The organism is Kitasatospora sp. NPDC005751, assembly GCF_040630835.1.
Classification (GTDB): Bacteria; Actinomycetota; Actinomycetes; order Streptomycetales; family Streptomycetaceae; genus Kitasatospora.
Window position 1 is genome coordinate 123583 of record NZ_JBEXYC010000006.1, and the last position, 55783, is coordinate 179365.

General features: G+C 73.5%; 51 protein-coding genes, 2 tRNA genes and 1 other RNA gene (2 of these 54 running past the window's edge). 27 read left to right on the forward strand and 27 right to left on the reverse strand.

Features of this window, described 5'->3' with window-relative positions:
* Both ABZ497_RS09055 and ABZ497_RS09060 read left to right on the forward strand, forming a co-directional pair.
* On the forward strand, positions 1 to 132 hold the final stretch of the coding sequence (locus ABZ497_RS09055; protein ID WP_359804090.1) for a VOC family protein. The gene continues 666 nt to the left of window position 1, outside the view; only the last 132 of its 798 coding nucleotides appear in the window; its start codon lies off the left edge, out of view; it ends in the stop codon at positions 130 to 132.
* A complete protein-coding gene (locus ABZ497_RS09060) occupies positions 132 to 638 on the forward strand; it encodes a DinB family protein (protein ID WP_359804091.1) in 507 nt (168 codons plus the stop codon). The genes ABZ497_RS09055 and ABZ497_RS09060 overlap by 1 nt, the downstream gene beginning before the upstream one ends.
* Before the next feature lie 55 nt (positions 639 to 693).
* On the opposite strand, the gene ABZ497_RS09065 is transcribed toward ABZ497_RS09060, so the two are convergent.
* Positions 694 to 1773: a MerR family transcriptional regulator gene (locus ABZ497_RS09065; protein ID WP_359804180.1), complete on the reverse strand. Its 1080-nt coding sequence runs from the start codon at positions 1771 to 1773 to the stop codon at positions 694 to 696.
* Positions 1774 to 1886: 113 nt separating this feature from the next.
* Between ABZ497_RS09065 and ABZ497_RS09070 the strand changes: the two genes are divergently transcribed.
* Positions 1887 to 3446 carry an alpha/beta hydrolase gene (locus ABZ497_RS09070; protein ID WP_359804092.1) on the forward strand — a complete coding sequence of 520 codons (1560 nt, stop codon included), beginning with the start codon at positions 1887 to 1889 and terminating at the stop codon, positions 3444 to 3446.
* Positions 3447 to 3558: 112 nt separating this feature from the next.
* Here ABZ497_RS09070 and ABZ497_RS09075 read toward each other — a convergent pair whose 3' ends face one another.
* A complete protein-coding gene (locus ABZ497_RS09075; protein WP_359804093.1) occupies positions 3559 to 4110 on the reverse strand; it encodes a carboxymuconolactone decarboxylase family protein in 552 nt (183 codons plus the stop codon).
* A gap of 252 nt (positions 4111 to 4362) precedes the next feature.
* Between ABZ497_RS09075 and ABZ497_RS09080 the strand changes: the two genes are divergently transcribed.
* Entirely contained in the window at positions 4363 to 5289 is a 927-nt protein-coding gene (locus ABZ497_RS09080) for an NADP-dependent oxidoreductase (protein ID WP_359804094.1), read from the forward strand.
* Between the two features lie 96 nt (positions 5290 to 5385).
* Positions 5386 to 6321, forward strand: coding sequence for an AraC family transcriptional regulator (locus ABZ497_RS09085; RefSeq protein WP_359804095.1), 936 nt, complete (start codon positions 5386 to 5388; stop codon positions 6319 to 6321).
* 80 nt (positions 6322 to 6401) lie between these two features.
* Here the strand turns inward: ABZ497_RS09085 and ABZ497_RS09090 are convergent, their stop codons facing one another.
* From ABZ497_RS09090 to ABZ497_RS09105, 4 genes are all read right to left on the reverse strand, one after another.
* Positions 6402 to 7529 (reverse strand): NADH:flavin oxidoreductase, encoded by a 1128-nt coding sequence (locus tag ABZ497_RS09090; RefSeq protein ID WP_359804096.1) that lies wholly within the window; start codon positions 7527 to 7529, stop codon positions 6402 to 6404.
* A gap of 258 nt (positions 7530 to 7787) precedes the next feature.
* Positions 7788 to 9260, reverse strand: coding sequence for an MFS transporter (locus ABZ497_RS09095; RefSeq protein ID WP_359804097.1), 1473 nt, complete (start codon positions 9258 to 9260; stop codon positions 7788 to 7790).
* Between the two features lie 470 nt (positions 9261 to 9730).
* Positions 9731 to 10573, reverse strand: a complete 843-nt coding sequence (locus ABZ497_RS09100; RefSeq protein ID WP_359804098.1) for a hypothetical protein — start codon at positions 10571 to 10573, stop codon at positions 9731 to 9733.
* Between the two features lie 211 nt (positions 10574 to 10784).
* The gene (locus tag ABZ497_RS09105) at positions 10785 to 11735 is read right to left on the reverse strand and encodes a Gfo/Idh/MocA family oxidoreductase (RefSeq protein ID WP_359804099.1); all 951 of its coding nucleotides are present in this window, start codon (positions 11733 to 11735) and stop codon (positions 10785 to 10787) included.
* 1035 nt (positions 11736 to 12770) lie between these two features.
* Here ABZ497_RS09105 and ABZ497_RS09110 point away from each other — a divergent pair.
* Positions 12771 to 13055, forward strand: coding sequence for a MerR family transcriptional regulator (locus ABZ497_RS09110; RefSeq protein WP_359804181.1), 285 nt, complete (start codon positions 12771 to 12773; stop codon positions 13053 to 13055).
* A gap of 483 nt (positions 13056 to 13538) precedes the next feature.
* Here the strand turns inward: ABZ497_RS09110 and ABZ497_RS09115 are convergent, their stop codons facing one another.
* From ABZ497_RS09115 to ABZ497_RS09130, 4 genes are all read right to left on the reverse strand, one after another.
* Positions 13539 to 13928 (reverse strand): ATP-binding protein, encoded by a 390-nt coding sequence (locus ABZ497_RS09115; RefSeq protein ID WP_359804100.1) that lies wholly within the window; start codon positions 13926 to 13928, stop codon positions 13539 to 13541.
* A 145-nt stretch (positions 13929 to 14073) separates the two neighbouring features.
* Entirely contained in the window at positions 14074 to 14454 is a 381-nt protein-coding gene (locus tag ABZ497_RS09120; RefSeq protein ID WP_359804101.1) for a CBS domain-containing protein, read from the reverse strand.
* A gap of 180 nt (positions 14455 to 14634) precedes the next feature.
* Entirely contained in the window at positions 14635 to 16158 is a 1524-nt protein-coding gene (locus ABZ497_RS09125) for a DEAD/DEAH box helicase (RefSeq protein ID WP_359804102.1), read from the reverse strand.
* Positions 16159 to 16520: 362 nt separating this feature from the next.
* Entirely contained in the window at positions 16521 to 16724 is a 204-nt protein-coding gene (locus ABZ497_RS09130) for a cold-shock protein (protein ID WP_099897249.1), read from the reverse strand.
* A 533-nt stretch (positions 16725 to 17257) separates the two neighbouring features.
* Between ABZ497_RS09130 and ABZ497_RS09135 the strand changes: the two genes are divergently transcribed.
* On the forward strand, positions 17258 to 17485 hold the full coding sequence (locus ABZ497_RS09135; protein WP_359804103.1) for a hypothetical protein: 228 nt from the start codon (positions 17258 to 17260) through the stop codon (positions 17483 to 17485).
* Positions 17486 to 17906: 421 nt separating this feature from the next.
* Here the strand turns inward: ABZ497_RS09135 and ABZ497_RS09140 are convergent, their stop codons facing one another.
* Together ABZ497_RS09140 and ABZ497_RS09145 are read right to left on the reverse strand one after the other, a co-directional pair.
* On the reverse strand, positions 17907 to 18710 hold the full coding sequence (locus ABZ497_RS09140) for a hemolysin III family protein (RefSeq protein WP_359804104.1): 804 nt from the start codon (positions 18708 to 18710) through the stop codon (positions 17907 to 17909).
* A 276-nt stretch (positions 18711 to 18986) separates the two neighbouring features.
* Positions 18987 to 19071: transfer RNA gene (locus tag ABZ497_RS09145), tRNA-Ser, on the reverse strand.
* Between the two features lie 144 nt (positions 19072 to 19215).
* Between ABZ497_RS09145 and ffs the strand changes: the two genes are divergently transcribed.
* From ffs to ABZ497_RS09195, 10 genes are all read left to right on the forward strand, one after another.
* Positions 19216 to 19306, forward strand: an RNA gene (gene ffs, locus ABZ497_RS09150) — signal recognition particle sRNA small type.
* Between the two features lie 72 nt (positions 19307 to 19378).
* On the forward strand, positions 19379 to 21577 hold the full coding sequence (locus ABZ497_RS09155) for a DNA polymerase III subunit gamma and tau (protein ID WP_359804105.1): 2199 nt from the start codon (positions 19379 to 19381) through the stop codon (positions 21575 to 21577).
* Positions 21578 to 21809: 232 nt separating this feature from the next.
* Complete coding sequence (locus ABZ497_RS09160; protein WP_329488611.1) at positions 21810 to 22151, forward strand: YbaB/EbfC family nucleoid-associated protein; 342 nt, start codon at positions 21810 to 21812, stop codon at positions 22149 to 22151.
* A gap of 187 nt (positions 22152 to 22338) precedes the next feature.
* Positions 22339 to 22938: a recombination mediator RecR gene (gene recR, locus ABZ497_RS09165; protein ID WP_329488609.1), complete on the forward strand. Its 600-nt coding sequence runs from the start codon at positions 22339 to 22341 to the stop codon at positions 22936 to 22938.
* A complete protein-coding gene (locus ABZ497_RS09170; protein ID WP_329488607.1) occupies positions 22931 to 23641 on the forward strand; it encodes a DUF5063 domain-containing protein in 711 nt (236 codons plus the stop codon). The genes recR and ABZ497_RS09170 overlap by 8 nt, the downstream gene beginning before the upstream one ends.
* Positions 23642 to 24060: 419 nt before the next feature.
* Positions 24061 to 25341, forward strand: a complete 1281-nt coding sequence (locus tag ABZ497_RS09175) for an aspartate kinase (protein ID WP_329488605.1) — start codon at positions 24061 to 24063, stop codon at positions 25339 to 25341.
* Complete coding sequence (locus ABZ497_RS09180; RefSeq protein ID WP_329488603.1) at positions 25338 to 26390, forward strand: aspartate-semialdehyde dehydrogenase; 1053 nt, start codon at positions 25338 to 25340, stop codon at positions 26388 to 26390. Before ABZ497_RS09175 ends, ABZ497_RS09180 begins: the two co-directional genes overlap by 4 nt.
* Positions 26391 to 26870: 480 nt before the next feature.
* The gene (locus ABZ497_RS09185; protein ID WP_329492163.1) at positions 26871 to 27416 is read left to right on the forward strand and encodes a SigE family RNA polymerase sigma factor; all 546 of its coding nucleotides are present in this window, start codon (positions 26871 to 26873) and stop codon (positions 27414 to 27416) included.
* Positions 27409 to 28875 carry a hypothetical protein gene (locus ABZ497_RS09190; protein WP_359804106.1) on the forward strand — a complete coding sequence of 489 codons (1467 nt, stop codon included), beginning with the start codon at positions 27409 to 27411 and terminating at the stop codon, positions 28873 to 28875. The genes ABZ497_RS09185 and ABZ497_RS09190 overlap by 8 nt, the downstream gene beginning before the upstream one ends.
* Before the next feature lie 137 nt (positions 28876 to 29012).
* Positions 29013 to 29804 (forward strand): SURF1 family protein, encoded by a 792-nt coding sequence (locus ABZ497_RS09195; RefSeq protein WP_359804107.1) that lies wholly within the window; start codon positions 29013 to 29015, stop codon positions 29802 to 29804.
* A 134-nt stretch (positions 29805 to 29938) separates the two neighbouring features.
* On the opposite strand, the gene ABZ497_RS09200 is transcribed toward ABZ497_RS09195, so the two are convergent.
* The 4 genes from ABZ497_RS09200 to ABZ497_RS09215 all read right to left on the reverse strand — a co-directional run bounded on the left by ABZ497_RS09200 (position 29939) and on the right by ABZ497_RS09215 (position 34545).
* Positions 29939 to 30571 (reverse strand): hypothetical protein, encoded by a 633-nt coding sequence (locus ABZ497_RS09200; RefSeq protein ID WP_359804108.1) that lies wholly within the window; start codon positions 30569 to 30571, stop codon positions 29939 to 29941.
* A 17-nt stretch (positions 30572 to 30588) separates the two neighbouring features.
* Complete coding sequence (locus ABZ497_RS09205; protein WP_359804109.1) at positions 30589 to 32469, reverse strand: prolyl oligopeptidase family serine peptidase; 1881 nt, start codon at positions 32467 to 32469, stop codon at positions 30589 to 30591.
* Between the two features lie 82 nt (positions 32470 to 32551).
* The gene (locus tag ABZ497_RS09210) at positions 32552 to 34024 is read right to left on the reverse strand and encodes an MFS transporter (RefSeq protein ID WP_359804110.1); all 1473 of its coding nucleotides are present in this window, start codon (positions 34022 to 34024) and stop codon (positions 32552 to 32554) included.
* A gap of 143 nt (positions 34025 to 34167) precedes the next feature.
* Positions 34168 to 34545 (reverse strand): nuclear transport factor 2 family protein, encoded by a 378-nt coding sequence (locus ABZ497_RS09215; protein WP_359804111.1) that lies wholly within the window; start codon positions 34543 to 34545, stop codon positions 34168 to 34170.
* 154 nt (positions 34546 to 34699) lie between these two features.
* Between ABZ497_RS09215 and ABZ497_RS09220 the strand changes: the two genes are divergently transcribed.
* Both ABZ497_RS09220 and ABZ497_RS09225 read left to right on the forward strand, forming a co-directional pair.
* Positions 34700 to 37498: an AAA family ATPase gene (locus ABZ497_RS09220; protein ID WP_359804112.1), complete on the forward strand. Its 2799-nt coding sequence runs from the start codon at positions 34700 to 34702 to the stop codon at positions 37496 to 37498.
* A gap of 406 nt (positions 37499 to 37904) precedes the next feature.
* Entirely contained in the window at positions 37905 to 38270 is a 366-nt protein-coding gene (locus ABZ497_RS09225) for a MerR family transcriptional regulator (protein WP_359804113.1), read from the forward strand.
* Positions 38271 to 38344: 74 nt separating this feature from the next.
* Here the strand turns inward: ABZ497_RS09225 and ABZ497_RS09230 are convergent, their stop codons facing one another.
* The 4 genes from ABZ497_RS09230 to ABZ497_RS09245 form a co-directional block, all read right to left on the reverse strand.
* Complete coding sequence (locus ABZ497_RS09230; RefSeq protein ID WP_352290566.1) at positions 38345 to 39493, reverse strand: transposase; 1149 nt, start codon at positions 39491 to 39493, stop codon at positions 38345 to 38347.
* Between the two features lie 251 nt (positions 39494 to 39744).
* Positions 39745 to 40695, reverse strand: a complete 951-nt coding sequence (locus ABZ497_RS09235) for a TetR family transcriptional regulator (RefSeq protein WP_359804114.1) — start codon at positions 40693 to 40695, stop codon at positions 39745 to 39747.
* Between the two features lie 221 nt (positions 40696 to 40916).
* The gene (locus ABZ497_RS09240) at positions 40917 to 41900 is read right to left on the reverse strand and encodes an NAD-dependent epimerase/dehydratase family protein (RefSeq protein ID WP_359804115.1); all 984 of its coding nucleotides are present in this window, start codon (positions 41898 to 41900) and stop codon (positions 40917 to 40919) included.
* On the reverse strand, positions 41897 to 42523 hold the full coding sequence (locus tag ABZ497_RS09245) for a ScbR family autoregulator-binding transcription factor (RefSeq protein ID WP_329488588.1): 627 nt from the start codon (positions 42521 to 42523) through the stop codon (positions 41897 to 41899). The genes ABZ497_RS09240 and ABZ497_RS09245 overlap by 4 nt, the downstream gene beginning before the upstream one ends.
* Before the next feature lie 121 nt (positions 42524 to 42644).
* Between ABZ497_RS09245 and ABZ497_RS09250 the strand changes: the two genes are divergently transcribed.
* The gene (locus ABZ497_RS09250; RefSeq protein WP_359804116.1) at positions 42645 to 43592 is read left to right on the forward strand and encodes a ScbA/BarX family gamma-butyrolactone biosynthesis protein; all 948 of its coding nucleotides are present in this window, start codon (positions 42645 to 42647) and stop codon (positions 43590 to 43592) included.
* Between the two features lie 253 nt (positions 43593 to 43845).
* On the opposite strand, the gene ABZ497_RS09255 is transcribed toward ABZ497_RS09250, so the two are convergent.
* The 3 genes from ABZ497_RS09255 to ABZ497_RS09265 form a co-directional block, all read right to left on the reverse strand.
* A tRNA-Pro gene (locus tag ABZ497_RS09255) sits at positions 43846 to 43919 on the reverse strand.
* A gap of 100 nt (positions 43920 to 44019) precedes the next feature.
* Complete coding sequence (locus ABZ497_RS09260; RefSeq protein WP_329488537.1) at positions 44020 to 44961, reverse strand: metallophosphoesterase; 942 nt, start codon at positions 44959 to 44961, stop codon at positions 44020 to 44022.
* Between the two features lie 131 nt (positions 44962 to 45092).
* The gene (locus ABZ497_RS09265) at positions 45093 to 45725 is read right to left on the reverse strand and encodes a CGNR zinc finger domain-containing protein (protein ID WP_359804117.1); all 633 of its coding nucleotides are present in this window, start codon (positions 45723 to 45725) and stop codon (positions 45093 to 45095) included.
* Positions 45726 to 45854: 129 nt separating this feature from the next.
* Here ABZ497_RS09265 and ABZ497_RS09270 point away from each other — a divergent pair, with 129 nt between their 5' ends.
* A complete protein-coding gene (locus ABZ497_RS09270) occupies positions 45855 to 46310 on the forward strand; it encodes a GatB/YqeY domain-containing protein (RefSeq protein WP_329488535.1) in 456 nt (151 codons plus the stop codon).
* Positions 46311 to 46500: 190 nt separating this feature from the next.
* Here ABZ497_RS09270 and ABZ497_RS09275 read toward each other — a convergent pair whose 3' ends face one another.
* Positions 46501 to 48753, reverse strand: coding sequence for a transglycosylase domain-containing protein (locus ABZ497_RS09275; RefSeq protein ID WP_359804118.1), 2253 nt, complete (start codon positions 48751 to 48753; stop codon positions 46501 to 46503).
* A gap of 522 nt (positions 48754 to 49275) precedes the next feature.
* Here ABZ497_RS09275 and ABZ497_RS09280 point away from each other — a divergent pair.
* A complete protein-coding gene (locus ABZ497_RS09280) occupies positions 49276 to 49599 on the forward strand; it encodes a WhiB family transcriptional regulator (RefSeq protein WP_033333275.1) in 324 nt (107 codons plus the stop codon).
* A 200-nt stretch (positions 49600 to 49799) separates the two neighbouring features.
* Here the strand turns inward: ABZ497_RS09280 and ABZ497_RS09285 are convergent, their stop codons facing one another.
* Complete coding sequence (locus tag ABZ497_RS09285; RefSeq protein ID WP_359804182.1) at positions 49800 to 50927, reverse strand: ArsA family ATPase; 1128 nt, start codon at positions 50925 to 50927, stop codon at positions 49800 to 49802.
* A 131-nt stretch (positions 50928 to 51058) separates the two neighbouring features.
* Positions 51059 to 52141 carry an ArsA-related P-loop ATPase gene (locus tag ABZ497_RS09290; RefSeq protein WP_359804119.1) on the reverse strand — a complete coding sequence of 361 codons (1083 nt, stop codon included), beginning with the start codon at positions 52139 to 52141 and terminating at the stop codon, positions 51059 to 51061.
* Positions 52142 to 52350: 209 nt separating this feature from the next.
* On the opposite strand from ABZ497_RS09290, the gene ABZ497_RS09295 reads away from it, so the two are divergent.
* The 5 genes from ABZ497_RS09295 to ABZ497_RS09315 all read left to right on the forward strand — a co-directional run bounded on the left by ABZ497_RS09295 (position 52351) and on the right by ABZ497_RS09315 (position 55039).
* Positions 52351 to 52509, forward strand: coding sequence for a DUF4177 domain-containing protein (locus ABZ497_RS09295; RefSeq protein WP_094743074.1), 159 nt, complete (start codon positions 52351 to 52353; stop codon positions 52507 to 52509).
* Entirely contained in the window at positions 52506 to 52970 is a 465-nt protein-coding gene (locus tag ABZ497_RS09300) for a RidA family protein (protein ID WP_329488529.1), read from the forward strand. The genes ABZ497_RS09295 and ABZ497_RS09300 overlap by 4 nt, the downstream gene beginning before the upstream one ends.
* A 63-nt stretch (positions 52971 to 53033) precedes the next feature.
* Positions 53034 to 53900, forward strand: a complete 867-nt coding sequence (locus ABZ497_RS09305) for an NUDIX hydrolase (protein WP_359804120.1) — start codon at positions 53034 to 53036, stop codon at positions 53898 to 53900.
* 126 nt (positions 53901 to 54026) lie between these two features.
* Positions 54027 to 54221: a hypothetical protein gene (locus tag ABZ497_RS09310; RefSeq protein WP_359804121.1), complete on the forward strand. Its 195-nt coding sequence runs from the start codon at positions 54027 to 54029 to the stop codon at positions 54219 to 54221.
* Positions 54218 to 55039, forward strand: a complete 822-nt coding sequence (locus tag ABZ497_RS09315; RefSeq protein WP_329488526.1) for an MBL fold metallo-hydrolase — start codon at positions 54218 to 54220, stop codon at positions 55037 to 55039. The genes ABZ497_RS09310 and ABZ497_RS09315 overlap by 4 nt, the downstream gene beginning before the upstream one ends.
* A 137-nt stretch (positions 55040 to 55176) precedes the next feature.
* Here the strand turns inward: ABZ497_RS09315 and ABZ497_RS09320 are convergent, their stop codons facing one another.
* Positions 55177 to 55783, reverse strand: the 3' portion of a protein-coding gene (locus tag ABZ497_RS09320) for a Crp/Fnr family transcriptional regulator (protein ID WP_030392646.1). The gene runs 68 nt beyond the window's last position; 607 of the gene's 675 nt are visible here — the last part of the coding sequence; the start codon falls outside the window, past its right edge — the gene reads right to left on this strand; it ends in the stop codon at positions 55177 to 55179.

Here is a 55783-nt window from a genome sequence, read left to right on the forward strand (position 1 = left end):
CAGCTGTTCTTCGGGCCGATGGACAGCCCGTTCGGCCGGTTCGCCGCCGTCGGTGACCCGCAGGGCGCGGCCTTCGGCGTCATCGACCTGGGCACGACCTCCGGGCCCATGCCGACCATGGCGGACGCCTGATGGCTGCCGGCGCACCGGCGGGCGGCGAGCGTGCCGACCTGCTCCAGACGCTGGACAAGCACCGCGGCTTCCTCCGCTACACCGTGCGTGACCTCGACGACGAGCAGGCCGCCCGGCGTACCACGGCGAGCGAGCTGTGCCTGGGCGGTCTGATCAAGCACGTCATGGGCGTCGAGGAACGCTGGTCGCGGTTCGCGGTCGGCGGTGCGGAGGCGATGGAACGGGGCTCGATCGACTGGGAGGGCCAGTTCCGGATGACGGACGGCGAGACGCTGGCGGGCCTGCTCGCCGCGTACGAGCGGGTGGCGCGCCAGACGGACGAGCTGGTCTCGACGCTGCCCGATCTGGACCTCGTCCACCCGCTGCCGGAGGCGCCGTGGTTCGAGCCGGGCGCCGGCTGGTCGGTGCGCCGGGTGCTGCTGCACATCATCGCGGAGACCGCGCAGCACGCCGGGCACGCGGACATCATCCGGGAGTCGCTGGACGGGGCGAAGACGATGGGGTGAGGGCCTCGGCCCTGAGGGCCGCGCCGGAAGCGGGGGCTGCGAGGGCGGCGGGCGCTCATGCGGCTTCGGGGCGTCGGACGTCCGGGGTGAAGGCGCCCGGCGCGATGGTGCCCGGGATGGAGGCGCCCGGCGCGGTGGTGCCCGGCGCGGTGGTGCCCGGCGCGGTGGTGCCCAGGGCGGTGGTGCCCAGGGCGGTGGTGCCCAGGGCGGTGGTGCCCAGGGCGGTGGTGCCCAGCGCGGTGGTGCCCAGCCCGGCGCGGAGCCATTCGTGGGCGGAGCCGGCCGTGACGGCGGGCGGGCCGCCGACCGGGGTGGCGAGCTCCGCGGCGAGCTGCCAGTAGCGGAGGATCACCGGGTCGGCGGTCTGGTCGAGGACGTACCCGAGCCGGCGGCGGAACTCCGGGGTGTCGCGCAGCCCGCGCGAGTCGGCGTGCGCGGCGACGAAGCAGTCCAGCGCCTCGCCGGGCCGCCCCGCCCCGTCCGCCATCTCCGCCGCCGCCAGCTCGTACGCCGTGCCGAGGCCCTGGTAGAGCACCGCCGGCCGGTAGTCCTCGTCGGGCTCGCGGAGGTCGGGCCGGCAGACGTCGATGCTGAGCCGGCCGGGGGCGGTGAGCGCGTGCAGCCGGGCGAAGGTCAGCACCTGGGCCGGGGTCGGATCGTCGGGGAGCTGCGGGACGGCCGCGTCGACGACCGCCGTGAGCAGCGGGGCGGGCAGCCGCGGGGGCAGCACCCGGCGCCAGAAGCGGGCCAGCACGGTGGTGTCGGGCGGACTGGTCACCGCGCCGATCAGACGCAGCCGGTCGGCGCGCTCGGCGGGGGTGCAGTCCTGGAGCAGCTGGAGGGCGGCCTCGCGCCAGCGCAGGGCGGCCAGCTGGGACCCGAGCTCGCGCAACTGCCGGGCGACGGCGCCCTCCAGTGCCGACTCGTCCTCCAGGGCCCGGCCGACCTCCGGGACGGGCAGGTCGAGCGCGCGCAGGGAGCGGATCAGCCGGAGCCGGTCGAGCGCCTCCGGGCCGTACCGGCGGTGGCCGCCGGAGCTGCGGCCGGCTTCGGGCAGCAGGCCGCGGTCCGAGTAGTACCGGACGGTCTTGACCGTGACGCTCGCCTGCTCCGCGAGTTCGCCGATGCTCCACATGACGTCTGACGACAGCAAGGCTTGAACCTCCCTCAGGGGGAGTTCCTACCGTACCGGTGTGCGCGGGCGGCCGGCGGGCCGCCTGCGGGGACGATCCGCGCAAGGAGACGATCATGACGGCGTTCGTGCTGGTGTCGGGGCCCTTCACCGGTGGAGAGGTGTGGCGGGAGGTGGCCGCCAGGCTGGAGGAGTCCGGGGCCGAGGTGTACCCGGCGACGCTCACCGGGCTGGGGGAGCGCCGCGAGGCGGGCGGTCCGGACACCGGGCTGGAGACGCACATCGAGGACGTGGTGCGGCTGATCGACGGGGTGGAGGCGACGGAGCTGGTGATCGTCGGCCACGACTACGGCATCCACCCCGTGCTGGGCGCGGCCGACCGGCGCCCGGAGCGGATCGCCCGGATCGTCTACCTGGACGCCGGCCTGCCCCAGGACGGTGACGCCGCCGTTCAGCTGGTCCCGGACGAGGAGGTCCGCCGGCGGCTGCTCGACCCGGCGGACCGGGACGGCGGGACCGGGTGGATCGACCCGCCGGCCGCCGACGGGTGGCAGCGCTGGGGCAGCACCGCCGGGCTCTCGGAGGAGGCGCTGGCCCGGCTGACCGGTCTCGCCTCGCCGCAGCCGAGCGCCACCTTCACCCAGCCGCTCAGGCTCTCGGGGGCCCTCGCCGCCGTGCCGACCTCCGGCATCTTCTGCACGGAGAGCGGGATGAGCATCGCCAAGCTGGAGGGCCTGATGACGCTGGGCATGCCGCAGTTCAAGGCCCTCGCCGACCCCCGGGTGAGCTTCTTCGACCTGGACACCGGCCACTGGCCGATGCTCTCCCGTCCGGACGAGCTGGCCGAGCTCCTGCTCGGCGCCGCGGCCGGCGAGGGGCACCGGCTGGCGGCGGCGCCCGCCCAGGAACTGCCTGGCTACCTGCGCCCGTTCGTGCTGGACGTGCCCGAGCAGACCCGCGAGCGGATCGGCCGGGTCGACCTCTACCTGCCGGCGGACCCGGACGGCGCCGGTGCGGCCGGCGCCAACCCGGCCGGTGCGACCGACACGGCTGCCGCACCGCGTCCGGCGGTGCTGTTCGTCCACGGCGGCCCCGTCCCCGAGACCGTGCGGCCCACCCCACGGGACTGGACGACCTACGTCGGCTACGGCCGGTACGCGGCGAGCCAGGGCGTGATCGGCGCGACCCTGGACCACCGCCTGCACTCGCTCGCCGACTACCCGCTCGCCGCGGCGGACGTCGCCGAGGCCGTCGAACTGCTCCGCGCCGACCCGCGCGTCGACGGCGACCGCATCGCCCTCTGGTTCTTCTCCGGCGGCGGCCCGCTCTCGGCGGACTGGCTCTCCGCGCCCCCGTCCTGGCTGCGCTGCCTCGCCGTGACCTACCCGATCCTCGCGCCGCTGCCCGGCTGGCAGGGCGTGGACAGCCGGTTCCGCCCGGTGGACGCGCTGGCCGGGGCCGGGCGGCTGCCCGTCGTCCTGACCCGGGTGGGTCTGGAGGTCACGGAGATCGCCGCGACGGTCGAGGAGTTCGTGGCCGCCGCCGAGGCACGGGACACGGACCTCCAGGTGATCGACGTCCCGCACGGCCACCACGGGTTCGACACCGTCGACCCGACGGACGAGTCGCGCGCGGCCGTCGAGCAGGCCGTCCACTCCGTCCTCGGGCACCTCTGAGCCAGGTGCCGCCCGTTCCGCCCGGTCACCGGACCGGGTGCGGCCGAGGGGCCGGCCCCGACGGGGGTGGGGCCGGGCCCTCGGGTCGACGCCAGGTCGCCACGGCGGGCGGTCAGTGCGCCGCCCGCTCGTCGGTACCGGGGACCTTGGCGGTGCTGAGCGCGATCCGGTTCCAGGTGTTGATGGTGAGGACCAGGGCCAGCAGCCGGGCCAGCTCCTCCTCGGTGAACTGCGCGGCGGCCCGGGCGTAGACGTCGTCGGGCAGGCCGGCCTGGCCGATCAGCGTGACGGCCTCGGTCAGCGCGAGGGCGGCCTGCTCCTGCGCGGTGAAGAAGTGCGCGGCGTCCCGCCAGACGGCGACCAGGTGCAGCCGCTCCTCGGTCTCGCCGGCCTTGCGGGCGTCCGAGGTGTGCAGGTGCAGGCAGTACGCGCAGCCGTTGAGCTGCGAGGCGCGGATCTGGACCAGCTCGACGAGCGCCGGGTCGAGGCCCTCGCGGGCGGCGGCGTCGAAGCCGATCAGGGCCTTGAAGGCGGCCGGGGCGGCCTTGGCGAAGTTGATCCGGGGAGCCCGGGCGGCGGGGGTGCCGGGGGTGCCGGGGGTGTCGGGGGTGTCGGGGGCGGCGGCGGGCGTGGTGGTCGGCGCGGCTGCGGCGGCGTTCGTCATGACCATGAATCTAGCGATTCGGAAGACCGGTGGAGCAGTGCATTCCAGGGGCATGATGGTGGGTCAATTGCCTTGGTTTCACCGGTCGCGGGCTGGTCCGGGCGCCGTGGAGCGGAGCGCCCGCCGCGCGAGACGCTGGGACATCTTCCGAAGACTGAAGGATATTCATCGGCTCGTCGGACCTTCCTAGGGTTGGGGACAACGAGAACCGGTCCGCACGAGGGCCGGGCGAGCCAGGAAGGCAGTCCTCCCATGCGCGCAGTCACCCAGCAGTCCTTCGGCGGCCCCGAGGTCCTGGAGACCGTCGAGATCGACCGCCCCACCCCGCTCGGCGGCGAGGTCCTCGTCCGGGTCCACGCGAGCGGGGTCAACCCGGTCGACGTGGCCGTCCGGTCGGGGGCCTACCCGCTGCTGGGCGAGCCGCCGTTCGGTGTCGGCTGGGACATCTCGGGCGTCGTCGAGGAGGCCGGCCCGGGCGCCCGGTTCAAGGCGGGCGACGAGGTGTACGGCATGCCGTTCTTCCCCCGCGCCGCCACCGGGTACGCCGAGTACATCGCCGTCCCCTCGCGTCAGGTGGCCCGCAAGCCCGCCACGATCGACCACGTGCACGCCGCCGCCCTCCCGCTCGCCGCCCTGACCGCCTGGCAGGGCCTGGTGGACGCGGCCGGGGTGACCGAAGGTCAGCGGGTGCTGATCCACCGCGCGGCCGGTGGCGTCGGCCACTTCGCCGTGCAGATCGCCAAGGCCCGGGGAGCCCATGTGATCGCCCTGGCGAGCGAGGCCAAGCACGCGTTCGTTCGCGGCCTGGGCGCCGACGAGGTGATCGACTACCGGACCACCGACTACACCGAGGCGGTCCGCGACGTCGACGTCGTCTTCGACTCCTCCTCCGAGGGCGACCGCGCCCTGGCCGTCCTGCGCCCCGGCGGCACCCTGGTCAGCATCATGGAGCACTGGAACCAGGAGCTCGCCGCCCGGATCGAGGCTGCCGGCCGGAACTTCGCGGGCATCTCGGTCGAGCCCGACTACGCCTCGCTGGAGGCCATCGCCGCACTCGTCGACGCGGGCCGCGTCCGCCCGCACGTCAGCGAGACCTTTCCGCTCGACGAGGCCGCCAAGGCTCACGAGCTGGTCGGGTCCGGCCGGGTGCAGGGCAAGGTCGTCCTCACCGTCGCCTGAGCGCGGTCCTACAGTGGAGGGCCGGACGTGCCGGATATTCGGGATGGGCCGGATGGGCCGGACACGTCGGACGAACGGGGAAGCGGGGGGAAGGCGTTGGACATCCTGACCGAGGCGCTGAGCTCGATGCGGACGGGGCAGCCCACGTCCGTACGCACCGAGGGCCGCGCCCCCTGGGGCCTGCGCCTCCCCCCGGTCGCCGGGGCCGGGTTCCACGTGGTGCTGTACGGGACGTGCTGGCTGGTCCCGCTGGAGGACGCGCCCGGCGCGGAGCCGATCGCGCTCAGCCCCGGCGACGTGGTCTTCCTGCGCGACGGCCGCGGCCACATCCTCGCCGACCACCCCGCCACCCCGGCCGAGACCGAGCGGCCCGACCAGTACCGGCCGGGTTCACCGATCGGCATGGTCACCCTGGGCGGCGACGGCCCCCGCACCAGCCTGCTGTGCGGCAACTACCACCTCGACCAGGGGCGTCCGCACCCGCTGGTCCGCCAACTGCCGGCGGTCATCCACCTGCCCACCCGGCACGGCCGCCACCCCGAGCTCAGCGCGGCGGTCCAACTCCTCGGCACCGAGCTGGAGAAGCCGCGGATCGGTTCGGCCGGGATCGTCCCCGCGCTGATCGACTCGCTGCTCCTCTACATCCTGCGCGCCTGGTTCGAGGACCAGCCCCCCGCGGCGGCCGCCGGCTGGGCCGCCGCGCTCGGCGACTCCGCCGTCGCCCCGGCGCTGACCGCCATCCACGAGGCCCCCGCGGCGCCGTGGACCGTCGAGTCGCTGGCCGACCGGGTCGGGCTCTCCCGTGCGGCCTTCGCCCGCCGCTTCAGCACGCTCGTCGGCGAACCGCCGATGGCCTATCTGACCCGCTGGCGCCTGACCACGGCGGCGACCCTGCTGCGCGAGTCCGAGGCCCCGCTGACCACCGTCGCCGCCCGGACCGGCTACGGCTCCGAGTACGCCTTCGCCAAGGCCTTCAAGCGCGAGTACGGGCAGCCGCCCGGCAGTTACCGCCGCACCGCCCGCGCCGCGTGAGGCCGGCGGCCGCCACGGCCGTGCCCGCCGCCCGCCGCCCGCTGTGGCGCAGGCGGCGGGCGGCGGGACATGACTGGACGTCAGCTCAGCGTCGCCAGGGCCGACACGTCGTACGGCTTCAGCTCGTCGAAGCGGCCGGCGAGGACCTTCGCCGCCCACTGCGGGTCCTGGAGCAGCGCCCGGCCGACGGCGACCAGGTCGAACTCGTCGCGCTCCAGCCGGTCGAGGAGGTTGTCGATGCCCTGCACGGTGGCACCCTCACCCGCGAAGCTGCGGATGACGTCACCGTCGAGTCCGACCGAGCCGACGGTGATCGCGGGCCGCCCCGTGAGCTTCCTGGTCCAGCCCGCCAGGTTCAGGTCCGAGCCCTCGAACTCCGGCAGCCAGTAGCGGCGGGTGGAGGCGTGGAAGACGTCGACGCCGGCCTCGGCGAGCGGGGTCAGGATGTCCGCCAGCTCCTCCGGGCTCTCCGCGAGCCTGGCCTCGTAGGCCTCCTGCTTCCACTGCGAGTAGCGGAAGACCACCGGGAACTCCGGCGAGACCACCTCCCGGACGGCGGCCACGATCTCGGCCGCGAACTTCGTCCGGGCGACCGGGTCGCCGCCGTAGGCGTCCGTCCGCCGGTTCGTCCCCGCCCAGAGGAACTGGTCGAGCAGGTAGCCGTGGGCGCCGTGCAGCTCGATACCGTCGAAGCCGATCCGCTCGGCGGCCGCGGCGGCCTCGGCGAAGGCGCCGATGACATCGTCCAGGTCGCTCCTGGTCATCGCCCTGCCGGTGCCCTCGGTACCGTCGATCCGCAGGCCGGAGGGGCCGACGGCGGGGGCGTCGGCGAACGGCGGCTCGCCCTGCTTGCGCACCATGCCGATGTGCCACAGCTGCGGCATGATCGTGCCGCCCGCCGCGTGCACGGCCGCGGCGACCTCGGCCCACCCCGCCAGCTGCTCCTCCCCGTGGAACCGCGGCACCCGGTCGCTCTGCCCGGCCGACTCGTGGCCGATGTACGTCCCCTCGGTGAGGATCAGCCCCACCCCGGCGGCGGCCCGCCGGGCGTAGTACGCCCGTACGTCCTCGCCGGGCACGCCGCCCGGCGAGAACTGGCGCGTCATCGGCGCCATCACGATGCGGTTGGGGACGGTCAGCCCGTTCAGCTCGACGGGCCGTGCGAGCAGCTCGGCCGCACGGGAGGCGGAGGACGCGGTGCTGGTCATGGGGTTCCCTCGTGGTCGGACGGCGGGTGCGATGTTCAGGTGTCAACCACTGCGTCGGTCCCTCCATTTCGCCCACCCGGCAAGCGGGCCTGTGATCCGGGCCACTGCGGCGCCCGGTGCGACCGGAGCGCCGGGCTTGTCGGGCGTGCCGGGCCGGGGGCGGAAACGCGCGGTGCCGCCCCCGGAAGGGCGGCACCGCGCGACCTCGTACCGGGGCGTCCGTCAGACGTGTCAGAGGTGTCAGAGGTGTCAGAGGTGTCAGACGTGCACGACGGGGGCCGGGTCGGTGGCCGTTGCCCCGGTCGCCCCGGTTGCCTTCGGTGCCGTCGCCGGCTTCTCCAGCCGCAGCGCCACGAGCGCGGTGAGCGCGATCCCGGTCGCGGCCAGGTACACCGCGGTACGCAGCCCGTCGGCGCTGGCGGCGCGCAGTGCGTCGCCCGAAAGGCCCTCGCCGACCGGGGAGTTGGCGACGGCCACCAGGAGTGCGAGGCCGACCGCCCCGCCGACCTGCTGGCTCGTGGAGGCGACACCCGAGGCGATGCCCTGCTCCCGCGCCGGGACCCCGAGCGCGGCAGCGCCGAACATCAGGGTGTACCCGGCACCCTGGCCGAGGCCCAGAACGACCAGCCCGGGGACGAGTGTCCCGTACGAGCCGTCGGTGGACATGGTGGCCCCGACGAGCACGGCACCCCCACCGCCGAGGAGCAGGGCCGCGACGAGGACGGGACGGATGCCGAACCGGGTCGCCAGCCGCCCGGCGGTCTGCGACCCCACGGCGATGGCGGCCATCGGGACGAGGAAGGCGAGGCCGGTGCTCAGCGCGTCGTAGCCGTGCACGCTCTGGAAGTACACGGTGAGGAAGTACAGCAGGGTGCCGAACGTCGCCATGTAGAGGAAGGTCACCAGGGTGCCGGTCGCGAGGTTCCGGTTGCCGAACAGGCGCAGCGGCAGCAGCGGATCGGCGCTGCGGCGCTCGATCGCGACGAAGGCCGCGAGCAGGGCGGCGCCCACCGCCGTGGCGGTCAGCACGACCGGGGAGGTCCAGCCGGACTCCGGGCCCTGGACGAGCGCGAAGACCAGGGCGGTACTGCCGACGGTCGAGGTGGCCGCACCGGCCAGGTCGAACGAGCGGCCGGCGGCGCGGGGCAGGTCGGGAGCGATCAGCACGAAGGCCAGCAGCGCGGCGGCGCCCGCCAGCGGGACGTTGACGAAGAACACCGAGGCCCAGCCGAACGACTCCGTCAGGACGCCCCCGAGCAGCGACCCGAGGATCATCCCGCTGCCGCCGGCGGTGCCCCAGACGGCGAACGCCCGGTTGCGGTCCCTGCCTTCGGCGAAGCTCGTGGACACCAGGGTGAGCGTGGCGGGGAAGAGGAACGCGCCCCCGGCCCCCTGGACCGCCCGCGCGGCGACGAGCAGGCCGGGCCCGGTCGCGAGCCCGCCGAGCAGGGAGGCCCCGGCGTACAGCGCGAGCCCGAGCGCGAACATCCGGCGCGGCCCGAACAGGTCGCTCGCCCGCCCGCCGAGCAGCAGGAACCCGCCGAACGCGACGGCGTATCCGCTGACCACCCACTGCAGGCTCTGCGGCGAGAAGCCGAGCGAGGAGCCGATGTCCGGCAGGGCGACGTACACGATGTTGTAGTCGATCGAGATGATCAGCTGGGCGAACGCGAGCAGCGCCAGCGTGAGACCGAGACGCGCGGACGTGGGCGCGGGGCTGGACGAAGGCATGGCGAAGCCTGCTTTCGAGTAGGGGGCCGGAAGGACGACAGCACGGCCGCCACCCACACCTCCGGGCGCCTCGTGCTGCTCACACCAATGAATCTAGGACCCCCAGAGACCTCTCATATGGTGCACTCCACCACCCGTTCCATGGGTCAATTCCCGGGGCCGGTCCACCGGTGGACGACGTCGGCCCACGGCATGACGAAGGCCCCGACCCGCTGGACGATTGATGCCAAGGGCTCGCCGGCACGCATGGCGGGAGGGAGGGAGTCCAGGGGTCGGTTGTGACGCCTGACCCGGACTCCCCCGCGGCCGCACGCTGCGTGAAGACCGACGACCTGCTGAAGGGATCGCCGCAGCCGCCGCCGTGGCGTCCCGAGGCCGGGATCGCGTCCCCGGCTGTGCGATGCCAAGCCGGACACGCCCCGCTGCCATCCGCAGAGGCTCCCGTCGGCAACCGTGGTGGAACACCCTCGTCAGGGGCGTTCAAAGACCTGGAGCGCTCCACCGACGGAGAAGCAGAGGGCGCCGGTGAGGGTTCCCCAGTTAGCGATCGTGGCGTTGACCAGGCTGCCGGTGCTTGGCCGAGTGAAGGCGGCCAGTGCCGAGACCATGAAGAGTACGGAACCGAGCTGGTTCACCGCGATGATCCACCAGCCCAGGCTCCGTGATCGGACGCAGGGCCGCGTGCGATGACAGATCTCGACGAAGGCCAGGTGCCCGGAAACCAGGAACAGCACGCAACCGACGACATCGGGTGCCCAGATCAGCCTGTTGACCTGCTGAACGGTGAGCCCCTGCAGGAAGGAGTCCAGCAGGTTGACCGCGAACACCAGCGTTCCCGAGAGGAGCACCGCCGTACTGAGCCACCCGACGTTCATCGGCTCGTACCTCCACCAGCTCCAGGGGGGTGTGATCAGCGGATCCGGTGCCCCTGAGTGGCGAGGAGCGTTGACGACCTGGAGCAGCGCGGCGTAGCCACCCGTGGTGAAGAAGAGGCCCCCTGCGAAGTAGATGCACGCGCTCAGGGTCGGATCGCCGGACCCGAACTGGGCGACCGCGGAGCCGACCGCGAACAGGGCGCCCCCGACGACGAAGGCGACCGAGGCGATGGTGTTGAGCTTGCGCAGCCGGCCGAGTCCCACGGCGTCGGCGCCCGCCGTCATGCTCGCCGGCCCCTGGCCGGCGCATACGGCGAGCACGCCGCGTCGGCGCGCCGATCGGGATTCCCAAACCGTCGTTCTCCCCCCGGGGAGAACCCAGGTGCGCCGGGTAACGAACGGTCCGGCGCCCTCCACGTGCTGCTCAACTCTTCGCACGGGACCGAGCGTAATCATCGCGTCGCATGGCACTCGGGAAGTACGGAACGCCATTCGGCTGACTCGGGCGCGGGAAGCCCCCCGGCGTCGTCTGGGACGATCGCCGCGGGCCCGCACGGCCACAAGTACGCGATCGACGCGGCAGTGGCCCGCACCGTGAGGCGTGGGTGCCGACGGCTCTGGTGCACGACGCAGTTGCCCAGGCGGTCAACTACCTGGGGGTCTGGATGAGAACCGGCAGCGTCTGCGCGAGGAGTTCGGCATCGAGGCGCGCCGCGCGAGTGTGCCCGTACTCATTGTCGCCCCAGCGCTCCAGGCCCAGGTTCCCGAAGAGGAGATCAATGAGGCTCTTCGGACGCTCAACACCCGCCTGAGCCGAGTAGAGGCGCTCACCTACAAGGAACTCATCGACAATGCGGAGCGCTCTGCCGGCGGCGCGTCGGATTCGCCGTCCCTGGCGGCAGCTTCGGAGAGTGATCGGAGCAACCGAAGCGAGGGTGAGGGCAGCCGCAGGGGTAGAAGCGACGATGGCCCGGACCGCTGTGCGGTCCGGGCCAGCTGCCGACGGAGGATATGAGATTCGAACTCGTGAGCGGTTCCCCACCACGCTTTCCAAATGCTCGTCTGGGCGTCCAGAGGCGGCCGTAAACGTCCTGACCTGCGTTGGAGTGGCCTGCTTTCCGGGCCCTGAACGGCGCTGAACGGGGGTGAATGCAACCAGAACTGCAACCAAGGCGGAGTGCCACTCTGGCCGCTCGCCCGCTCCCGAGCCATGTACCGGTGGTAAGCGGCAGACCAACAGTGCGCGCCTCCAGCACGCGCGGAAGCCCGGGCCGGGCAGGGTGACCAGGGTGTCGGCGGTGACGGCGAACGGTGCCCGGCCGCGGGAACGGACCGTCTCGGCGAACGCGAGGAAGTCCGGGTCGGCAACCCGGTTGTGCATGACGGCCAGCAGCAGGCCGCGTTCGCGGGCGAGGTGGACGAGGTCGAGGGCGTCGGGCAGGTTCAGGGCCAGCGGCTTCTCGGTCAGGACGTGCAGGCCCTGGGCGAGCGCCGACCGGCTGACGGGGTAGTGGAGTTCGGGTGGGGTGAGGGGCTCGTGGGGGACAGAGAAATGCCTTCCCAGCAGGTGCCGAAAATCTATGCCCTCTGGAGTAGACATTGCCGTGCGCTGTGACTAGTGTTTCTCTCGTAGCAAGCGGTCGAGAAGGGCTCGCCAGACACGAACTGGCGGGTAGCAGTGCAGAAGTTCCAGCAGTACGGCAGTTCGTAGGCCGGAACGATCGCAGGGTCCTGAAGCCAGAGTTCGTGCAGTAGGGCGACAGGACCAGCGGCCGGGCCGGGTGGCCCGCAGGTATCGGGGGCCGCCACCGAGCGGTACCGCAGTTCATCAGGAGCAGTGCGCAGTAGTTGTGCAGTGCGCGGGACACGCCGGGTACGTGGGCGTGAAGTAGGTAACGCAGAAGGCGGCACGGTAGCGGAGTCCCGAAGCCAGAGTAGGTGCGTTACGGCGACGGGATTGGCGGCCGGGCCCGGTGGCCCGTAGTGATCAGGGGCCACCACCAAGTGGTACCGCGATAAGCGCAGGTGTAGTACCAGCAGGTGAAGGTGAGTCGCAGTCACCAGTGGTTGAAGTTCGCAAGGTCTCAGCAAAGGCGCCGGACTGCGGGCGCGCGTGCTGGGTAATCCGGGCAGTGGGGTTCCAAGCCGAAGCGGTTGAGCAGGATCGGCGACGGGGCTGGCTGCCGGAGAGGTGGGCCGGTACGGACACCGCAGAAGTACCAGTGCAGGTGCGATCGAAGTACCCGCAGGTGCAGTTCGCAGGATGCCAGTGATGTCGAGGAAGAGACGGAGGGCACAAGCGCCATCAGGATCGCCCGGCCCGTGAGCAGAAGTTTCGTCCGGGCGGACACCGCAGACCCCTCAAGGCACGAAGGACGGTGGTTTCCGGTCACGCATACGCGATCCCCGCAATCCTCCTCCCCCGAGGAGTTGCGAACACAAGGACCGGCCCAGGGTCGGTAGATGGTGAGTTGTTCCCCTTCGGGGCCCCGGAGCCGTAATGGCACCGGGGCCCCTCCACGCGTCCCCGGAACCCAGAATCAGAAGAGGTGCAGTGACCACGACCATCCAGCGTCCCACCCCACCGGACACCGTCGGCTCCAGCCTCGACGATGACGACTACCCCGCCTACACGATGGGCCGCGCTGCCGAGATGACCGGCACCACCGCGGGCTTCCTGCGCGTCCTCGGGGAGCACGGCCTCATCACTCCTCTGCGCTCCGAGGGCGGGCATCGCCGTTTCTCCCGCTACCAGCTGCGGATCGCGATGCGCGCCCGCGACCTTGTCGACCAGGGCACCGCCGTCGACGCAGCCTGCCGCATCATCATCCTCGAAGATCAGCTCGAAGAAGCCCTGCGCATCAACGAGCAGCTCCGCGAAGGGCGCCCAAGCGGACAGCCTCCCGCCGCCGACACCTGACCTGCAGGTCTTCTCTTCGCCGTTGCTCCCCGGCTGCGCGCGGTTGCCCGGCCGCGCTTCGGGGCGCCGGGCAGGGCGGTATGCAGGGTCTTGGAGTCCACCCCAGGGCCGTTGATCCGTTCCGTCCGGGTTCATGACGCGTGCCCTGCGGCGTGGGTCCGGCCCGGGTTTGCGCCCGTCGGCCGGCCTGCGCCCGCGCGCTCCCACTCCTCGGACCGCCGGGGCCGCCATGTAGTGGGAACCGGATCACTTGGCCCGGCGGGCAGCAGCCGACTTTAGGCATGCCTGCCGCTTTCTCCGGCTGGTCGGCGGCGCGGTGAGATGCGCAGCGCGGTTGTGGCTGGGCGCGTTGCCGGCTTGGCCTTGAACGCCTCCGCCGCAGCTGTGACGCCTACGGTGCCCCGGGGCGCTGGAGCTTTCCGGGTCCGGCGGGCGGCCGGGGTTCATTGCTGTCCGGCCTCCGGCTGGCACCGCCGAGCTGCTCTAGCGTGCGAGGAAGGCCGTCACGGTCTTGCCGCCGGACGGACCCGGGGTGACCGTGGTGGCGCGGGCGAGGCGGTTGACCATGGGCCAGCCGAAGCCGCCGGCGGCGCCGTCGAGGTCGGGGCCACGCATGCGGGGGGACTGGAGGCTGGGGTCGTCGACGGCTACCTCAATGCTGTCCGGACGCTCGGTCAGGTTGAGGGTGCAGATTCCACCGCCGTGGCGCAGGGCGTTGGTGACGAGCTCGGAGACGACCAGGACCGCGGTGTCGGCGGCCTCGGCTGCGAGCGGGTGCACGAGGCCGTCGAGGAAGACCCGGGTGCTCTCGGGGGCACCCGCGACGCAGGCGGTGGAACGGGCTGATGTGACGTTGACGCTCATCGTGCCCATCAGGCTCACCCTGGTCTCTGGATCGTCACGGCCCGGTCTGCCCGGCTCTCCTTCCCCGCTCTGCGGCCCTCAACCCGGTGAAGGGCCGTTTCACCGCAGAGCACGCGGAACCTGTCGGTGCCGCGAAAATGCCGGGCGCGCGGTCCTAGGCGGTGAGCAGGCCGATGGCGTGGCCGTCATGGTCGACGACCGGCCAGGCGTCGAGGCCGCGGGCGCGCATGGCTTCGGTCGCGGCGGCGGCAAGCATGTCAGCGGTGGCGAACGGGCCGCGGTCGTGGAGGATGTCGCGGACCGGGGTGCGTTCGGTGTACCAGGAGCGGGCTTGGAACGGTGCGAGGTGCAGGCGGGTCAGCAGGCCGGCGCAGCGGCCGTCCTCATCGCGGACCAGGAGGTGGTCGGCGCCGGAGCTGAGAAGGATGTCCATGGCCTTGTCGGCCGTGGCATCGTCGCTGATCTGCAGGCCGGGATGCTGCATGAGCTCCCCGGCTGTGGCGGTGTTGGTGGGGCGTTCCAGGGTGATGCTCACGGGAGGTTCCTTCGTGTCGGTCCCGTCAGTGACGGCGGCGATCCGGGCCGCGGTGGCGGCTCGGGGGCCGGTCCGGCAGGTGCGGGTAGCGGCGTCGGGTACTGGTGCGGGTGCAGGTGACCCATCGCGGGGTGGGTGTGCCCCGCTCCGAGTGGCGGAGCGGGGCACACCCACCGTCGACTACGCGGCGAGAGCGACGCGGCTGGGCGCTGCCGGGCGGCTGCTGGCGGTCTGTGCGCTGCGTCCCGTGCTGGGACGGCTGCGGCGGCCGCGACTCGTGGACTGGCTGCGGCGGGGGCGCTCGGCGACGGGGGCGGCGATCACGGTGGGGATGCCGGTGGGTGTGCGGGCGCCGGTGATGCGGGCCAGGTCCTCGTCGCCGGCGCTGACGCGGGTGGTGACGGGGGTGATGGCGGCCGTGGTCATCATGCGGGTCATCTCGCGGCGCTGGTTGGGCAGGACGAGGGTGACGACGGTGCCGGACTCCCCGGCGCGGGCGGTGCGGCCGCCCCGGTGCAGGTAGTCCTTGTGGTCGGCCGGCGGGTCGAGGTTGACGACCAGGTCGAGCCCGTCGACGTGGATGCCCCGGGCGGCGACGTTGGTCGCGATCAGCGCCGTGACCTGGCCGGTGCGGAACTGCTCCAGGGTTCGGGTGCGCTGGGGCTGGGACTTGCCGCCGTGCAGGGCCGCGGCCTTCACCCCGTTCGCGAGCAGGTCCTCCACGAGCCGGTCGGCGCCGTGCTTGGTGTCGATGAACATGATCACCCCGCCGTCGCGGGAGGCGATGTGGGCGATGGTGGCGTTCTTGTCGAAGTTCTGCACGTGGAGGACGTGGTGCTCCATGGTGCTGACCGCTCCGGCGGACGGGTCGACCGAGTGGGTGACCGGGTCCTTGAGGAAGCGTCGGACCAGGCGGTCGACGTTTCGGTCCAGGGTGGCGGAGAACAGCATCGTCTGGCAGTCTTCGGCGACCTGGTCGAGGAGTTCGGTGACCTGGGGAAGGAAGCCCATGTCGGCCATCTGGTCGGCCTCGTCGAGGACCGTGATGCCGACTCCGTCGAGCTGGCAGTCGCCGCGCTGAATCAGGTCCTTGAGCCGGCCGGGGGTGGCCACCACGACCTCCGCGCCGTGATTCAACGTTTTGGCTTGGCGGCTGATCGACATCCCGCCGACCACGGCAGCCATCCGCAGCCGAACCGCGTGGGCGAACGGGGTGAGGGCGTCGGTGACCTGCTGCGCGAGTTCGCGGGTGGGCACCAGCACCAGGGCCAGCGGGCGGCGCGGCTCGGCCTTGCGTCCGGCGGTGCGGGCCAGCACGGCGAGGCCGAACGCGATGGTCTTGCCGGAGCCGGTTCGGCCCCGGCCGAGGACGTCGCGGCCGGCCAGCGAGTTCGGCAGCGTCGCGGCCTGGATCGGGAACGGCGCGGTGACGCCCTGGCGGGTCAGGACCGACAGCAGCGCCTTCGGCATGTCGAGTTCGTCGAAGGACTCGACAGCCGGCAGGGCCGGGGTGGTGCTGATCGGCATCGCGAACTCGCCCTGCGGAGACGAGCTCTGACGGGCGCTGCGGCCGCCGGAGGGGCGATCGCCGTAGAAGGAGCTGCCACCTGACCGGGACCTGGAGCCGCTGCCACCACCGGAGCGGGAGGAGGCCGAGGAGCGGGAGTTGGTGTTCTGGTACGAGGATCGACTGGAGCGGTTCATGGGAAACCTTCCTGGCGGCACGTCGCAAGGCGGCTCCGCAGCGCGGGGCGCCGGCAGGAGGCCGCGGGGGAACGGGCCGTAAGTGTGGAGAGCGGGGCGTGGACGGTGAAACCGTGCGGCACGTCACCTCAGGTCGGCGCTCACCGCGGGGCGGGAGCGAAGATCCTCGAACCGTGGGATGTCACGGCAGGGCGCCGATCCGGACGCGACGCTGTGCGTCTCGCGTGGGGATGGCCACCGGTGGCGGAGCCAAGGGGGCCTGAACGGCCAGGATGGGGCGCGTTGGTGCAATGCCGAGGGGCCCGCACCGGGCATGTACGCGGTGCGGGCCCCTCGCTGCTAGGCGGGTGCCGTGGCAGAAACTACAGCGGACGAATGTTCTCGGCCTGCGGGCCCTTCTGGCCCTGCGTGACGTCGAACTCGACCTTCTGGCCCTCGAGCAGCTCACGGAAGCCGTTGGCGTTGATGTTCGAGTAGTGGGCGAAGACGTCAGCGCCGCCACCGTCCTGCTCGATGAAGCCGAAGCCCTTTTCCGCGTTGAACCACTTCACAGTGCCATTAGCCATAAAGAAATCTCCTTCAAGGGGCTGTCCGAAACACGCACAGCGCGCGCTCCGAGTCGCCGCGATGAGCACCCACCCGGGGAAGAGCCGGGAAACAAAAAATGCGCCTGCGATACATCAGCAGGCGCACACAAAGTTCATGGGAACCACTACTGCAACTAAGGAGACTCTAGCAGGCCCGGGCCCGCCGCGGGCGGATATTTCGCCCCCGGTTCCCCTGCCGTCCTTCACGGAGGCCGCCGACCGCAAGGTCGCAGGACCTTCAACGTGCCACGCCAGGAGCATGGTTGGGCGTGCACCGCAGCACTGCAGGCGCCCGCCCCCCGTTGGCCCGGACAGGCGAGTCGCGCGGGCCCGAGCACCCGCCGCGCCCAGCCGTCCCACGCGCCCAGCCGTCCCGGTGGTGGCGACACACCTCTTTCGCCGGAACCATCAGTGATCATCGCGGGATGTGTGCGCGAAATTCCTGCCACGGCCCAGGAATCGATTGCACCGAAAGGCGCCGCTCTCCCGATTTTCGGCGCATACTGCAGGGGATGCCGAAATATGTAGCAGTTCGCCGCGTCCTGCCCACCAGCCCCTTCAAGGCCCGGATCGAAGCGCCACGGAAGCACTTCGTCGTCGGCGACCGCGTCACCCACGACCAGTACGGCCTCGGCCGGGCCATCGGGGTCGAAGGCGACAGCGACATCGCGGTACTCGTCGACTTCGGATCGCGGCAGGAGCGCATCACCCAGCCCTACGCCGCGATGTTCAAACTCTGACCCACCCAATGCGCGCCGTTCTCAGCCTGGCGTGCGTCGCACCACCCGCGGTAGCGACCCTGCCGTACACCCCTGGGCCGCCGCGCCGGTGCGCCGTTCGGGGGAGGAGCGCTCCGGCCGGGTCGAACGGGCGTCCGCCTCTACGGCCTGGGGCTGTACCCAAGGCTGCTGAACTGGATGGAGCCCGGGCGAAGACCTGGTCGGACCCACCCTCCATGCCCGCCCGCATCCTTCCGCCGCCGGGCGCCCCGAGTTCCGCGGCATCCGCAGCGCTGATGCCGGCCCTGTCGGAGGTCCCCGGCGCCGAGGGCTTCACCGTCACCGCAATCGAAGTCGACCTGCTCGTCACCTTCGGCCAGCCCGCTCCGGCCCTCACGGATGCTCCCACCTGTCCGGCACCGCGGCGCAGCCGACCGGCCGATCATGTGGCTGCCAGGAGGACGGCCGTGTAATGCGCGCCGAAGGCGGCGATGGTGAGGGTGTGGAAGACCTCGTGGAAGCCGAACCAGAGCGGTGAGGGATCGGGGCGTTTGAGGCCGTAGACGATGCCGCCCGCGGTGTAGAGCAGGCCGCCTGCGATGACGAGGACGACGACCGCGGTCCCGCCGGTGCGCGCGAAGTCGGGCAGGTAGAAGACGGCCACCCAGCCCAGGGCGATGTAGCACGGGGTGTACAGCCACCGGGGAGCCCCCATCCACAGCGTGCGGAAGGCGATGCCGGCCAGGGCGCCCGCCCAGACCACGGTCAGCAGCACCACCTGCCGGCGCGCGGGCAGCAGCAGTACTGCCAGCGGGGTGTAGGTGCCGGCGATGATCAGGAAGATGTTCGCGTGGTCGAGCCGCCGCAGGACCGCCTCCCCACGTGGGCCCCATGTGCCCCGGTGGTAGACCGCGCTGGTACCGAACAGCAGCCAGGCCGACAGCGCGAACACCGAGCAGGCCGCCACGGCCGCAGCCGGACGCGAAAGGGCGATCAACACGATGCCGCCGACCAGTGCGAGGGGGAACACACCGGCGTGCAACCAACCACGCATCCGCGGCTTCAGCGCGGCTGCCGCGCCATCCGCGCCGCCCGCCGGGGCGCCGGCTGTCTGCCAGGCAGTCAGTCGGCCGGATGTGCCGGCCGGCGGATCAACCGCGGAGGTGCGGTGCGTGCCGGTCGTGGTGCCGGGGCGGGGCTGGAACTCCCCTCCGTGTCCCGGCAGCTGGGTGTTGTCGGCGATCATGCGCTCATTTTAGGAATGGCGGAAGGGCGTGGCCGCCGAAGCGCATCATCCTGGCAGCGGTCAGTTCCGGCACCGGCCAGACGTGGGAGTGTCTGATCAAGCCGCCGGGCAGCCGTGAGGGCAGGTCGACGGTGCATCGGAGCGGGGGCGAAAGGCGTGTTGCTGCCTGTGACTGATGATCCAGAAGCCGGCTGGGGCGACAACTGCAACCACAGGACGACGAAGACCCCGACCGCTCAGCGGTCGGGGCCTTTCGTTTGCCCTGGCGGGCGGAGGCGGAGGATACGAGATTCGAACTCGTGAGGGGTTGCCCCCAACACGCTTTCCAAGCGTGCGCCCTAGGCCTCTAGGCGAATCCTCCGTGGGAGAGCTTAGTACATGTTCGGGGGTGGTTGCGACCACGTATGTCGAGGGTGGTCCGGGGGTGTGGCCTGCGGATCGCGGAGCGGGGGTGGGGAGGGTGGGTGGTGGAGGACGGGGGCCGGGATCCGGTACTGTGGGTGTCAGCCCCTCGTGTGGCGTTATCTCTCTGAACCCCCCCAGGGCCGGAAGGCAGCAAGGGTAGGAGGGCTCTGGCGGGTGCGCGGGGGGTCTTTGCGTTCCCGGGGGCGGGCGGGGGCCGTTGAGGGGCGACGCGTTTGTCGGCTCGTCCCGATATCGTCGGTGGTGTGTCCCTAGCCCTGTACCGCCGCTATCGCCCCGAGACTTTCGCCGAGGTCATCGGGCAGGAGCACGTGACCGCTCCGCTCCAGCAGGCCCTGCGCAACAACAGGGTCAACCACGCCTACCTGTTCAGCGGCCCGCGCGGCTGCGGGAAGACGACGAGCGCCCGCATCCTGGCCCGCTGCCTGAACTGCGCGCAGGGGCCGACGCCGACGCCGTGCGGTGAGTGCCAGTCCTGCCGTGACCTGGCGACGGGCGGGCCCGGTTCGATCGACGTCATCGAGATCGACGCCGCCTCGCACGGTGGTGTGGACGATGCCCGTGAGCTGCGGGAGCGCGCGTTCTTCGCGCCGGTGCACAGCAGGTACAAGATCTTCATCCTGGACGAGGCGCACATGGTGACCTCGGCCGGCTTCAACGCGCTGCTGAAGGTGGTGGAGGAGCCGCCGGAGCACCTCAAGTTCATCTTCGCGACCACGGAGCCGGAGAAGGTGATCGGGACGATCCGCTCCCGGACGCACCACTACCCGTTCCGGCTGGTGCCGCCCGGCACGCTGCGCGACTATCTGGCGGAGGTCTGCGGCCGGGAGCAGATCCAGGTGGAGGAGTCCGTCTTCCCGCTGGTGGTCCGGGCCGGGGCCGGGTCGGTGCGTGACTCGATGTCGGTGATGGACCAGCTGCTCGCGGGTGCGACCGAGGGCGGTGTGACCTACCAGATGGCCACCGCGCTGCTCGGGTACACGGACTCCGCGCTGCTGGACGAGGTGGTGGACGCCTTCGCGGGGCAGGACGGCGCGACGGTGTTCCAGGTGATCGACCGGGTGGTCGAGGGCGGGCACGATCCGCGCCGGTTCGTGACGGACCTGCTGGAGCGGCTCCGGGACCTGGTGATCCTGGCCACGGTGCCGGACGCCGGGGAGAAGGGGCTGATCGACGCCCCGGCGGACCGGGTCGCGGTGATGCAGGCGCAGGCGGACGCGTTCGGCGCGGCCGAGCTCAGCCGGGCCGCGGACATCGTCAACACCGGACTGACCGAGATGCGCGGGAACGCGGCGCCCCGGCTGCAGCTGGAGCTGATCTGCGCCCGGGTGATGCTGCCGGGCGCGTACAGCGACGAGCTGTCGTTGCAGGCGCGGCTGGACAAGCTGGAGCGCCGGGCGGCCACCGGGGGCTTCGCGGCCCCGATGCAGGCTCCCGCCATGCAGGCTCCCGCCACGCAGCCCCCGATGCAGACCCCGATGCAGACCCCTGTGATGCACGCGCCTGCCCCGCAGGCTCCCGCCGTACAGGCCCCCCAGGCGGAGGCCGTCCCGGTGCAGGCGCCGGCAGCGCCCGCGGCCCCGGCGCAGGAGGCCGCCGCTCCGGCAGCGCCCGCGCCGGGTGCGTGGCCGATCCCGCGCAGCTTCTCCCCGGGCGGGGGTGCGCCCGCCCCGGTGGCGGCGCCGCCCGTGCAGCAGGCTCCCGCGCCCGTCCAGGCCGCCCCGGTGGCCGCGCCCGCCCCCGCTCCGGCCGCCGCGGCCGGCGGCGGGCAGCCGTCGGGCGCCGCCCAACAGGGGGCCGGGCAGGTCCGGCAGATGTGGCCGCAGATCCTGGAGGCGGTGAAGAACCGCCGCCGCTTCACCTGGATCCTGCTCAGCCAGAACGGCCAGGTGGCCGGGTTCGACGGCAGCGTGCTCCAGGTGTCCTTCATCAACGCGGGCGCGCGGGACAGCTTCGTCAGCAGCAACAGCGACGACGTACTGCGCCAGGCGCTGGCGGACGCGCTCGGTGTGGACTGGCGGATCGAGTGCATCATCGACCCGTCGGGCGGCTCCGGCGGGACCGGCGGCGCCGGGGGCGGGAATCCCGGCGGCAGCGGCTCCGGCAATCCGGGCAGCCCCGGTGGTTCCACCGGCGGCTGGGGCGCCCCACCGGCGCGTCCGGCGGCGCCCGCGCCTGCGGTTCAGGCCGCCGCCCCGGCGCCCGTACCGGCGCCCGCGCCGATGGCCACGCCCCCCGCGATGCCGCCCGCGCCGGTACCTCCGCCGGTGCAGGCCCCGTCGGCTCCGCCGGCCGGGCGCCCGGCGCAGTCGGTCGCGCTGGAGGACGACATCCCGGAGGAGGACGACCCGGAGCTCAAGGAGGAGACGTTCTCCGGCCAGGAGCTGATCATCCGCGAGCTGGGCGCGACGGTGCTGCAGGAGATCCGCCACGGCGGGAACTGACCGGCGGGTGGGCGGCGCGCCGGCAGGGGCGGCCGGCGAGTCCGCGGCCCGAGCGGGACCAGGCCGGTGACCGATCGGACGCCCGGCACCGGTAGCACGTAGGCTCGGTGCGACGACGCGACGACGCGGCGACGTCCGCGCGACGCCGGGCCGGCACGGCCGGCGGCGCGGTCGGCGCAGGCGTGCCAGGACGAAGCGAAGCACGACGGACGCAGAACGCAAGGAGTGAGCCGTGTTCCCCGGTGGTGGCCAGCCCAACATGCAGCAGCTGCTCAAGCAGGCGCAGAAGATGCAGCAGGACCTCGCCCAGGCGCAGCAGGAGCTGGCCGAGACGAAGGTGAACGGTTCGGCGGGCGGTGGCCTGGTCGAGGCCACCGTGACCGGTGCCGGTGAGCTGGTGGCCCTGGCCATCGCGCCGGCCGCCGTCGACCCGGAGGACACCGAGACCCTGGCCGACCTGATCCTCGCGGCCGTCCGGGACGCCAACCAGGCGGCGCAGAAGCTGCAGGCCGAGCGGATGGGCCCGCTGACCCAGGGCTTGGGCGGCGGCGGAATCCCCGGTCTGCCGTTCTGACCTGGTCGGATGGCCGAATCGGGGCGGAAAGACCGAAGTCATGAAGGTCTGAAGTTCGGATAACAGACCTGTGTGATTTATGCGGGAGTAGGGCGTCGGGCGGTGTGCCCGGCGCCCGATTCGTTGGATGATGGCACCGGGACATCGGGCAACCGGTGCACCACAGACCCCTGAGGGAAGGCGCGACGTGTACGAGGGCGTGGTTCAGGACCTGATCGACGAACTGGGCAGGCTGCCCGGCGTCGGGCCCAAGAGCGCGCAGCGGATCGCCTTCCACATCCTGCAGGCAGACCCCACCGACGTCCGCCGGCTGGCGCACTCGTTGCTGGAGGTCAAGGACAAGGTCCGGTTCTGCGCGACCTGCGGCAACGTCGCGGAGGCCGAGCAGTGCCGGGTCTGTCTCGACCCGCGCCGCGACCTCGCGGTGATCTGCGTGGTCGAGGAGCCCAAGGACGTCGTCGCGATCGAGCGCACCCGCGAGTTCCGCGGCCGGTACCACGTACTGGGCGGCGCGATCAGCCCGATCGAGGGCGTCGGCCCGGACGACCTGCGGATCCGCGAGCTGCTGGCGCGCCTCGCGGACGGCACGGTCACCGAGCTGATCCTGGCCACCGACCCCAACCTGGAGGGGGAGGCGACCGCCACCTATCTGGCCCGGCTCTGCAAGCCGATGGGCCTGAAGGTGACCCGGCTGGCGAGCGGTCTGCCCGTCGGCGGGGATCTGGAGTACGCGGACGAAGTGACCCTCGGCCGCGCCTTCGAAGGGAGACGACTGCTCGATGTCTGACCGGACGATCAACCAGCAGCCCCACACGCCCCACCAGGCAGGCCCGCAGCAGGACCGGCCCGCCCCGCACGTCCATGCGCACGGCTCGGAGCCGGACGACTTCGCGGTGCAGATCGCGGACTCGGTGGAGAGCTTCGTACTCGCCGTCACCGAGGTCGCCAAGGGCGACGAGCCCGGCAGCGCCGTCTCGCTGCTCCTCCTGGAGGTCTCGCAGCTGCTGCTGGCCGGCGGTCGGCTCGGCGCGATCGAGGACGTCGTCCCGGAGGACCGCTTCGAGCCCGACACCGGTCCGGAGCCGGACAGCGAGCAGCTGCGCGAGCGGCTGGCCGTGCTCCTCGCGCCGATCGACGTCTACCACGAGGTCTTTGACCCGTACGGGCCGCCGGAGAAGCCGAACGCCTTCCGGATCTCGGACGACCTGGCCGGCGTGGTCAGCGAGCTCCAGCACGGGCTCACCCACTACCGCGAGGGGCGGGTCAGCGAGGCGCTCTGGTGGTGGCAGTTCTCGTACCTCTCCAACTGGGGCACGACCTGCTCGGCGGTGCTGCGGGCGCTGCAGTCGCTGATCGCCCACGTCCGGCTGGACAGCCCGATCGGGGCGGTGCCGGACGGCGCGGACACCGACGACGACGGGCTCACCGACGAGCAGCTGGAGCAGCAGGCCGGCGACCTGATGGCGGCCGAGCTGGGCCTGGGCCGGTAGCAGACCGGGCAGCCGTACGACGGGCGGCACGAGCAGTGCGGGCAGCACAGGCGGCACGGTGACGGGCAGCGGCACGAGCAGTGCGGGCAGCACAGGCGGCACGGTGCCGGCAGCGCCGGAGGCGGGGAACGGGCGGGAACGGACTGTGACGGACGCCTCAGGGATTCCGGTGGAAGGGAAAACCCCGGGGCCGCCGTCCGTTCGTCCGCCGATTCTCCGGAGCCGCACCGGAAAGCCCGCAGACCTGCCGGTCGCCACCCCCGAACCGCCGCCCACCTGCTGAAACGGGCGTCTCATCATATGGAAAGCGGCAGTCGCGGCACCCCCGCTCGGTAGACTGGCGCGGACCGCACAACCCCCGCCACCCGGGGGTGCGGGGGCCCAGCGCCCCCGGAAACGACACAAGTCGAGGAGCGCACGTGGGCCTTGTCGTGCAGAAGTACGGCGGCTCATCCGTTGCGGATGCCGAGGGCATCAAGCGCGTGGCCCGTCGAATCGTTGACGCCAAGAAGGCCGGCCATGAGGTCGTCGTCGTGGTGTCCGCGATGGGCGACACGACGGACGAGCTCATCGAACTCGCGGAGCAGGTGTCACCCCTCCCTGCCGGCCGTGAGTTCGACATGCTGCTGACCGCTGGAGAGCGCATCTCCATGGCGCTGCTGGCCATGGCGATCAAATCCCTGGGTCACGAGGCCCAGTCCTTCACGGGCAGCCAGGCCGGTGTCATCACCGACTCCGTCCACAACAAGGCGCGCATCATCGACGTGACGCCGGGCCGCATCCGCACCGCCCTGGACGAGGGCAACATCGCGATCGTGGCCGGTTTCCAGGGCGTCTCGCAGACCGGCAAGGACATCACCACGCTCGGTCGCGGCGGCTCGGACACCACCGCCGTCGCCCTCGCCGCGGCCCTCCGGGCCGAGGTCTGCGAGATCTACACCGACGTGGACGGCGTGTTCACCGCCGACCCGCGGGTGGTGAAGAAGGCCCGCAAGATCGACTGGATCGCCTACGAGGACATGCTGGAGCTGGCCTCGTCCGGCTCCAAGGTGCTGCTCGACCGCTGCGTGGAGTACGCGCGGCGCTACAACATCCCGATTCACGTACGCTCGTCCTTCTCGGGTCTTCCCGGGACGATCGTCAGCAACGACAACCCGAACCAGCCCGAAGGGGGCGAGATGGAGCAGGCCATCATCTCCGGAGTCGCCCACGACACTTCCGAGGCCAAGGTCACGGTCGTCGGCGTGCCGGACAAGCCGGGCGAGGCGGCGCGCATCTTCCGCGCCATCGCCGACGCCGAGGTCAACATCGACATGGTGGTGCAGAACGTCTCGGCCGCCGCGACCGGGCTGACCGACATCTCCTTCACGCTGCCGAAGACCGAGGGCCAGAAGGCCATCGACGCGCTCGGCCGGGTCAAGGAGGGCATCGGCTACGAGTCGCTGCGCTACGACGACGCGATCGGCAAGATCTCCCTGGTCGGCGCCGGCATGCGCTCCAACCCGGGGGTCACCGCGACCTTCTTCGAGGCGCTCTCCGAGGCCGGCGTCAACATCGAGCTGATCTCCACCTCGGAGATCCGCATCTCGGTCGTCACCCGGGCCGACGACGTCAACGAGGCCGTGCGCGCCGTCCACAGCGCCTTCGGGCTGGACAGCGAGTCGGACGAGGCGGTCGTCTACGGAGGCACCGGGCGATGACCCGTCGGCCGAACCTCGCCGTCGTCGGCGCCACCGGCGCGGTCGGCGAGGTGCTGCTCGGCCTGCTCTCCCTCCGTCAGGACATCTGGGGCGAGGTGCGCCTCGTCGCCTCCCCGCGCTCGGCCGGCCGCAAGCTGACCGTGCGCGGGGAGTCCGTCGAGGTGCTCCCGCTCACCGAGGAGGCCTTCGAGGGGATCGACGTCGCGCTGTTCGACGTGCCCGACGAGGTCTCCGCCCGGTGGGCACCGATCGCCGCCGCCAAGGGCGTCGTGGTGGTCGACAACTCCGGCGCGTTCCGGATGGACGGGGACGTCCCGCTGGTCGTCCCCGAGGTCAACGCGGCGGCGGCCCGGATGCGGCCGCGCGGCATCGTGGCCGGTCCCAACTGCTCCACATTGGCGATGATCGCCGCGATCGGCGCGCTGCACGCCGAGTACGGGCTCAGCGAACTGGTGGTCGCCTCCTACCAGGCGGCCTCCGGTGAGGGCCGCTCCGGGGTGGACGCGCTGCGCGCCCAGGTCGCGCTGGTGGCGGGCACCGAGGTCGGCGAGCAGACCGGCGACCTGCGCGCCGTGATCGCCGACAACGGCCCGTTCGCCGCCCCGCTGGCGCTCAACGCGGTGCCCTGGGCGGGCGCGCTGATGGACGGCGGCTGGTCGTCCGAGGAGCTGAAGCTCCGCGACGAGTCGCGCAAGATCCTCGGCCTGCCGGCCCTGCGGGTCTCCGCGACCTGCGTCCGCATCCCGGTGGTGCGCACCCACGCGCTGGCCGTGCACGCGGTCTTCGAGCGCGAGGTCACCCAGGAGCACGCCCAGCAGATCCTCCGTGACGCCCCCGGCGTGGTGCTGTACGACGACCCGGCGGCCGGGGAGTTCCCCACCCCGAACGACGTGGTCGGCACCGATCCGGTCTGGGTCGGGCGGGTGCGGCGGGCGCTGGACGACCCGGCGGCGCTGGACCTGTTCCTCTGCGGTGACAACCTGCGCAAGGGCGCGGCGCTCAACGCCCTGCAGATCGCCGAGCTGGTGGCGGGCGAACTCCTCGTCTGACGCGCCGTGGGCCGGGGCGGGGCCGCGAGGCCCCGGACGGCCGGGGGCCGGGTGACGCCGGACGACGCGGGGGCCGGATGAACCGCCGGAACGGAACCGACCGTGAGACCGGTAGGGGCCGGGGACGGGAATGGATCGTGTCCCTCCGTAAGGCTCCAAGGGTCGGAGCGGGACCGGGTCGGGACCGGGGCGGGACCGGACGGGCTCCGAAACGGCGAGAACCGTGAGACGTCGTGAGATTCCGTGCGCCTTCTGCGGTCCTTCGGAGGTCACTTGCCCAATCCGCCGGAATCCCCTGGAGCGGGCCGCCGCCCGTACGCGAGAATGTTCGGTGGGCTGGGGCAACCATGACAGGGGATCGAGTGTCCAACGGGCGTGGCGAACGTGATGGTGGGGGCAGGGGCGGGCATCTCGGCAGCGGCCGTGGTGACGTTCTCGCCGCGTGCCCAGCGGCCTGCGGATAGGCCGGAAGACAGCCAGATGACGGCGGTCGCACCCGGCACGGCGGGCTCCGGCGCCGGTACCGGCGCGGGTACCAGCGAGGACCTGCTCACCGAGACGTACCAGGCCCACTACCGCTCCCTGTTGCGGCTGGCGGCGCTGCTCCTCGACGACCTCTCGACCTGCGAGGATGTGGTCCAGGAGGCGTTCATCCGGGTGCATTCGGCACGCCGCCGGGTGCGCGAGCCGGAGAAGACGCTCGCCTACCTGCGGCAGACCGTGGTCAACCTGTCCCGCTCCACGCTGCGACGGCGGATCCTCGGCCTGCGGCTGCTGCCGAAGCCGATGCCTGACATGGCCAGTGCAGAAGAAGGAGCCTACGATGCGCTGGAGCGCGACCAGTTGAAGGCCGCGCTGCGTGGTCTGCAACGTCGTCAGCGGGAGGTTCTGGTGCTCCGTTACTTCGTGGACATGACGGAGGCACAGGTCGCGGATACCTTGGGCATCTCGCTCGGCTCGGTGAAGGCCTACGGCTCGCGAGGGATCGCCGCGCTGCGGGTCCAGATGGAGGCCGGGCATGGCTGACGACCGGATCGGTACGGGCGGTGGCCCGGACGGGAACGGCCCGACGGCGCAGGGCCCGAGAGCGGACGGCCCTGACATGCGCGGGCCGAAGGCGCCCGGTCCGAAGACGCCCGGTCCGAAGACGCCCGGTCCGAAGACGCCCGGTCCTGACGCACCCGGTCCTGGCGCATTCGGTCCGGAGGCGCTGGGCCCCGACGCGCTCGCCCCGAAGCCCGACGGGCCGCCCACCGACGGGCCGCTCACCGACGGGCTCGACACCGACGAGCTGCTGGTCCGCGTGCTACTGCAGCGCGCCGTGGCCGAGGTGCAGCCCGACCCCGCCGGACTGCACCGGATCCGCCGCGCGGTACCCCGGCGGCGGGCCGCCCGGCGCGGCGCCTGGACCGCGGCCGCCGCACTGGCCGTCGCGGTGGCGATCGGCCTGCCGGCCCTGCACGACGACGACCACCTCGGACTCTCCGGCGGCCCCGGCACCCCCGGCGCGTCCGGCGCGACGCCCTCGGCCACCGTCGAGGGTACGGCCGGCACCGACGCCGCGGGCCCGAACGCGCTGCCGCACCCCGAGGCCAGTGGTTCACCGGGCGCCGGCAGCCCGTCCGGCTCGGTGAGCACACCGCCGCGCCCGGGAGCCAGCAGCGCCGACGCCGGGGCGGGCGCGTCCGCCCGGCCCAGCGCCTCCAGCACCGGCGGGGGCGACGACGCGCCCGTACCGCTCTGCCTCCGGGGCGACCTCGGGCAGGGGACGGCCAGGGTCGGCGCGGCCGACGGCGACGGGCGGATCTACGGGTACTTCACGGTGGTCAACACCTCCGCGCACACCTGCCGGCTCGGCGGGCCGGGCTCGGTCGCGGTGACCGGGGCCACCGGGACGGACCAGTCCCGGATCCGGGTGACCGACCACACGGCGGACGATCCGGCGACCGACCTGCCCGCCCCGCGACCGGGCGGCGGCGACGGCCCCGGGCTGCTCCTTGCACCGCAGGCCGCCTACCGGGTGGACTTCGGCTGGGTGCCGGACGGCGGCGGCTGCCGGACCGCGGGCGGCGTCTCGCCCAGTGCGACGGCCGGCCAGAGCGGTCCGGGCAGCTCCGGTTCGGGCGGCGCCCAGGCGTTGCGGTCCGGCGGACCGGGCGGCTCGGCCGCGGGCTCCGGCACGGGCGCCGTCGCCCCGGCGATCGGAGCCTCGGCGGCACCGACCGGGGCGCCCCCGGCATCCGCCACCCCGACGGCGGGCCCGACCACGGCGCCGAGCCCCTCGGCCACCCCGACCTCCGGCCCCACCGCGCCGCCGGCCGGCGTCACCCTCGCGCACACCCCGGCCCCCGGCAGCCCGAGTGCCGCCTCCGTCGTCCTGCCGGGGGCCTGCTCGGGCACGGTCTACCGCACGGCGCCGCAGGCCGTCGCGGCGCCCACCCCGACCGGGACCTCGGCACCGTCCACCTCGCCGTCCTCCGACTGACCCCGCCACCGGGTGCCGGCCCGCTCGTGTGGGCCCCGGCCGCGGTGCCCGGCCGCGGTGCCCGGCCGCGGTCCGGGCGGGCGTGGCGGGGGCCCCTGTGGTCGGGCGGGGTGTGAGGACTGGTTACCGTGGGGGGTGTGTACCGGTTCCTCCTCACTCCGCGCTGGCTGAGCGGCACCGCGCTGGCCGTCGCGGCCGTGGCGGTGTGCGTCTGGCTCGGCTCCTGGCAGCTCGGCCGGTTCGAGGACAAGGTCTCCTCGCACCAGGAGATCAGCAAGGCGGTGGACGACGCCGGCACGGCCGCGCCGCTCGGCGAACTGCTCGGCCCCGACCGGCCGCAGGTCACCACCGACACCGTCGGCCGGGCCGTGACGGTGTCCGGGACCTTCGACCAGGAACACCAGCTGCTCGTGCCCAACCGGGTGCTGGACGGCAAGCAGGGCTACTACGTGCTCACCCCGCTGCGCACCGACGACGGCCGGATCGTCGCGGTGGTTCGCGGCTGGGCGCCGGGCACGCCCGCCGAGGGCGCGGCCGCCACGGCGCTGCCGCCGGCCGGCGAGGTCACGGTGGCCGGCCGGTTGCAGGCCGGCGAGAGCAGCGGCAGCGGCGGCGCCGTGGCCGGCGGGCTCCCGGCCGGACAGCTCGGCACGATCAACAAGGCCTCGCTCGTCAACAAGCTCTCCTACGACGGCTGGTACGACGGCTGGGTGTCCTCGGACACCGTGCCGGCGGGGCTGACCCCGGTGCCGACCGTGCAGCCGCAGGGCGGCGACGGCCTCAGCCTGCGGGCGTTCCAGAACCTCGGGTACACCCTGGAGTGGTTCGTCTTCGGCGGCTTCGTCGTCTTCATGTGGTTCCGCCTGGTGCGACGCGAGGCGGAGGCAGAGCAGGACCGGGCCCTCGGGCTGGACCCGGTCCTGGAGTAGCCCCGGCCGGGGTGCGAGCGGCCGCCCGGGGCGGGTTCGGCGCTCCGGACGCCGGGCTCAGCCCTCCGGACCCAGCTCGCCGGACGTGGGGCTGAGCGCTCCGGACGCGGGGCTGAGTGCTCCGGAGGCCGGGCTCAGCGTGAGGGCTTCGCCGGCGGGACGGCCGGCTTGGACGGCAGAACGGGCGCCGTCGGCACGGCCGGCGTCGGGTGCGGAGTCGCCGCGGGCGGGGACCAGGGTGTGCCGGACGGGGTCGAGGACGGCGAGACCGTCGGGGGCGGGTTGCCGCACCGGCTGCCGCCGCTCCCGCTGCCGCTGTCGTCGTCCGAGTCGTAGTGGTCGGTGTGGTGGCGGGTGCTGCGCCCGCTCTTGGAGCTCTTCGACCCCTTGGACCCGGACGACTTCGACCCGGACGACTTGGACCCGGACGACTTGGACGAGGCGAGCACGACCGCCCCGTCACCGGCGTCGGCCCGCGTGACGTCCGTGACGTCCGTGACGTCCGTGACGGCCGCACCTGACGCACCTGACGCACCTGACGCACCCGACGCACCTGACACGCCCACCGCGACGTCGGCCGCGCGGAAGACCGCCCGGACGGCCGGGCCCCCCGCCGCCCCGGCCGCGGCCGTCGTCGCGGTGGCCGTCGCCGTGGCGGTCGCCGTCGGTCGGCTGGACGGCGGCAGCGGCGGCGGGCAGGCCGCGTCGCTGCCGTCCTGACCCGAGCAGCCGGTGAGCGCGAGCGCCCCGGCCACCCCCACCCCCATGAGCGTCAGCCGACGTCTCACCCCTTGCCCCCGTCGCTCGGCTCGCCCTGACCCGCCCCGGCGCTCCCCGCGCCCAGGTGCCGCCGGACGAAGTCGATCTCCAGCCGCAGCTGCTTGATCCGTTCCTCCACCACCAGCGAGCCGTGCCCGGCGTCGTACCGGTAGACCTCGTGCGGCCGGCCCAGCTGCTCCAGCCGCTCCACGTAGTTCTCGATCTGCCGGATCGGGCAGCGCGGGTCGTTCACCCCGGCGCTGATGTAGACCGGCACCCGGACCCGCTCGACGTAGGTCAGCGGCGAGGAGGCGGTCCAGCGCTCGGGCACCTCGGTCGGTGTGCCGCCGAAGAGCGTGCGGTCCAGGGACTTCAGCGCCTCCATCTCGTCGTCGTACGCCGTCAGGTAGTCGGCGACCGGGACGGCGGCGACGCCGAGGGTCCAGTTCTCCGGCTGCACGCCGAGGCCGAGCAGGGTGAGGTAGCCGCCCCACGAGCCGCCGGTGAGCACCAGCCGCTCCGGGTCGGCGAGCCCGCTCGCGACCGCCCAGGCGCGGACGGCGGCGATGTCCTCCAGCTCGATCAGGCCGACCCGCTCGTGCAGCGCGTCCGTCCAGGCCTGGCCGTAGCCGGTGGAGCCGCGGTAGTTGACCCGGACCACCGCGAAGCCGTGGTCCAGCCAGGCGGCCGGGCCGGCGGCGAATGAGTCGCTGTCGTGGTGGGTCGGTCCGCCGTGGACGTCGAAGACGGTCGGGAACGGGCCGTCGCCGACCGGGCGCTGGACCAGCGCGTGCACCCGGCCGCCCGGGCCGTCCACCCAGACGTCCTCGACCGGCACCGAGCCCGGCGGCACCGGGCCCGGCGCCCGCAGGACGACCGTGCCGGCGGTGGACCGGACGGCGGACGGCTCGGCGGCGGAGGACCACAGGAACTCCACCGTGCCGTCCGGGCGGGCGGTCGCGCCGCCGACGGTGCCGCGCGGGGTCTCCAGCCGGGTCAGTACCCCGGTGTCGAGGGCGTACGAGAACAGCTCGCTGCGCGCCTCGTACTCGTGCTCGACCAGCAGCGCGCGGGCGTCGGGGCGCCACTGGGCGGAGACGTCGCCGGGCAGCTCGCGGCCCTGCTCGTCGCGGAGCGCGAGCGCGGTCTCGGCCCCCGTGGCCACGTCCCAGATCATCGGCTCCCAGCGGCCGGTGCGCTGGTGGGCGACCAGCAGCCGGGTGTCGCCGTCGACCGGTGCGAAGCCGAGGCAGGCGATGCCGCGCGGCTCCGGGTGCCCGGTGACCTCGTCCAGCTCGGCGACGGTCGCGCCGTCGGCGAGCCGGACGACCCGCAGCGCCGAGTGCATCGCGTCGCCGTGCTCGGTGTGGTCGATGGCGAGCAGCGCGCTGTCGTAGCTGAGGTCGCCGATGCCGCCGTACTCCTCGTGGCGGTAGATCTCCACCGCCTCGGCCGCTCCCGGGCGGCGCAGGTGGAGGGTGGTGCCGTGCTCGTCGGTGGAGCGGCCGACCACGACCGTGCCGTCCCGGCCGAGGGCGAGGCCCGCGGAGTAGGAGGCGGCCAGGCCGGGCACGGCCTCCTCGTCGGGAGAGCCGGCGCCGTCCTCCGGGCGGCCGGCGAACGGCTGGCGGCGCCAGATCCCGAACTCGTCGCCGTCGTTGTCGTCGAACCACCAGATCCACGCGCCGTCGGGCGACAGCTCCGCGTCGGTGGTGCCGTTCGGCCGGTCGGTGACCTGCCGGTGGGTGTCGGTGGCGCGGTCCCAGGCGTACACCTCGTAGGTACCGGTCGCGTTGGACACGTACAGCGACCGGTCGGGGGCGTCCTCCGCCCAGTCCGGGAGGGAAACCCTGGCTGCCCTGAACCGCTGCTCCCACGCCGGTACGGCGCTCTTCTCCTCGCTCATCCACCCATCCAACCCGATCGGGGGGAGTGAACGGAACGGGCGGGTGGACCGGGACCGGTCCACCCGCCCTGCCGCGCTCCCCTCAGGGCGTCCGGCGAGGCAGCAGCTGCACCAGGCCGACCAGCAGCAACTCCAGCACCGCCAGCGCGGCGACGCTGCGCTCCAGGGCGGTGACCGGGTCGCCGGCGCCGTAGTGGACGATCCCGATCAGCGCGATCCCGAGCGCCCCGGCGACCTGCTGCACGGTGGCCAACAGCCCCGCGGCCGACCCGACCAGCCGGGGCTCGACCGAGGCCAGCACGACGCTGGTCACCGGGGCGATCACCAGCCCCATCCCGAGACCGTCCACGAACAGGCCCGGCGCCAGCCACCCGACGCCGCCGGTCGTCCCACCGGCGTGGACGGCGAGGCCGAGCAGGCCCAGCCCGCCGGCCATCAGCAGCCCGCCGAGCGCGATCGCCTGGCGGCCGAGGCGGGCGGCGACGCGGTGCGCCGTGGTGGAGGTGAGCAGGTAGCCGGCGCCGATCGCGGTGAAGACCAGGCCGGAGCCGAGGGCGTCCAGGCCGCGGCCCTGCTGCAGGTGCAGGGCGAGCACCAGGAAGAACGACGCCTGGCCGAGCCAGAAGGCGAGTTGGGCGAGCAGCCCGGCGGCGAAGGCCCGGCTCCGGAAGAGACCGGTGTCGACCAGCGGCGTCCCGGTGTGCCGGTGCTGGTGGACGGCGAAGCCGGCGAGCAGGGCGAGGGCGGCGCCCAGGCAGAGCCAGGTCCAGAGCGGCCAGCCGGCCTCGCGGCCCTGGATCAGCGGCAGCACCAGGCCGGTCAGCGCGACGGTGACGAGCAGGACGCCCACCGGGTCCAGCCCGGGGCGGTGCGGGGCGCGGGACTCCGGCAAGCAGCGGCGGACCAGGCCCAGCGCGACCAGGCCGACCGGCAGGTTGAGCAGGAAGCAGCTGCGCCAGTCCAGGCCGAAGAGGTCCGCGCGGATCAGCGCGCCGCCGATCAGCTGGCCGAACACCGCGCCCACGCCCATCGTCAGCCCGTACATCGCGAACGCCCGGGCCTGCGCCGCACCGCTGAACGCGGTGCGCAGGATGGCCAGCACCTGCGGGCCCATCAGCGCCGCCGCCAGCCCCTGCGCGATCCGGGCGCCGACCAGGGCGGCGGCGGTCGGGGCCAGGCCGCAGCCGGCCGAGGCGAGCGTGAACAGGGCCAGGCCGAGGGCGAACACCCGGCGCCGCCCGTAGCGGTCGCCCAGCCGGCCGGCGGTGATCAGCCCGGCGGCCAGCGCCAGGGCGAAACCGGCGATCACCCACTGGACGGCGGCCGGGCCGGCGCCCAGGTCGGCCTGGACGGAAGGGACGGCGACGTTCACCACGAAGACGTCGAGGGCGGTCATGAAGGTGGCGGTCAGGACGACCGGCAGCAGGCCCCGGGTGGCGGGCGCCGCGGCCCCGGCCGCAGCCCCGGCCGTGACCGGGCTCGTGGGCAGGGCGGTGCGGGTGGGCGGGGCGATGCTCGTACGCAGGGCGGTGCGGGTGGGCGGGGCGGTGCTCATCGCGGGCTCTCCTCGGCGGAGTCGGGAGCGGTTTCGGGAGCGGGGCGGGGGTCTGGCGCGGGTGCGCACGGCGTCGGCCGGGCGAGGGTCGGCCGGGCGCGGGGGCGGGTGCGTCGCCCGCCCCCGTTGCCTCCTCCGGCGGCTCAGGCGCCCGGGACGCGGTCCAGGAAGCCGTACACCGAGGCGATCCGGCCGTCCGGACCGGCGACCAGCACGTCGAACCCGACCACCAGCGCCTCCCCGCCCGCCGGTCCGAGGTTCCAGGTGAACCGGGCGATGTCGTGGTGCGCGTCGACCGGACCGAGGGTGAACTCCAGGCCGGGGAACTGCGCCTGGGCCGCGCCGATCAGGGCGTCGACGCCGTCCCGGCCGGTGACGGCGGCCAGCGGGTCGGTGTAGCTGCCGTCCTCGGCCCACGCCTCGTCGACCAGCTTGCGGCGGGCGGCCGGGTCGGTCTGGTTCCAGGCGGCGAGGTAGCGCTCGGCGAGCCGGTGGAGGTCGGTCACCTGAATGTCGTCCATCGTCTTCTCCCGTGTCCTGCTGGGTGGTTCGGCGGGTCGTTCCCGCTGCTCATGAAGGTACGGACGACGCCCGGTCGGCGAATCCGTCACGGATAGGTAGGGGAGCGGGCGCACCGCCGGGGCCGTAGGTAGGCCACGCCAGTAGGGTCGGAGGATGGGGATGCTCTACGGGCGGGAACAGGAGCAGGCGGTCGTCGACGCGCTGCTCGACGGCGCGAAGGCGGGCCGCAGCGGGGTGCTGGTGCTGCGCGGCGAGCCGGGGATCGGCAAGACCGCGCTGCTGGAGTACGCGGTGGCGGCGGGCGGCGGCGCGTTCCGGGTGATCCGGGCGACCGGCGTCGAGTACGAGGCCGAACTCCCGTTCGCCGGGCTCAGTCTGCTGCTCGCCTCCGGGCTGGACCGGCTCGCCGCCCTGCCTGGCCCGCAACGGCGTTCCCTGGAGGGCGCGTTCGGACTGCGGGACGCCGCCGCACCGGCGCAGCAGGGCGGCGACCGGCTGCTCACCGGTCTCGCGACGCTCGGCCTGCTCGCCGAACTCGCCTCCGACCAGCCCCTGTTGTGTGTCGTCGACGATGTGCAGTGGCTGGACCGGGCCTCGCTGGACGCCCTGCTGCTCGCCGCCCGCAGGCTCCAGGCGGAGGGCGTCGCCCTCCTGCTCGCCACCCGGGACGCAGGCGCCTCCGGCACCTCCGGCGACGGTCTGCCGCCGACCGGCCTGCCCGAACTCCGGCTGGCCGGGCTCGCCGAACCCGCCGCCGCCCTGCTGCTCGACTCCCGCACCGCGTCGGCGCTGACCGGCGACGTCCGCCGCAGGATGCTCGCCGAGTCCGCGGGCAACCCGCTGGCGCTCACCGAACTGCCCGTCCCGGTCGAGGGATCCGCCCCCGACCGGGTGGGGGCGGCCTCCGGCGGGCTGGCGCTCACCAGCCGTCTGCAGATCGCCTTCCACGGCCAGGTCACCGGTCTGCCGCCGGCCACCCAGACCCTGCTGCTGGTCGCCGCCGCCGAGGAGAACGGTGACCTCGACGTCGTGCTGGCGGCCGCGGCCGCCCTCGGCGTGAGCGCCGACCACCTCGCCCCCGCCGAGGAGGCGGGCCTGGTCGCCCTGGGCGCCGACCGCCGCCTCGCGTTCCGGCACCCGCTGCTGCGCGCCGCGATCCTGCAACGCGCCCCGGTACAACAGCGTCTGACGGTCCATCGGGCCATCGGCGGAGCCCTGGAGAACGGCGACCGCCGGACCTGGCACCTGGCCCTCGCCGCCACCGCGCCCGACGCCGACCTCGCCGACGCCCTGGAGCGCACCGCCGTCAGCGCGGAGACCAGGGGCGCGCACGGCGGCGCCGCCGCCGCGTACGAGCGCGCCGCCCGGCTCACCCCCGACCGCGACGAGGCCACCCGGCGCCTGGTGCTGGCGGCCGAGGCCGCCACCGAGGAGGGCAAGCTGGCACAGGCCGAGGCGCTCGCCGAGCAGGCCGGAGCCCGGACGGACAGCGTCTTCGCGCACGCCCTGCTGGACCAGGTCCGGGCCACCGCGCACTTCTGGCGCGGCTCCTACCCGGCGGCCTACCGGCTGCTGCTGGACGCGGCCGGTACGGACATCGAGGCGCCGCACGCCGCCCGGATGCTGCTCCAGGCCTTCCACGCGGCCTGGTACGCCGGCGAGGAGCCGGTGGTCGCCGTGCTCGACCGGCTCGCCGCGCTCCCGCTGGCCGAGGGGGATCCGCTCACCCCGCTCGCCCGCCACCTGTCGGCGGCCGTCCTGCCCGCGCTGGGCCGCCCGGCCCCGCCGCTGCCGGCCGCCCGCGACACCGCGGCGGCGGCCCGTCGGGCGGGCGCCGAGACGCCGAGCGACCTGGTCCAGCTCTGCGGGGTGACGCTGGTCCTCGGCCGGGACGCCGAAACGGTGGAACTCGGCGCCGAACTCGTCGCCGAGGCCCGGGCCAAGGGCACCGTCGGGGTGCTGCCCACGCTGCAGTTCTTCCTCGCCGAGGCGGAGCTGTTCCACGGGCGGCACCGCGACGCCGAGGTCACCGCCACCGAGGCCCTGGCCCTGGCCCGGGACACCGGCCAGCACCAGTGGGTCAGCCAACTCAGCGCCCTGCTCGGCTTCCTGGCCGCGCTGCGCGGCGCGGAGCAGGAGTGCGCCGCGCTCACCGCGACCGCGCGGACGGCGACGGCGCTCACCCATACCGACACCGGGACGGGGCCCGGCGGCGGCGAACCCGCGCCCGCGCCCGGGGAGCCCTGGGCCCAGTGGGCGCTCGCCCTGCTCGACCTCGGCCGGGGCCGCGCCGCCGACGCCGCCGAGCGCCTCCAGGCGCTCACCACCGGCCCCTACCGCCACCACGTGGGCGCCACCCGGGCCGTCCCCGACCTGGTCGAGGCCGCCGTCCGGCTGGGCGCCCCGGAGCGGGCCGCCGAACCGTACGAGCGCTTCGCCCGCTGGGCCGGCGCCACCGCCGTGCCGTGGGCCGAGGCGCTGCGGCTGCGCTGCCAGGCACTGCTCGGGCCGGACGAACTCGCCGAGTCCGCCTACCGCGCGGCCCTCGACCTCCACGACGGCACCCACCGCCCCTTCGAGCAGGCCCGCACCGCGCTGCTCTACGGCGAGTGGCTGCGCCGCGAACGCCGACGCACGGACGCCCGCCCGCACCTGCGCGCCGCCCTGGAGACCTTCGAACTGCTCGCCGCCCACCCGTGGGCCGACCGCGCCCGTACCGAACTCACCGCCACCGGAGCCGGCGCCCCGGCCCCGGCCGACGCCCCGGTGGGGCCCCTGGCCACCCTCACCCCGCAGGAACTGCAGATCGTCCGGCTGGCGGCGCGGGGGCTCACCAACCGCGACATCGCGGCCCAGCTCTTCCTCAGCCCGCGCACGGTCGGCCACCACCTCTACAAGGCCTACCCCAAGCTCGGCGTCACCGCCCGCACCGACCTCCCGGACCTCCTCTGACGCTGCCCCCACGGACCGGCGACGGCCGACGTGCCGGCAACTCGTCGGCGCCGCCGTTCCCGGCTCGGCAGCGCGGAGCAGGTGGGGATCTTCCGCCCCGGCAGCCGGGCCTTCGCGCTGAGCAACGCGTACGCGGGGCAGCCGGATTCGGTGTTCCGGAACCTCGGCTGACGGATCGGCGCAGGCGCGAACGGTGGGCCGGGCGACCGGGACGGAGAGCGGTGCCCGTCCCGGCCACCCGGCTCGCTCCGCTGTCCGGCCGCTAACTCCCCACGGGTCCGACGGCCCGTCAAATCACTTGCACTGCAGCTGAGTCGGTGACTCGCTCCGCACGCGACCGGGTGTTCCCTTCGGCGTTACAATCACCGTCGGTGGGCGATGCGCGGCCGCGCGTTCGGAGGGTCACATGCGGATCGGTGAACTGTCGGCGCAGACCGGGGTCAGCGTCCGCCTGCTGCGGTACTACGAGGAGCAGGGGCTGCTGGAGACCCGCCGGCGCGACGGCGGCCACCGCCGGTACGGCGCCGACGCGCCGGTGGTCGTGCGCCGGATCCGGGCCCTGCTGGGCGCGGGGCTCTCGACCAGTGCCATCCGCGATGTGCTGCCCTGCGTGAGCGGTGAGAACACGGTGGACTCGTGCGTGCTGGAGGTGCTCGAAGACCGGCTGGCGGCGCTCGACCGGCAGTTGCTGGTCCTCGGGGCGAGCCGGGCCGCCCTGGCGGGCATGGTCGCGGCGGCCCGGGAGGCGGAGGCCGCGGCGCTGGTGGCGTAGGGCGCCGGCGCTCCCGGGGCCGGCCCGCTGCCGCGCGGGCGGCCGGCCCCGGGCGGGCGGCGGTCGGGCGGGGGTCAGGCGGAGGTGCGGAACACCTCGCGAGCCGGCGTCCCGGTCAGGTCCGGCCGGTCGTGGCCGAGCGCGTACGCGGCCGAGACCATCGTCATGTGGTGGTGCCAGCCGAGGTAGGAACGGCCCGAGAAGTCCAGCAGGCCGAAGTCGGCGCCCAGCCGGTCCACGGCGTCCCGGGTGGTCGCCGCGGTGCCGAGCAGGGCGAGCACGGCAGGAGCGTCCTCGCTGAGGTTGGTCAGCCAGTACCGCCGGTCCCTGCCGCCGCGGGCGTCCTGCACCCAGAGCCGGTGGACGGGCGCGCCCTGGACGCCGGGCGTCAGGACCGGGACGCAGCGCAGCGTCGGCTGCGGGGTGCCGGGCGTGCGCGGCCGCTGGCGCGGGAGGAGCGACTCGACCGGCACGGCGTCCTGCTGGATCCGGCCGAACCGCCCGGTGGTGGCCTGCAGGACGGGGCGGACGGCCTGGTGCGGCCGGGCCTCCAGCAGGTACGGGACGCCCCGGCGGGCGAGCGCCGACATCAGCGGCGGCAGGTCGTCGACCACCGTGAGGTCCGCGACCAGCGGGGCGACGGGGAGGTGGGCGGCCAGCCGGTCGACCATGTCGAGCACCGTCCGGTCGGCCGGGCGCGGGGTGACGGAGTCCGGGATCCGGGCGCGGACCCGGCGGTCCCGGTCCTCCGTCCAGTCGGCGTCGAGCAGCAGCGACCAGTCGACCGGTACGGCGTGCCGGTCGGTGGCGATGAACATCCCGGCCGCGGCCTGGCACTTGATGGTGCGGCCGAACTCCGGGACGAAGCGGCGGTGGACGCCGACCGCCTGGTCGCCCCGCTTGGGGATGACCGCCAGGGTGGCCGTCCAGGCCCGTACCGGGCGCGGGCCGGTGGTGGTGAGGCGGGCCAGGGTGCGGCGGGCCGGCCGCCAGTCCCACGGACTGCCGTTGATGAACTGCTGCAGCGAGAGCGCGGCGGTCCGACTCGTGGTCAGGCTGGTGGCCATGTTCGACAACGACTTGCGGCCCGGTGCGGCGAGCAGGCCGCGTAGATAGGCGTGGGCCCAGCGGCGTTGGTCTATCCGGGGCAGGTGGGCGAAGACCTGCTCGGCGAACCGGGAGACCGATGCTTCGCCGGCCGGCGGCAGGTGTTGCGCGTCCATGTGAGCTCCCCGGGATCGTGAGGTGCCGTGAGTGCCGTCCCAGGAAGAATAGCGAACGATCGCTTTGTTTTGGGGGTCGAGGTGAGCGCTGGCACGATTCTGACAAGTTCGTATGCCGGGGTGTGTGCGCCCCGGCGCACACCTGCCATCGCAGGGCGCGGAGCATGGGGGTGCGCTGCTCCTGCGCCGGTACCGCGCCGGTACCGCGCCGGTGTCCGGCCCGGCCACGGGGCGCGTACGGAGGGACGGCGTCAGGCCGAGGGACCGGCCAGCGTGCGGTGCCAGAGCCTGCGGAGCCGCTGCCGGAGCTCGTCCCCGGTGGGGGCGGTCGCCCCGCCCACCGGCACGACGCCGCGCCGCAGGGCCTCCGAGCCCACCACGAGGCAGTGCACCAGGATTTCGAGGTCCTGCGCATCGGCGGCCGCCGCCGTCGGGGCCATCCGGTCCCCGGGACCCTGCCCGTGGGGGGTGCGCTGTGCTGCGGGGTGCTGTCCGTCGGGGTCGCCCTGTGCTGCGGGACCCTGTGCTGCGGGACCCTGTGCTGCGGGGCCCTGGGCTGCGGGGCCCTGGGCTGCGGGGCCCTGGGCTTCGAGGTCGTGCCGGGCCGCAGGGCCCTGCGGCCCGGGGCTGTTCGACCCGCCGTCCCGCGGCCCGGTGACGCCCGGCTGGTGCCGCGTCAGGTGCCCTCGCAGGACGGGGATCCAGCTGGCGTACCAGTTGTCGGCCGAGCCGGGCTGCTCCCAGGCCAGTCTGGCCGCCGCGCTGACGCTGGGCTCGTCCTGGAGCAGCCGGGTGAGCACGTCGGTCAGCCGCGCCACCTCGCCGGTGCCGCAGCCCGACGGGGCGCTGTCGGCCCCGCCGGGGCTGTCGCGGGCCGGAGGCCCGCCGTCCGCTCTCGCGTCACCCGTCGGGGCCCTGTCGCCCGCCGTGGCCCCGCCCTCCGCCGGGTCCCCGTCCTCCGCCGTTCTGCCGCCCTCCGCCGGGCCCCCGAGGGCGGCCCGGGTGAGCTCGACGGCGTCCGCGCGGACGGCGTCCGCCAGGCTCGCCTTGGTGGGGAAGTGGAAGGTCAGCGCGCCCATCGTGACCCCGGCCGCCCGGCTGACCCGGGAGAGTGAGGTGCCGGCGTAGCCGTGCTGGTCGAACTCGCCCGCGGCGGCCCGCAGCAGGGCCCGTCGGGTGTGCTGGGCGCGTTCCTGCTTCATCGCCCACCGCCGTCGGGGAGGGCTGCTCTGGCGCACCGGCCGAGCGTCGGCACCGGCTCCACGGCCTGGAGCGGGGGACTGACGAACCGCATGAGCGGGAGTGGCTCCTTCGAGCAGACGGAGCGGGGCGGGCGGAAGGCCGGGACCCCTGCGTCGGTCCGAGCCGATCCGACGGAGTCCCGACGCTACGCGGAGCGGGCCGCATACGCACCGCTCGGCCGTCATCCGCTTGCAGCTTTGGCAACTCCCTCGGAACTCCGTTCGGTGGCCGTGGCGTCCGTCCGCGCGAGGTGGTCCCGGTACCAGGGCGCGGCCGCGGCGAGCCGGTGCAGCGGTCCCGGCCCGGGATCGGTGCCGGTCGACCGCCAGATCTCCGTGCTGCGGTACCAGTGGTCCTGGGCCAGCAGCGCGAACTGCCGCTCGCTGAACACCCCGGGCACCCGCCGCAGTTCGGCCAGGCAGCGCTCCCAGGGCCAGTCCTGGCCGGGGGTCGGCGGCAGTACCCCGTGCTCGGCCAGGGCGTCCAACAGGGCGCCGCTGCGGACGGGTTCGGGGTGGCCGGCGTGGTGGACCCCGCTCGGTGGCCGTTCCGGCCCGAGCGCCAGCCCGGCGACGAGCCGGGCCAGGTCCTCCACCGCGACCAGCGAGAGCAGGGCTGCTCCGCCGTCCCACCGGGCCGGCACCCGCCGGGTGAGTTCGGCCAGGCAGGGCACGACCCAGCGGTCCCCGGCACCCAGCACCAGCGGCGCGCGCAGCACCACCGCGCCGGCGTCGAGCGCCGCGCGCTCCCCGATCAGCCTGGTCCGGCTGGCCGCCGAGACGGGCGCCGGCGTCACCCCGTCCACGTCGATGCCCCGGTGCGGGCCGGGGCCGTACACGGCGGTGGTGGAGAGGTGGACGATCCGCCCCACGCCCGCCCGGGCGGCCTCCGCGAGCAGCGCCCGGGTGCCGAGCACGTTGACCGCCGCGCAGGCGTCCTCGTCACCGGAGACGGCGGCGGCGAGGTGGACCAGGACGTCGGCGCCGTCGGCCGCGCCGCGCAGGGTCGCCGGGTCGGTGAGGTCCGCCGCGACCCGGACCGTCCCGGGCGGCGCGGCGGAGCGGGCGACGGCCCGGATCACGCCGGTCTCCGGCCGGGCGCGCAGCGCGGCGAGCACCGCGGAGCCGATGAAGCCGCCGGCCCCGGTCAGCAGGATGCGCGTCACGCCCGGTGCCCGCGCTCCGCGAGGACGCCCCGCAGGGTCTTCACGACCGGCGCGGTCGCGATCCCGGGCAGCAGGTACCACCAGAGCCGGGCGATCCGCTCCGGCAGGTCGGCGCGGTTGCTGCGCAGGTGGGACATGACCTGGGTGCCGGTGTAGGCCCCGACCAGGACCTGGGAGAACTCCGCCGAGTCGACGTCGGGCAGCAGCTCACCGGCCTTGCGGGCCTCCTCCAGCTCGGCGCAGAACTGCTCGGCCCACATCTCGTACGGCCGGACGTCCCGCAGGCCGAGCTGGCCCTGCTCGACGGCGAGCGTGACGCCCGCGCGCAGCAGCACGTTCTCCCGCAGCTCGTCGGCCAGGTACAGGTTGAGGTCGAGGAGCTGACGCAGACCGGCCGGCCGGTCCGGCAGTTCCAGGTCGGCGGCCTGCTCGTCCATCACCGCCTTGGCCAGTTCCTCCTTCGACCGGAAGTGGAAGTACATTGCGCCTTGGGTGGTGCCCGCCTGTGTGATGATCTTGTTGACGCTTGAGCCGCTGAACCCGTACTCGTCGAAGACCTGTGCGGCGGCCCTCAGGATCGTCCCGCGGGTGCGTACGGCTCGGTCCTGCTTCGCTCGCGTCACAGTGACTCCAAACTCCTCGACAAACAAAAAGAACGACCTCTACGTTATTTGCAGCGGGGCCCGGCGTACACAACGGAGGCTCCACCAACCACGCCAGTGGCCATTCTGGGGGAGTGCACACATGTATCGCACAGACCACGGCAGCACCATGACTGCTGCGACCACCGTGCCCAAGGAACTCGTCCACAAGCGCGCGGCCGAAGAAGTGCTGCTGACCGGCTGGGAGACCACCGGTCCGGACGCCTACCGGGTGACCGCCCGCTGGCCCCGCGATCGCGCCGACAGCGGGCTCTACGACCCGATGCTGCTGGTCGAGACGGTCCGGCAGAGCTTCCCGCTGCTCTCCCACGCCGCCTTCGACGTCCCGCTCGGGCACCACCTCGTCTGGGACCGGTTCAGCTTCGCACTGGTCCCCGAGCTGCTCCTGGCCGACCGCCCCGCCGAGCGGGACGGCGACGAGGTCCAGCTGGACGTGGTCTGCCAGGACGTGGTCCGCCGCGGCAACCGGGTCTGCGCCCTCACCCTCTCCTACATGGTGAGCCGGGCCGGCGAGCCGCTCGCCACCGCCCAGACCCGCTTCACCGTCCAGGCCCCGGCCATCTACCGGCGGCTGCGCGGGGACCACGCCGACGCCGCCACGGCGATGGCACGCGCCGTGCCGCCCGGGCCCCCGATACGCACCGCGAGACCCGATGCCACCACCTCGCAGGACGTCGCCCTCGCCGCCACCGACCACGCCCGGCGCTGGCAGCTGCGGGTCGACACCTCCCACCCGGTCTACTTCGACCACCCCGTCGACCACGCGCCCGGCGCCCTGCTCCTCGACGCCTGCCGCCAAGCCGCCCAGGCCCTCTGCTCCCCGGCCCCCGTCCTGGCGGTCGCCATGGAGTGCGTCTTCACCAGCTACGTCGAACTCGACGAGCCCTGCCTGGTCGAGGCCGCCCGCCTGGCCCGCGACCCGGCCGGCCGCGACCGCATCGGCGTGACCCTCCACCAGGGCCCCGACGGCGCCACCTCCTGCTCCACCGTCGTCACCGTCGTCCCCCACCCCGACGCCCCCACCCACTGACCCGCGCGGCCGGCGCCGTCGAGCAGATCACCACCGCCACGGAGAACGAACGGGCCCACCCGGCCCCGTACCCCCGGCGACGATCCACTCGACGGCCCAGGTCCCGGGAGCCCACTCCTGAGGGCGGGTCAGCCACCGCCCACCGGGAGTCGCCCCGGCCGGCGGCCTCTCCCGGATCTCCCGAGCCCCCCGGGAAAAGCAGTCAGGGCCGGTGACCCTTACGGGTCACCGGCCCTGAGCTGGTGTTACTGGGTCGGGGTGGCGGGATTTGAACCCACGGCCTCTTCGTCCCGAACGAAGCGCGCTACCAAGCTGCGCCACACCCCGGTCCTGCGGTTTGTTGCTCCGTCTCCTTCGCAACGAGTAGAACTCTACCGGACGCTTGCCGAGAGACGAAATCCGATTCCCCGGGGGGCTCCGCCGCAGGTCAGCGGGAGGGGGTGAGGGTGAGGAGGGTGGCCTCGGGCGGGCAGGCGAAGCGGACGGGGGTGTAGCGGTTGGTGCCGCAGCCGGCCGACACGTGGAGGAAGGCGCGGCGGCCGCCGGCCTGGTGGGTGGAGAGGCCCTTGACCCGCTTGGAGTCGATGTCGCAGTTGGTGACCAGGGCGCCGTAGAAGGGGACGCAGAGCTGGCCGCCGTGGGTGTGGCCGGCCAGGATCAGCGGGTAGCGGTCGGCGGTGAAGGCGTCCAGGACGCGCAGGTAGGGCGCGTGCACGATGCCCAGCGAGAGGTCGGCGTCGGCGGACGGGCCGCCGGTGACCTCGCTGTAGCGGTCGCGGCGGATGTGCGGGTCGTCCAGGCCGGTGAACTCGAGGTCGAGGCCGCCGATGTTCAGCCGGCCGCGGGTGTTGGTGAGGTCGAGCCAGCCGGCCGCGTCGAAGCCGTCGCGCAGCTTCTCCCACGGGTTGTGCACGGCGCCGGTGATGCCGCGCCGCGCGGTGCCGTCGGGGTTGTTCATCCCGTGGGCGCCGCTGCGCATCGCCTGGAGGTAGCGGGCCGGGTTCTTGCGGGCCGGGCCGTAGTAGTCGTTCGAGCCGAAGACGTAGACCCCGGGGAAGTCCATCAGTGGCCCGAGCGCGTCGAGCGTGGCGGGGACGCCGAGCGGGTCGGAGAGGTTGTCGCCGGTGTTGACCACCAGGTCGGGCCGGAGTCCGGCGAGGCTCTGCAGCCAGCGCTGCTTCTTGCCCTGGCCGCTCACCATGTGGATGTCCGAGACCTGCAGCACCCGGAGGGGGCGGGCGCCCTTGGGCAGGACGGGGACCTCGACCCGGCGGAGCCGGAAGGAACGGACCTCGTACCCGGCGGAGTAGGCGAGGCAGGCGGCGCCGGTGGCGGCGATTCCGAGGGGGACGGAGTACAGCGGTCGCATCGCTCCATGCTCTCAGACGGTGGATCAGCCGGTGAACGTCCGGTGGGCCGGCGAGGACACGCCGCTGTGGTCCGAATGCCTGTGCCGCCACCTGCGCCGGACCGTGCCGCCGCCCCGGTCGGCCCGGCCGGTCAGGCCGACCCGGTGGCGGGGTCCGTCCGCTCGGCCTCGTCGCGTCGGGCCCGGAGGGCGCGGACCTTGTGCAGGTTGCCGCAGTGCTCCATCGAGCACCAGCGCCGCCGGCCGGGCCGCGAGGTGTCGACGAAGATCAGGCGGCAGTTGTGGCCGCCGCACTCCCGGACCCGGTCCGCGTAGGGGCCGGTGAGCAGGGTGATGGCGTCACGGGCGAGGGCGGAGAGGACCTGGTCGCCGTCGGCCGGCAGCGGGCCGGCGGCCGCGCCGTCCGGGCCGATCTGCGGGACGAGCGGCGGGTGGGCGGCGGCGCGGTTGAGTACGGCGTAGTCCGCCCCGGCCCCCGCCTCGCCGTGTGCCCGGGCCGCCGCGAGGCGCCAGAGCGCGTCCCGCAGGGTCCGGGTGGCGGTCAGCTGCCCCACGTCGACGCGGACGCCCTCCTCGGGGAGTTCCAGCCGGGACAGCTCCAGCCACCGGGTGAGGTCCTCGGGGTGGTGCAGCACCTCGTACCGGGCGTAGTCGCCTGGGCCGCCGGTGGTGAGGAGCTCCAGGCAGAGTGCGCCGGGGTCGAAGAGGTAGCGCGCACCTCCGGGAGTGTGCAGCACCAGTCCGGTCGCCCGTTCGTCAGTCATGTAACCACTATAAAGAGTTACCAGGCGGTGCGAGGAGCCTCCCGCGACCGCGGCCCGTGCGCGCTCCACCGCCGATGCTCCGGCGTTAATGGCGGGCAGCCGATCGCCGCAGGTGGGAGACTCTGGGCCATGACCACGCTCAAGGAGCAGTTGCACCAGGACCTCACGGCCGCGATCCGGGACCGGGACGAGCTGCGCTCGGCCACCATCCGGCTGACGCTCTCCGCCATCACCAGCGAGGAGGTGGCCGGCAAGGAGAAGCGGGAGCTCTCGGACGCCGAGGTGCTGAAGGTGCTGGCTCGCGAGGCGAAGAAGCGCCGGGAGGCGGCCGAGGCGTTCGACGCCGCCGACCGGACGGAGCAGGCCGCGCGGGAGCGGGCCGAGGGGGAGTTGCTGGCGGGGTACCTGCCCAAGCAGCTGTCCGACGAGGAGCTGACGGCGATCGTGGCCGCCGCCGTCGCGGAGAGCGGCGCGACCGGCCCGCAGGGCATGGGCGCCGTGATGAAGCTGGTGAAGCCGAAGGTGGACGGCCTGGCCGAGGGCGGCCGCGTAGCCGCCGCGGTCAAGGCCGCGCTCACCGGCTGACGGCCCCCAGGGCCGCCTGGCCGGGCGCCGGCGACACGGCGCACGCGCCGCACGGACGCGCCGCGCGAAGACGCCGCCGCACCACCCCGCACAACAAGAGGGGCGCCCTCCGAGCAGATCGCTCGGAGGGCGCCCCTCTCGGTGTCCCAGGCTGTCGGCCGGTCGGTGCGGGCCGGTCGGTGCGGGCCGGTCAGTGCCGGCCGCCGTTCCCATTCCCGTTGCCATTGCCGTTCCCGCCGCCGATGATCCCCGGCGGGAAGGTGAAGCCGCCGCCGATCATCCCGCCGGCGTTGGTGGCGCCGCCGGGGTTGCCGCCCGGCTGGCCGCCGGGGTTCCCGCCCGGGGTGCCGCCACCGGCCGCGGCGGCGTCGCCCGCCGGCGGCGTGGCCGGCGCGGTCGCGTTCGGGTCGGGCTTGGGCGCCGGGTCCGGGATGTTGATGGTCTGGATCTGGTCCTTCGGCGAGCCCTTGAGCGCCTGGTTCATCGCCAGCTGCCAGATCGGGCCGGGGCCGTCGGCGCCGAAGACCTCGGGGAAGTACTTGCCGCCGATGGTGATGTTCTTCATCTTCACGCCGCCGGCCGGGCCGCCGAGCCAGACCGAGGTGGCGAGGGACGGGGTGTAGCCGCTGAACCAGGCGGCCTTCTTCTCGTCGGTGGTACCGGTCTTGCCGGCGATCTGGCGGCCGTCCTCCAGGCCGAGGGCGGCCGCGGTGCCCTTCTCGGTCACGTTGAGCAGGACGGTGTTGAGGGCGTCCGCGGTCTGCTCGGAGAAGGCCTGGCTGCAGGTGGACTGCGGGACCTTGACGTCCTTGCCGTCGACCGTGCTGATCTTGTTGATCGCGATCGGGGTGCAGTACTTGCCGCGCGCGGCGAAGGTCGCGTAGACGTTCGCCATGGTCAGCGGCGAGAGCTCCTGGGTGCCGAGGACCATCGAGGGCACCTCCTGGAACGCGTCGCCCTTCGCGGACTGGGTGATGCCGAGCTTGTTGGCCATCTGCTTCATCGCGCAGAGGCCGACCTGCTGCTCCATCTGCACGAAGTAGGTGTTCACCGACAGTGCCATGGCCTGCTTGAGCTCGTACGGGCCGACCTCGGAGGTGGACTCGTTCTTCACCGTCGCCTTGGGCTTGTCGGTGTTCTTCCAGGTGCCCGCGCAGGTGGACATCGACGGGTAGTCGATCTTGTTCTCGGACGGGAACGGCTGGGTGGGGGACATCCCCGACTCCAGCGCGGCCGCGGCCAGGATCGGCTTGAAGGTCGATCCGGTCTGGAAGCCGTTGCCGCCGCCCATCGCCGCGTCGACGTTGAGGTTGACGACGGTCTGGTTCTTGTTGGGGTCCAGGCCGTAGGGGCGGGTCTGGGCCATCGCCAGGATCTTGCCGCTGCCCGGCTCCATCATGGTCGCGGCGGCCGACACCGAGTCGGTGACCTTGACCTTGGAGGTCACCGCGTTCTGGGCGGCGGCCTGCTTGTCCGGGTCCAGAGTGGTGTAGATGTTCAGTCCGCCCTGGTCCCAGAACTTCTTCCGGTCCGCGACGCTCTTGCCGAACGCCGGGTCCTGCTTGACCACGTGCCGGACGTAGTCGCAGAAGAAGCCCATGCCCGCCTGGGCGGTGATGCAGCCGTTCTGCGGGTCCTTGTACTTCAGACCCAGCGGCGCGGCCTTGGCCTCCTTGGCCTGGTCCGCGGTGATGTGCTTGTTCTCGACCATCTTGTCGAGCACCACGTTCCGGCGCTTCACCGTGTTCTCGGGGTAGCGCACCGGGTCGTACTGCGACGGGTTCTGCACCATGCCGGCCAGCGTGGCGGCCTCGGCGACGGTGAGGTCCTTGTTGTTCTTGCTGAAGTAGCGCTGGGCCGCGGCCTCGACCCCGTACGCCTGGTGGCCGTAGAAGGTGATGTTGAGGTAGTTGGTGAGGATCTGGTCCTTGGTCAGGTCCTCCTCCAACTTGATCGCGACCTTCAGCTCCTGGACCTTGCGCCCGAGCGTCTTGCGCTGCGCGTCCAGGACGGCGGCCTGGTCGTCGCCGGCCTTCTCCACGTTGACGTTCTTCACGTACTGCTGGGTCAGCGTCGAGGCGCCCTGGGAGGCGGTGCCGCTCTCCGCGTTCTTGCTGACCGCGCGCAGCACGCCCTTGAGGTCGACGGCGCCGTGCTCGTAGAAGCGCGCGTCCTCGATGTCGACCTGCGCCTGGCGCATGTAGGGGGACATCTGGTCCGCCGTGAGCACCGTGCGGTCGCGCTCGTAGACCTTGGCGATCAGCCCGCCCTTGGCGTCGAAGATCTGCGTGGCCTGCGTCAGCGGCGGGGTCTTGAAGTCGTCGGGGATGTCGTCGAAGCTCTCCGCCGTGCTCTTGGCGGTCAGCCCGAGCGCGCCGACGGCGGGCAGGGCCATGCCGGCCAGCAGTACTCCGGAGAGCACGCTGACCCCCAGGAACTTCACTCCGTGTCCCGCGAAGTCGAGCGGTGACCCGCGGCGCCGGCCGCTCGGAGCTCCGGGGTTGCCTGGGGGCTGGGGTGCCTGGGGGCGCTTCGGTGCCATGGGGAGAACCCTACGTCGCCGAATCCCGTACATAGGGGCAGGTGTTCGCCTAGGCTTGTCACAAGCTTGCGACAGCTTCGGTGCGTCAACGTCACTCACTCTTGTGAGTGATGAGGATTGCCCGAATTGCCCCTCTCTGGCCGGTTTTTGAGGCAGCTGTTGGCAGCTGTCCACCCCTTTTTGGTGGCTCTCCGTAACGGCTCGCGTGGCGAGAGTTCCCCCGGGTTTCTTGGCAAGGCTTGCGACCTGCGATCACTCCAACGAGTGAGCTGACCGATACCCATAGTCCGATCGGGTCATTCGAGATTGGGCCCGAAGGGGCTGTTGCAAGCTGTCGTTCTTCCGTAACGTCCTCAACTGGCAACGGTGAATATGCCGTTGCCGCCGTGGGGGAGCCTCGATTCGGGAGAGGACGGCGCCGGCATGGGCTGGGTAGACGACTGGAGTGCGCAGGCCGCCTGCCGCACTAGTGATCCGGACGAACTGTTCGTCCAGGGGGCGGCGCAGAACCGCGCCAAGGCGGTGTGCAGCGGGTGCCCCGTTCGCACGGAGTGCCTGGCGGACGCACTGGACAACCGGGTGGAGTTCGGGGTCTGGGGCGGGATGACGGAGCGCGAGCGGCGGGCGCTGCTGCGCCGGCGGCCGACCGTGATGTCGTGGCGGCGGCTGCTGGAGACGGCCCGCACCGAGTACGAGGAGTCCCTCGCCACCGGTGTGATACTGACGGACTACGCCCAGGCGGGCTGAGCGACCTGCCTGGTGCTGAGCGGCCCACACGGCGCTGAGCGGCCCGCACGGCCGGGTACGGCGCCGGCGCCCCACGGGGGCCGGCAGGTCACGGAGCCGACGGGCGCGACAGCCACCCGACGGCGGTTCACGAGCTGGACGGCAACGGTCCGGGAGCGACGCCACGGGGGAGCGGCGTCGCGGGGGCCGGTGCCGGAGCGCTACACGGCGCCGCTGAGGCGGTCGCCGATCGCGCGCAGCCCGTCCAGGTCGTGCACGTCCCCGGGCAGCGCGGCGACCTCGACGATCGGCACGTCCGGGTAGACCGAGACGAAGCGGTCACGGGTGCGGCGCTCCCGCGACATGATCTGCATCCGCTCGGCGTGCAGCCGCAGCAGTCCGGCCGCGAGCAGCTCCGCCTCGGGTGACGCGTGCTCCGAGCCGTTCTCCTCCAGGGCCTCGGCCGCCGCCAGCGCGCGTTCGGCGGTGAGCTGCGGGGCGCCCGTGCGGTGCACCCGGTTGAGGACCAGCCCGGCCAGGGGCATCCGGTCGGCGGCCAGCCGGTCGACGAAGTAGGCCGCCTCGCGCAGCGCGTCCCGCTCCGGCGCGGCCACCACCAGGAACGCCGTCCCCGGCGCCTTGAGCAGCTGGTACGTCCGGTCGGCGCGCTCGCGGAAGCCGCCGAACATCGAGTCCATCGCACTGACGAAGGTCTGTACGTCGGTCAGCAGCTGGGCGCCGAAGATCTTGCCCAGGGTGCCGGTGAGCAGGCCCATCCCGACGTTGAGGAACTTCATCGCGCTGCGTCCGCCGACCTTGGCCGGGGCGGTCAGGATCCGGATCACCTTGCCGTCGAGGAAGGACCCGAGCCGGTTCGGCGCGTCCAGGAAGTCCAGCGCGGAGCGGGACGGCGGGGTGTCGACGATGATGAGGTCCCACTCCTCGGCAGCGCGGAGCTGGCCGAGCTTCTCCATCGCCATGTACTCCTGCGTACCCGCGAAGCCGGCCGACAGGGACTGGTAGAACGGGTTCTCCATGATCGCCCGGGCCCGCTCGGGCTCGGCGTGGGCCAGCACGACCTCGTCGAACGTCCGCTTCATGTCGAGCATCATGGCCTGGAGTTCGCCCTCGCCCGTGACGCCCTTGACGACGCGGGGGGTGTTGTCGAGCTCGGTCAGGCCCATCGACTGGGCCAGCCGGCGGGCCGGGTCGATGGTCAGTACGACGACCTTGCGGCCGCGCTCGGCCGCCCGCAGTCCGAGCGCCGCGGCGGTGGTGGTCTTGCCGACGCCGCCCGAGCCGCAGCAGACGATGATCCTGGTCCCCGGGTCGTCGATCAGCCGGTCCATGTCGAGGTGGCTGCCCCGCTCGGTGCCGGTGTCCTGCCCGCTGCCCGCGCCCTGCTTGTCACCCACGCCCTGCCCGTCCTGCCCACCGTTCCCGCTCGCACCGCCGTTCGCACCGCCGTTCGCACTCCCGCTCACGCCGCCCCCTGACGCTTCAGTTCGCCCGCCAGCCGGTACAGCCCGGCGAGGTCCACACCCTCGCCCAGCAGCGGGAGTTCGTAGCTCGGGAGCTTCAGCTGCTGCAGGTCGGCGCGCTGCTCGCGCTCCAGCTCCACCCGCTCGGCGTGCTCCCGGGCCTGTTCCAGCAGCGGGTCGAGCAGCGGGTCGACCGCCGCCCGGACGGTGTCCGGCTTGCGCGAGCGCCCGCCGAGGCCCGCCTCGCCGAGGGCCAGCGCGACCTCCTCGCGGTGGTCCCCGTCCACCGCGGCCACGGCCGCCGCGTCCAGCACCGGCGGCCGGACCATGTTCACCATCACCCCGCCGACCGGGAGGCCGGCCTCGCGCAGCTCGGTGAAGCCGTCCACGGTCTCCTGCACCGGCATCTCCTCCAGCAGGGTGACCAGGTGCACCGCGGTCTCCGGCGACTTCAGCACTCGCATCACGGCCTGTGCCTGGGTGTGGATCGGCCCGAACCGGGCCAGTCCGGCCACCTCGGAGTTCACGTTCAGGAAGCGGGTGAGCCGGCCGGTCGGCGGCGCGTCCATCACCACCGCGTCGTACGTGCGGCGCCCGTCCGGTGCCTTGCGCCGGGCCGCCTCGCAGGCCTTGCCGGTGAGCAGCACGTCCCGGACGCCGGGGGCGACGGTGGTGGCGAAGTCGACGAAGCCGACCTTCTGGAGCGCCTTCCCGGCCCGTCCGAGCTTGTAGAACATGTCGAGGTACTCCAGCAGCGCCTGCTCGGTGTCGATGGCCAGCGCGTACACCTCGCCGCTGCCGGACCCGGCGCCGCCCCTGCCGGGCAGCCCCAGCTGGGCGCGCGTGACGGACGCGATCCGGCGTTCCTCGTACGGCAGTGCGGCGATCCCGAACAGTTCGGCGATCCCCTGCCGGCCCTCCACTTCGATCAGCAGCGTCCGCCGCCCCTCGGCCGCGAGGGCCAGCGCCAACGCCGCGGCGAGGCTGGTCTTCCCGGTGCCGCCCTTGCCGCTGACCACGTGCAGCCGGACGCCCTCCCAGTCGGGATCACGCCGGGCCGCCTGGCCGGGGGTGCGTGCCACGCTCCGTCTCCGTCCGTCTCCGAGGGCCGAGGGGCCGTTCCGAGGGCCGCCACCGCGCAGGTGCCCTCCCGCGAGGGTAACCAGGGACCGCGCCGGATGCCGGGAGCATCGGGGAGGCCGGGCCTGAATCATGCCCGGATTGTGGGCCACCTCACACGCCGGTCCGCAGGCCGCCCCGTTCGCCCCCGCCGCTCGTCTAGAGTCTGGCCATGACCAAGTGGGAATACATGACGGCGCCCCTGCTCGTGCACGCCACCAAGCAGATCCTGGACAACTTCGGCGAGGACGGCTGGGAGCTCGTCCAGGTCGTGCCCGGCCCGAACCCGGAGCAGCTGGTGGCCTACTTCAAGCGGGAGAAGAACGCATGAGCAAGGTCGAGGAGAAGCTCGCCGAGCTCGGTCTGACCCTGCCGCCGGTGGCCGCGCCGGTCGCCGCCTACGTGCCGGCCCTGCGCTCGGGCGAGTTCGTCTTCACCTCCGGCCAGCTGCCGATGGTGGGCGGCAAGCTGCCGACCACCGGCAAGGTCGGCGCCGAGGTCACCCCGGAGGAGGCCAAGGAGCTCGCGCAGATCTGCGCGCTCAACGCGCTGGCCGCGGTGAAGTCGGTGGTCGGTGACCTGGACCTGATCGAGCGGGTCGTGAAGGTGGTCGGCTTCGTCGCCTCCGCCGCCGACTTCACCGGCCAGCCCGGCGTCATCAACGGTGCCAGCGAGCTGCTCGGCCAGGTGCTCGGCGAGGCCGGTGTGCACGCCCGCAGCGCGGTCGGCGTCACCGTCCTGCCGCTGGACGCCCCGGTCGAGGTCGAGCTGCAGGTCCGGGTCAAGGCCTGAGACCGATCACGAGGGTGGGGTCGGCCCTGTCCAACCCCGCCCTCGTGCGCTTAGCATCCGGGCATGGACCAGCGAGCAACGACGCTCCCGATGCCGCCCGGCTGGCCTGCCCGGATCCGGGCGGTCGAGTCCGGCGAGGTGATCCCGCCGGAGCCCCGGCCCTCCGCCACCGTGGTGCTGCTGAGGGACACGGCGACCGGGCCGGAGGCCTATCTGCTGCGAAGGCGCAGCTCGATGGCGTTCGCGGCGGGCATGTACGCCTATCCGGGTGGCGGGGTGGACCCGCGCGACGCCGAGGCCGAGCTCGGCTGGGCCGGGCCCGGCCCGCAGGAGTGGGCCGAGCGGCTCGGTGTGGACGCCCGGACCGCGCAGGCGGTGGTCTGCGCCGCCGTCCGCGAGACGTTCGAGGAGGCCGGCGTCCTGCTGGCCGGCCCGGACGCCGACAGCACCGCCGAACCCCGGGACTGGAGCGCGGAGCGCGCCGCCCTGGAGGCCCACGAGCTCTCCTTCGCCGACTTCCTCCGTGAGCACGGCCTGCTGCTCCGCAGCGACCTGCTGGCCGGCTGGGCCCGCTGGGTCACCCCGGCGTTCGAGGAGCGCCGGTACGACACCTGGTTCTTCGTCGCGGCCCTGCCGCCCGGTCAGCGGGCCGCGCTGGAGGTCGGCGAGGCCGACCGGGTCGCCTGGCTCTCTCCGGCCGAGGCCGTCCGGGGCCACGAGGACGGCGTGTTCGGGATGCTGCCGCCCACCGTGACCGTGCTGCGGGAGCTGCTGCCGGTGCGCAGCGCCGCGCAGGCGCTGGAGGCCGCTGCGGGGCGTTCGCTGCACCCGATCCTCGGCACCGCCGAGGTCCGGGGGGATCGAATGACGGTTCGATGGTCGGGGTATGAAGAGCTGACCATCGATGGAGACTTTCCCGAAGACCGCTGACGACCCGGACTCGGGGCACCCGGGGCCCGGCCCCCGGATCCCCGGCCTCCCGAACCTCCGAGCCGATGAACCGATGAACCGATACATCCGATGAACCGACACCGCCCGAGGAAGGATCGACGCCCGATGACCCACAACGACGTGGCTCGCCGGACGGCGCGCGCGATGCCCGCCCGCAGCCTGACCCCCCGCCCGCTCGCCTGCGAGGGCGCGCTCGTCGACGACGGCATACCGGGGCTGCGCGCCCTCGTCCGGACACTGCCCGGACGCGTGCTCGACCGGACCTGCGAGGGCGGCCGACTCGGCGGGAGCGGCCGGTGAGCGGAATCCTTCCGGGTGACCCCGCCGCCGGCATCGGCGGCGAGGCCACCCCCCGGGCAGTCTGCGTGCTGGCGCCCAACCCGTCGCCGATGACGCTGGACGGCACCAATACCTGGCTGCTCTCCGAGCCCGGCTCGGACCTCGCGGTGGTCGTCGACCCGGGCCCGCTGCACGAGGGGCACCTGCGCCGGGTGATCGACACCGTCGAGCAGCAGGGCAAGCGCGTCGCGCTCACCCTGCTCACCCACGGCCACGCCGACCACTCCGAGGGCGCCGCGCGGTTCGCCGAGCTGACCGGTACCGACGTCCGCGCCCTGGACCCGGCGTACCGGCTCGGCTCCGAGGGCCTGACGCACGGCCAGCGGCTGGAGATCGGCGGCCTCGACCTGCGGGTGGTCGCCACCCCCGGGCACACCTCGGACTCGCTGACCTTCCACCTGCCGGCCGACGGCGCGGTCCTCACCGGCGACACCGTCCTCGGCCGGGGCACCACGATGGTGGCCCACCCCGACGGCAGGCTCGGCGACTACCTGGACTCGCTGCGCCACCTGCAGAACATGGCGACCGAGCACGGCGTGCGCACGGTGCTGCCCGGCCACGGGCCGGTGCTCGCGGACGCGCTCGGCGCCGTCGAGTACTACCTGGCGCACCGGGCCGGGCGGCTCGCCCAGGTGGAGACCGCGGTCGAGGCCGGCTGCCGGACGGCGGACGAGGTGGTGGCCCGGGTCTACGCGGACGTGGACCGCGCGCTCTGGCCCGCGGCCGAGCTGTCGGTTCGGGCCCAGCTCCAGTACCTGGAGGACCACGGGCTGATCTGACCGCCGGCCGGGCCGACCGCCCGGAGCCGCACCGGACACGCGCGAGGGCCCGTCCACCGCATCGGTGGACGGGCCCTCGTCGTCGGTGGGACCGACGGCGCGCCGGGCGGGCCGGAGCGGAGCTCCGGCCGGCCGGGTCAGCGCGAGCGGCGGGAGAGCCGCTCGACGTCCATCAGGACCACGGCGCGGGCCTCCAGCTTCAGCCAGCCGCGGCCGGCGAAGTCGGCGAGCGCCTTGTTGACCGTCTCGCGGGAGGCGCCGACCAGCTGGGCCAGCTCCTCCTGGGTGAGGTCGTGGGCGACGTGGATGCCCTCGTCGGACTGCACGCCGAAGCGGCGCGAGAGGTCCAGCAGGGCCTTGGCGACGCGCCCGGGCACGTCGGAGAAGACCAGGTCGGACATCACGTCGTTGGTCCGGCGCAGCCGGCGGGCGATGGCGCGCAGGAGTGCGATCGAGACCTCGGGGCGGGCGTGCAGCCAGGGCTGGAGGTCGCCATGGCCGAGGCCCAGCAGCTTGACCTCGGTCAGCGCGCTCGCGGTGGCGGTGCGCGGGCCCGGGTCGAAGAGCGACAGTTCGCCGATCATCTCGCTGGGGCCGAGGACGGCGAGCATGTTCTCGCGGCCGTCCGGCGAGGCGCGGTGCAGCTTGACCTTGCCCTCGGCGACGACGTACAGCCGGTCGCCCGGGTCGCCCTCGTGGAACAGCGACTCACCGCGGGCGAGGGTCACCTCGGTCATGGAAGCG

Bases quoted from the DNA above. Each gene is read 5' to 3' on its own strand.
- ABZ497_RS09295 (WP_094743074.1), top strand. From the start codon at position 52,351: ATGACCAAGTGGGAATACATGACGGCGCCCCTGCTCGTGCACGCCACC.
- ABZ497_RS09090 (WP_359804096.1), bottom strand. From the start codon at position 7,529: ATGACCAGCACCGCGTCCTCCGCCTCCCGTGCGGCCGAGCTGCTCGCA.
- ABZ497_RS09115 (WP_359804100.1), bottom strand. From the start codon at position 13,928: ATGGGCACGATGAGCGTCAACGTCACATCAGCCCGTTCCACCGCCTGC.
- ABZ497_RS09190 (WP_359804106.1), top strand. From the start codon at position 27,409: ATGGCTGACGACCGGATCGGTACGGGCGGTGGCCCGGACGGGAACGGC.
- ABZ497_RS09210 (WP_359804110.1), bottom strand. From the start codon at position 34,024: ATGAGCACCGCCCCGCCCACCCGCACCGCCCTGCGTACGAGCATCGCC.
- ABZ497_RS09065 (WP_359804180.1), bottom strand. From the start codon at position 1,773: ATGTGGAGCATCGGCGAACTCGCGGAGCAGGCGAGCGTCACGGTCAAG.
- ABZ497_RS09260 (WP_329488537.1), bottom strand. From the start codon at position 44,961: ATGCGACCGCTGTACTCCGTCCCCCTCGGAATCGCCGCCACCGGCGCC.
- ABZ497_RS09105 (WP_359804099.1), bottom strand. From the start codon at position 11,735: ATGTCTACTCCAGAGGGCATAGATTTTCGGCACCTGCTGGGAAGGCAT.
- ABZ497_RS09135 (WP_359804103.1), top strand. From the start codon at position 17,258: ATGCCGAAATATGTAGCAGTTCGCCGCGTCCTGCCCACCAGCCCCTTC.
- ABZ497_RS09070 (WP_359804092.1), top strand. From the start codon at position 1,887: ATGACGGCGTTCGTGCTGGTGTCGGGGCCCTTCACCGGTGGAGAGGTG.
- ABZ497_RS09310 (WP_359804121.1), top strand. From the start codon at position 54,027: ATGACCCACAACGACGTGGCTCGCCGGACGGCGCGCGCGATGCCCGCC.
- ABZ497_RS09130 (WP_099897249.1), bottom strand. From the start codon at position 16,724: ATGGCTAATGGCACTGTGAAGTGGTTCAACGCGGAAAAGGGCTTCGGC.
- ABZ497_RS09270 (WP_329488535.1), top strand. From the start codon at position 45,855: ATGACCACGCTCAAGGAGCAGTTGCACCAGGACCTCACGGCCGCGATC.
- ABZ497_RS09305 (WP_359804120.1), top strand. From the start codon at position 53,034: ATGGACCAGCGAGCAACGACGCTCCCGATGCCGCCCGGCTGGCCTGCC.
- ABZ497_RS09235 (WP_359804114.1), bottom strand. From the start codon at position 40,695: ATGAAGCAGGAACGCGCCCAGCACACCCGACGGGCCCTGCTGCGGGCC.
- ABZ497_RS09110 (WP_359804181.1), top strand. From the start codon at position 12,771: ATGGGCCGCGCTGCCGAGATGACCGGCACCACCGCGGGCTTCCTGCGC.
- ABZ497_RS09215 (WP_359804111.1), bottom strand. From the start codon at position 34,545: ATGGACGACATTCAGGTGACCGACCTCCACCGGCTCGCCGAGCGCTAC.
- ABZ497_RS09220 (WP_359804112.1), top strand. From the start codon at position 34,700: ATGGGGATGCTCTACGGGCGGGAACAGGAGCAGGCGGTCGTCGACGCG.
- ABZ497_RS09225 (WP_359804113.1), top strand. From the start codon at position 37,905: ATGCGGATCGGTGAACTGTCGGCGCAGACCGGGGTCAGCGTCCGCCTG.
- ABZ497_RS09140 (WP_359804104.1), bottom strand. From the start codon at position 18,710: ATGATCGCCGACAACACCCAGCTGCCGGGACACGGAGGGGAGTTCCAG.
- ABZ497_RS09080 (WP_359804094.1), top strand. From the start codon at position 4,363: ATGCGCGCAGTCACCCAGCAGTCCTTCGGCGGCCCCGAGGTCCTGGAG.
- ABZ497_RS09230 (WP_352290566.1), bottom strand. From the start codon at position 39,493: ATGGACGCGCAACACCTGCCGCCGGCCGGCGAAGCATCGGTCTCCCGG.
- ABZ497_RS09205 (WP_359804109.1), bottom strand. From the start codon at position 32,469: ATGAGCGAGGAGAAGAGCGCCGTACCGGCGTGGGAGCAGCGGTTCAGG.
- ABZ497_RS09250 (WP_359804116.1), top strand. From the start codon at position 42,645: ATGTATCGCACAGACCACGGCAGCACCATGACTGCTGCGACCACCGTG.
- ABZ497_RS09300 (WP_329488529.1), top strand. From the start codon at position 52,506: ATGAGCAAGGTCGAGGAGAAGCTCGCCGAGCTCGGTCTGACCCTGCCG.
- ABZ497_RS09075 (WP_359804093.1), bottom strand. From the start codon at position 4,110: ATGACGAACGCCGCCGCAGCCGCGCCGACCACCACGCCCGCCGCCGCC.
- ABZ497_RS09170 (WP_329488607.1), top strand. From the start codon at position 22,931: ATGTCTGACCGGACGATCAACCAGCAGCCCCACACGCCCCACCAGGCA.
- ABZ497_RS09125 (WP_359804102.1), bottom strand. From the start codon at position 16,158: ATGAACCGCTCCAGTCGATCCTCGTACCAGAACACCAACTCCCGCTCC.
- ABZ497_RS09200 (WP_359804108.1), bottom strand. From the start codon at position 30,571: ATGGGGGTGGGGGTGGCCGGGGCGCTCGCGCTCACCGGCTGCTCGGGT.
- ABZ497_RS09180 (WP_329488603.1), top strand. From the start codon at position 25,338: ATGACCCGTCGGCCGAACCTCGCCGTCGTCGGCGCCACCGGCGCGGTC.
- ABZ497_RS09280 (WP_033333275.1), top strand. From the start codon at position 49,276: ATGGGCTGGGTAGACGACTGGAGTGCGCAGGCCGCCTGCCGCACTAGT.
- ABZ497_RS09265 (WP_359804117.1), bottom strand. From the start codon at position 45,725: ATGACTGACGAACGGGCGACCGGACTGGTGCTGCACACTCCCGGAGGT.
- ABZ497_RS09285 (WP_359804182.1), bottom strand. From the start codon at position 50,927: ATGGACCGGCTGATCGACGACCCGGGGACCAGGATCATCGTCTGCTGC.
- ABZ497_RS09095 (WP_359804097.1), bottom strand. From the start codon at position 9,260: ATGCCTTCGTCCAGCCCCGCGCCCACGTCCGCGCGTCTCGGTCTCACG.
- ABZ497_RS09060 (WP_359804091.1), top strand. From the start codon at position 132: ATGGCTGCCGGCGCACCGGCGGGCGGCGAGCGTGCCGACCTGCTCCAG.
- ABZ497_RS09185 (WP_329492163.1), top strand. From the start codon at position 26,871: ATGACGGCGGTCGCACCCGGCACGGCGGGCTCCGGCGCCGGTACCGGC.